This window comes from Ensifer sp. GW101-20A05 (assembly GCF_059424735.1).
Window position 1 is genome coordinate 56,431 of sequence record NZ_JBWKZT010000003.1, and the last position, 55,410, is coordinate 111,840.

The 55,410-nt window shown below is 62.9% G+C and carries 52 protein-coding genes, 1 tRNA gene and 2 pseudogenes (2 of these 55 cut by a window edge); 23 read left to right on the forward strand and 32 right to left on the reverse strand.

Annotation, left to right across the window (positions count from 1 at the left end; genetic code table 11):
- Together AC070A_RS09430 and AC070A_RS09435 are read right to left on the reverse strand one after the other, a co-directional pair.
- Positions 1 to 91 carry the beginning of a serine hydrolase domain-containing protein gene (locus AC070A_RS09430; protein ID WP_492384441.1) on the reverse strand. Its footprint begins 1,124 nt before the window's first position, so only the first 91 of its 1,215 coding nucleotides appear in the window; the start codon lies at positions 89 to 91; its stop codon lies beyond the left edge, outside the window.
- A 76-nt stretch (positions 92 to 167) separates the two neighbouring features.
- The gene (locus tag AC070A_RS09435) at positions 168 to 1,067 is read right to left on the reverse strand and encodes a LysR family transcriptional regulator (RefSeq protein WP_057247757.1); all 900 of its coding nucleotides are present in this window, start codon (positions 1,065 to 1,067) and stop codon (positions 168 to 170) included.
- Positions 1,068 to 1,210: 143 nt separating this feature from the next.
- Here AC070A_RS09435 and AC070A_RS09440 point away from each other — a divergent pair, with 143 nt between their 5' ends.
- The 3 genes from AC070A_RS09440 (at position 1,211) to AC070A_RS09450 (ending at position 3,770) form a co-directional block, all read left to right on the forward strand.
- Positions 1,211 to 1,960: an SDR family oxidoreductase gene (locus AC070A_RS09440; RefSeq protein ID WP_057247758.1), complete on the forward strand. Its 750-nt coding sequence runs from the start codon at positions 1,211 to 1,213 to the stop codon at positions 1,958 to 1,960.
- 287 nt (positions 1,961 to 2,247) lie between these two features.
- The gene (locus AC070A_RS09445; protein ID WP_057247759.1) at positions 2,248 to 2,883 is read left to right on the forward strand and encodes a DUF1326 domain-containing protein; all 636 of its coding nucleotides are present in this window, start codon (positions 2,248 to 2,250) and stop codon (positions 2,881 to 2,883) included.
- A gap of 5 nt (positions 2,884 to 2,888) precedes the next feature.
- Positions 2,889 to 3,770, forward strand: coding sequence for a DUF2182 domain-containing protein (locus AC070A_RS09450; RefSeq protein WP_492384442.1), 882 nt, complete (start codon positions 2,889 to 2,891; stop codon positions 3,768 to 3,770).
- 60 nt (positions 3,771 to 3,830) lie between these two features.
- On the opposite strand, the gene dnaJ is transcribed toward AC070A_RS09450, so the two are convergent.
- From dnaJ to AC070A_RS09470, 4 genes are all read right to left on the reverse strand, one after another.
- A complete protein-coding gene (gene dnaJ, locus AC070A_RS09455) occupies positions 3,831 to 4,961 on the reverse strand; it encodes a molecular chaperone DnaJ (RefSeq protein WP_057247761.1) in 1,131 nt (376 codons plus the stop codon).
- Positions 4,962 to 5,213: 252 nt separating this feature from the next.
- The gene (dnaK, locus tag AC070A_RS09460; protein WP_057247762.1) at positions 5,214 to 7,136 is read right to left on the reverse strand and encodes a molecular chaperone DnaK; all 1,923 of its coding nucleotides are present in this window, start codon (positions 7,134 to 7,136) and stop codon (positions 5,214 to 5,216) included.
- Positions 7,137 to 7,396: 260 nt separating this feature from the next.
- A complete protein-coding gene (locus AC070A_RS09465) occupies positions 7,397 to 9,661 on the reverse strand; it encodes a transglycosylase domain-containing protein (RefSeq protein WP_057247763.1) in 2,265 nt (754 codons plus the stop codon).
- 264 nt (positions 9,662 to 9,925) lie between these two features.
- Entirely contained in the window at positions 9,926 to 10,276 is a 351-nt protein-coding gene (locus AC070A_RS09470) for a hypothetical protein (RefSeq protein WP_057247764.1), read from the reverse strand.
- Positions 10,277 to 10,764: 488 nt separating this feature from the next.
- Between AC070A_RS09470 and AC070A_RS09475 the strand changes: the two genes are divergently transcribed.
- Entirely contained in the window at positions 10,765 to 11,670 is a 906-nt protein-coding gene (locus tag AC070A_RS09475; protein WP_057247765.1) for a DMT family transporter, read from the forward strand.
- Positions 11,671 to 11,779: 109 nt separating this feature from the next.
- Complete coding sequence (locus AC070A_RS09480) at positions 11,780 to 12,268, forward strand: hypothetical protein (RefSeq protein ID WP_057247766.1); 489 nt, start codon at positions 11,780 to 11,782, stop codon at positions 12,266 to 12,268.
- 171 nt (positions 12,269 to 12,439) lie between these two features.
- On the opposite strand, the gene AC070A_RS09485 is transcribed toward AC070A_RS09480, so the two are convergent.
- The 4 genes from AC070A_RS09485 to AC070A_RS09500 form a co-directional block, all read right to left on the reverse strand.
- On the reverse strand, positions 12,440 to 13,399 hold the full coding sequence (locus AC070A_RS09485) for a lysylphosphatidylglycerol synthase transmembrane domain-containing protein (protein ID WP_057247767.1): 960 nt from the start codon (positions 13,397 to 13,399) through the stop codon (positions 12,440 to 12,442).
- 420 nt (positions 13,400 to 13,819) lie between these two features.
- On the reverse strand, positions 13,820 to 15,211 hold the full coding sequence (locus AC070A_RS09490) for a M20/M25/M40 family metallo-hydrolase (protein WP_057247768.1): 1,392 nt from the start codon (positions 15,209 to 15,211) through the stop codon (positions 13,820 to 13,822).
- A gap of 336 nt (positions 15,212 to 15,547) precedes the next feature.
- Entirely contained in the window at positions 15,548 to 15,991 is a 444-nt protein-coding gene (locus AC070A_RS09495) for a MarR family winged helix-turn-helix transcriptional regulator (RefSeq protein WP_057247769.1), read from the reverse strand.
- A gap of 362 nt (positions 15,992 to 16,353) precedes the next feature.
- Positions 16,354 to 16,740, reverse strand: a complete 387-nt coding sequence (locus tag AC070A_RS09500) for a hypothetical protein (RefSeq protein WP_057247770.1) — start codon at positions 16,738 to 16,740, stop codon at positions 16,354 to 16,356.
- 91 nt (positions 16,741 to 16,831) lie between these two features.
- Between AC070A_RS09500 and polA the strand changes: the two genes are divergently transcribed.
- On the forward strand, positions 16,832 to 19,840 hold the full coding sequence (gene polA / locus AC070A_RS09505; RefSeq protein ID WP_093234291.1) for a DNA polymerase I: 3,009 nt from the start codon (positions 16,832 to 16,834) through the stop codon (positions 19,838 to 19,840).
- A gap of 239 nt (positions 19,841 to 20,079) precedes the next feature.
- Positions 20,080 to 20,934, forward strand: a complete 855-nt coding sequence (gene purU, locus AC070A_RS09510; protein WP_057247772.1) for a formyltetrahydrofolate deformylase — start codon at positions 20,080 to 20,082, stop codon at positions 20,932 to 20,934.
- Positions 20,935 to 20,986: 52 nt separating this feature from the next.
- On the opposite strand, the gene AC070A_RS09515 is transcribed toward purU, so the two are convergent.
- The 9 genes from AC070A_RS09515 to AC070A_RS09555 all read right to left on the reverse strand — a co-directional run bounded on the left by AC070A_RS09515 (position 20,987) and on the right by AC070A_RS09555 (position 32,779).
- On the reverse strand, positions 20,987 to 21,631 hold the full coding sequence (locus AC070A_RS09515) for a TetR family transcriptional regulator (RefSeq protein WP_057247773.1): 645 nt from the start codon (positions 21,629 to 21,631) through the stop codon (positions 20,987 to 20,989).
- Between the two features lie 61 nt (positions 21,632 to 21,692).
- Positions 21,693 to 24,833 (reverse strand): multidrug efflux RND transporter permease subunit, encoded by a 3,141-nt coding sequence (locus AC070A_RS09520; RefSeq protein ID WP_057247774.1) that lies wholly within the window; start codon positions 24,831 to 24,833, stop codon positions 21,693 to 21,695.
- A 9-nt stretch (positions 24,834 to 24,842) separates the two neighbouring features.
- A complete protein-coding gene (locus AC070A_RS09525; protein WP_492376864.1) occupies positions 24,843 to 26,051 on the reverse strand; it encodes an efflux RND transporter periplasmic adaptor subunit in 1,209 nt (402 codons plus the stop codon).
- A 270-nt stretch (positions 26,052 to 26,321) separates the two neighbouring features.
- Positions 26,322 to 27,323, reverse strand: coding sequence for an ABC transporter ATP-binding protein (locus tag AC070A_RS09530; protein ID WP_057247776.1), 1,002 nt, complete (start codon positions 27,321 to 27,323; stop codon positions 26,322 to 26,324).
- 13 nt (positions 27,324 to 27,336) lie between these two features.
- Positions 27,337 to 28,401 carry a Gfo/Idh/MocA family protein gene (locus AC070A_RS09535; RefSeq protein WP_057247777.1) on the reverse strand — a complete coding sequence of 355 codons (1,065 nt, stop codon included), beginning with the start codon at positions 28,399 to 28,401 and terminating at the stop codon, positions 27,337 to 27,339.
- A complete protein-coding gene (locus AC070A_RS09540; RefSeq protein WP_492384444.1) occupies positions 28,398 to 29,237 on the reverse strand; it encodes a carbohydrate ABC transporter permease in 840 nt (279 codons plus the stop codon). The genes AC070A_RS09535 and AC070A_RS09540 overlap by 4 nt, the downstream gene beginning before the upstream one ends.
- An 11-nt stretch (positions 29,238 to 29,248) precedes the next feature.
- Positions 29,249 to 30,199: a carbohydrate ABC transporter permease gene (locus tag AC070A_RS09545; RefSeq protein ID WP_057248225.1), complete on the reverse strand. Its 951-nt coding sequence runs from the start codon at positions 30,197 to 30,199 to the stop codon at positions 29,249 to 29,251.
- A 366-nt stretch (positions 30,200 to 30,565) separates the two neighbouring features.
- A complete protein-coding gene (locus AC070A_RS09550; protein ID WP_057247779.1) occupies positions 30,566 to 31,825 on the reverse strand; it encodes an ABC transporter substrate-binding protein in 1,260 nt (419 codons plus the stop codon).
- A gap of 57 nt (positions 31,826 to 31,882) precedes the next feature.
- Positions 31,883 to 32,779 carry an N-acetylmuramic acid 6-phosphate etherase gene (locus tag AC070A_RS09555; RefSeq protein ID WP_057247780.1) on the reverse strand — a complete coding sequence of 299 codons (897 nt, stop codon included), beginning with the start codon at positions 32,777 to 32,779 and terminating at the stop codon, positions 31,883 to 31,885.
- A gap of 199 nt (positions 32,780 to 32,978) precedes the next feature.
- On the opposite strand from AC070A_RS09555, the gene AC070A_RS09560 reads away from it, so the two are divergent.
- The 4 genes from AC070A_RS09560 to nagA are packed head-to-tail and all read left to right on the forward strand — an operon-like array spanning position 32,979 to position 36,832.
- Positions 32,979 to 33,863: a glucosamine kinase nucleotide-binding domain-containing protein gene (locus tag AC070A_RS09560; RefSeq protein WP_057247781.1), complete on the forward strand. Its 885-nt coding sequence runs from the start codon at positions 32,979 to 32,981 to the stop codon at positions 33,861 to 33,863.
- Complete coding sequence (locus tag AC070A_RS09565; protein ID WP_057247782.1) at positions 33,860 to 34,624, forward strand: GntR family transcriptional regulator; 765 nt, start codon at positions 33,860 to 33,862, stop codon at positions 34,622 to 34,624. Before AC070A_RS09560 ends, AC070A_RS09565 begins: the two co-directional genes overlap by 4 nt.
- Before the next feature lie 28 nt (positions 34,625 to 34,652).
- Positions 34,653 to 35,675 (forward strand): SIS domain-containing protein, encoded by a 1,023-nt coding sequence (locus tag AC070A_RS09570; RefSeq protein ID WP_057247783.1) that lies wholly within the window; start codon positions 34,653 to 34,655, stop codon positions 35,673 to 35,675.
- A complete protein-coding gene (gene nagA / locus AC070A_RS09575; RefSeq protein ID WP_057247784.1) occupies positions 35,672 to 36,832 on the forward strand; it encodes an N-acetylglucosamine-6-phosphate deacetylase in 1,161 nt (386 codons plus the stop codon). Before AC070A_RS09570 ends, nagA begins: the two co-directional genes overlap by 4 nt.
- Positions 36,833 to 36,905: 73 nt before the next feature.
- Here nagA and AC070A_RS09580 read toward each other — a convergent pair whose 3' ends face one another.
- The 3 genes from AC070A_RS09580 to AC070A_RS09590 are packed head-to-tail and all read right to left on the reverse strand — an operon-like array spanning position 36,906 to position 39,897.
- Entirely contained in the window at positions 36,906 to 37,631 is a 726-nt protein-coding gene (locus AC070A_RS09580; protein ID WP_112994222.1) for a copper homeostasis protein CutC, read from the reverse strand.
- Entirely contained in the window at positions 37,628 to 38,539 is a 912-nt protein-coding gene (locus AC070A_RS09585; RefSeq protein WP_057247786.1) for an ROK family protein, read from the reverse strand. Before AC070A_RS09585 ends, AC070A_RS09580 begins: the two co-directional genes overlap by 4 nt.
- Entirely contained in the window at positions 38,536 to 39,897 is a 1,362-nt protein-coding gene (locus AC070A_RS09590) for an amidase (RefSeq protein ID WP_057248226.1), read from the reverse strand. Before AC070A_RS09590 ends, AC070A_RS09585 begins: the two co-directional genes overlap by 4 nt.
- Positions 39,898 to 40,101: 204 nt before the next feature.
- On the opposite strand from AC070A_RS09590, the gene AC070A_RS09595 reads away from it, so the two are divergent.
- Together AC070A_RS09595 and AC070A_RS09600 are read left to right on the forward strand one after the other, a co-directional pair.
- A complete protein-coding gene (locus AC070A_RS09595) occupies positions 40,102 to 40,839 on the forward strand; it encodes a sulfate transporter family protein (RefSeq protein ID WP_113479380.1) in 738 nt (245 codons plus the stop codon).
- Between the two features lie 102 nt (positions 40,840 to 40,941).
- Entirely contained in the window at positions 40,942 to 41,151 is a 210-nt protein-coding gene (locus AC070A_RS09600) for a SlyX family protein (protein ID WP_057248228.1), read from the forward strand.
- An 80-nt stretch (positions 41,152 to 41,231) separates the two neighbouring features.
- Here the strand turns inward: AC070A_RS09600 and AC070A_RS09605 are convergent, their stop codons facing one another.
- From AC070A_RS09605 to AC070A_RS09615, 3 genes are all read right to left on the reverse strand, one after another.
- Positions 41,232 to 42,224 (reverse strand): BMP family lipoprotein, encoded by a 993-nt coding sequence (locus tag AC070A_RS09605; protein WP_057247787.1) that lies wholly within the window; start codon positions 42,222 to 42,224, stop codon positions 41,232 to 41,234.
- Positions 42,225 to 42,741: 517 nt separating this feature from the next.
- On the reverse strand, positions 42,742 to 43,395 hold the full coding sequence (msrA, locus tag AC070A_RS09610; RefSeq protein ID WP_057248229.1) for a peptide-methionine (S)-S-oxide reductase MsrA: 654 nt from the start codon (positions 43,393 to 43,395) through the stop codon (positions 42,742 to 42,744).
- Positions 43,396 to 43,437: 42 nt separating this feature from the next.
- Positions 43,438 to 43,755: a hypothetical protein gene (locus AC070A_RS09615; RefSeq protein WP_057247788.1), complete on the reverse strand. Its 318-nt coding sequence runs from the start codon at positions 43,753 to 43,755 to the stop codon at positions 43,438 to 43,440.
- A 381-nt stretch (positions 43,756 to 44,136) separates the two neighbouring features.
- Between AC070A_RS09615 and AC070A_RS09620 the strand changes: the two genes are divergently transcribed.
- From AC070A_RS09620 to AC070A_RS09635, 4 genes and pseudogenes are all read left to right on the forward strand, one after another.
- A tRNA-Ser gene (locus AC070A_RS09620) sits at positions 44,137 to 44,226 on the forward strand.
- Between the two features lie 140 nt (positions 44,227 to 44,366).
- On the forward strand, positions 44,367 to 44,672 hold the full coding sequence (locus AC070A_RS09625) for a putative quinol monooxygenase (protein WP_057247789.1): 306 nt from the start codon (positions 44,367 to 44,369) through the stop codon (positions 44,670 to 44,672).
- A gap of 126 nt (positions 44,673 to 44,798) precedes the next feature.
- Positions 44,799 to 45,656, forward strand: a complete 858-nt coding sequence (locus AC070A_RS09630; protein ID WP_057247790.1) for a sigma-70 family RNA polymerase sigma factor — start codon at positions 44,799 to 44,801, stop codon at positions 45,654 to 45,656.
- A 140-nt stretch (positions 45,657 to 45,796) separates the two neighbouring features.
- A pseudogene (locus tag AC070A_RS09635) lies at positions 45,797 to 45,901 on the forward strand (SAM-dependent methyltransferase); the annotation flags it as partial.
- 27 nt (positions 45,902 to 45,928) lie between these two features.
- On the opposite strand, the pseudogene AC070A_RS09640 reads toward AC070A_RS09635, so the two are convergent.
- Positions 45,929 to 46,153 (reverse strand): annotated as a pseudogene (locus AC070A_RS09640) (aminotransferase class IV); the annotation flags it as partial.
- 92 nt (positions 46,154 to 46,245) lie between these two features.
- On the opposite strand from AC070A_RS09640, the gene AC070A_RS09645 reads away from it, so the two are divergent.
- The gene (locus AC070A_RS09645; RefSeq protein WP_057247792.1) at positions 46,246 to 46,599 is read left to right on the forward strand and encodes a MerR family transcriptional regulator; all 354 of its coding nucleotides are present in this window, start codon (positions 46,246 to 46,248) and stop codon (positions 46,597 to 46,599) included.
- 150 nt (positions 46,600 to 46,749) lie between these two features.
- On the opposite strand, the gene AC070A_RS09650 is transcribed toward AC070A_RS09645, so the two are convergent.
- On the reverse strand, positions 46,750 to 47,172 hold the full coding sequence (locus tag AC070A_RS09650; protein ID WP_113399017.1) for a DUF6636 domain-containing protein: 423 nt from the start codon (positions 47,170 to 47,172) through the stop codon (positions 46,750 to 46,752).
- A 198-nt stretch (positions 47,173 to 47,370) separates the two neighbouring features.
- Between AC070A_RS09650 and AC070A_RS09655 the strand changes: the two genes are divergently transcribed.
- From AC070A_RS09655 to AC070A_RS09665, 3 genes are read left to right on the forward strand one after another with little or no spacing between them, the layout of a single operon-like run.
- Positions 47,371 to 47,703, forward strand: a complete 333-nt coding sequence (locus AC070A_RS09655; RefSeq protein WP_057247793.1) for an ArsR/SmtB family transcription factor — start codon at positions 47,371 to 47,373, stop codon at positions 47,701 to 47,703.
- Position 47,704: 1 nt separating this feature from the next.
- Positions 47,705 to 48,181 (forward strand): SRPBCC family protein, encoded by a 477-nt coding sequence (locus tag AC070A_RS09660; RefSeq protein WP_057247794.1) that lies wholly within the window; start codon positions 47,705 to 47,707, stop codon positions 48,179 to 48,181.
- A 12-nt stretch (positions 48,182 to 48,193) separates the two neighbouring features.
- Entirely contained in the window at positions 48,194 to 48,817 is a 624-nt protein-coding gene (locus AC070A_RS09665) for a dihydrofolate reductase family protein (protein WP_057247795.1), read from the forward strand.
- Positions 48,818 to 48,934: 117 nt separating this feature from the next.
- On the opposite strand, the gene AC070A_RS09670 is transcribed toward AC070A_RS09665, so the two are convergent.
- From AC070A_RS09670 to AC070A_RS09685, 4 genes are all read right to left on the reverse strand, one after another.
- On the reverse strand, positions 48,935 to 49,864 hold the full coding sequence (locus AC070A_RS09670) for a YobF C-terminal domain-containing protein (protein WP_057247796.1): 930 nt from the start codon (positions 49,862 to 49,864) through the stop codon (positions 48,935 to 48,937).
- A 47-nt stretch (positions 49,865 to 49,911) separates the two neighbouring features.
- Positions 49,912 to 50,718: a MerR family transcriptional regulator gene (locus AC070A_RS09675; RefSeq protein ID WP_057247797.1), complete on the reverse strand. Its 807-nt coding sequence runs from the start codon at positions 50,716 to 50,718 to the stop codon at positions 49,912 to 49,914.
- Between the two features lie 126 nt (positions 50,719 to 50,844).
- Positions 50,845 to 52,041 carry a CmlA/FloR family chloramphenicol efflux MFS transporter gene (cml, locus tag AC070A_RS09680; protein ID WP_492384450.1) on the reverse strand — a complete coding sequence of 399 codons (1,197 nt, stop codon included), beginning with the start codon at positions 52,039 to 52,041 and terminating at the stop codon, positions 50,845 to 50,847.
- A 248-nt stretch (positions 52,042 to 52,289) separates the two neighbouring features.
- Positions 52,290 to 52,571, reverse strand: a complete 282-nt coding sequence (locus AC070A_RS09685; protein WP_057247799.1) for a BON domain-containing protein — start codon at positions 52,569 to 52,571, stop codon at positions 52,290 to 52,292.
- Positions 52,572 to 52,702: 131 nt separating this feature from the next.
- On the opposite strand from AC070A_RS09685, the gene AC070A_RS09690 reads away from it, so the two are divergent.
- The gene (locus AC070A_RS09690; RefSeq protein WP_057247800.1) at positions 52,703 to 53,647 is read left to right on the forward strand and encodes an AEC family transporter; all 945 of its coding nucleotides are present in this window, start codon (positions 52,703 to 52,705) and stop codon (positions 53,645 to 53,647) included.
- Between the two features lie 149 nt (positions 53,648 to 53,796).
- On the opposite strand, the gene AC070A_RS09695 is transcribed toward AC070A_RS09690, so the two are convergent.
- Positions 53,797 to 54,498, reverse strand: a complete 702-nt coding sequence (locus AC070A_RS09695; RefSeq protein WP_057247801.1) for a c-type cytochrome — start codon at positions 54,496 to 54,498, stop codon at positions 53,797 to 53,799.
- 156 nt (positions 54,499 to 54,654) lie between these two features.
- Here AC070A_RS09695 and AC070A_RS09700 point away from each other — a divergent pair, with 156 nt between their 5' ends.
- Positions 54,655 to 55,410: the 5' portion of a 3-deoxy-manno-octulosonate cytidylyltransferase gene (locus AC070A_RS09700; protein WP_057247802.1), read on the forward strand. 3 nt of this gene lie beyond the right edge of the window; 756 of the gene's 759 nt are visible here — the first part of the coding sequence; its start codon is at positions 54,655 to 54,657; its stop codon lies off the right edge, out of view.

The following is a 55,410-nucleotide window of genomic DNA, read 5'->3' on the forward strand; positions in this document are numbered from 1 at the left end:
AGTTCAGAAAGAAGGTCCGCATGATGAGAAGATAGGAAACCAATCTTTGGTTGCGATGGGTGCGAAGCGCATGCCAGCCGATTTCGATCAAGCTTCTGTCGAGACTCGATCGGCAATCGGCGAGATACCGTCGCCGACAGCGATTACGCCGGGGTTGCGGAAACGCTTCACGGATCCCAATAGGGCGGATCGCCAAAAGCTTCCTTCAGATGTTGGGCGATGGCTCGGAGCTTGGCGGAGACGCGTCGTCCTTCCGGATGCGCCATGTAGATGAATTCGGGCTCCGGACGCAGCCCGACATCGATCTCACGCAATTGCCCTTTGCGCACCGCGGGGCCGGCGATGAAGGCGGGCAACAGCGCGATGCCGAGCCCGGCGACGGCGGCGTCGTGCATCATGTCGCCATTGTTCATGCCGAGGGCCAGGCGCGCCCTGACGATCGTTGCACCGGAAGGTCCCTCGAACCGCCAATCGGCCGCACCGCGATTGGTGTAGAAGACGCCGCGATGGCCTTCGAGCTCGGCAAGCGACGCCGGCGTGCCGTGTCGTTCAAGATAATCGGGCGAGGCGACGAGCAGGCGCCGGCTTCTGGCAAGTTTCCAAACCATCAGGCGGGAATCTGCGATCACGCCGTGGCGGACAATCGCGTCGTAGCCTTCCGAGGCCGCATCGACCCGCCGGTCGTCGAGGTCGAGCGTCAGTTCGATTTCCGGATGGCGCGCCAGGAACGGATAGAGCGCCGGACCGAGATGCCGGCGGCCAAAGCTGACGGGCGCGGCGATCCGAAGCGGCCCCGTCAGCTGTCCGCGCCGCTCGGCAAGGTCGCTCGCGGCCGCCTGCACCTCGCTGACGATCCTGACGGCGCGCTCGCGGAAGGCGATGCCGTCCTCGGTGAGCGTCAGCTTGCGCGTCGTGCGATGGAGGAGCGTGGCGTTGAGCCCGCGCTCCAGTTCCGCCACGCGTTCGCTGACGACGGATTTCGACAGGCGCAGGCGCCGCGCCGCTTCACTGATCGAGCCAGCTTCGGCGACCGCGACAAAGGCGGTTATTCCCTCGATCTTCACCATCGTTCGACTTTTCCGAATTCGAGTTCCACAATTGGGAGACTAATCCGAACGATCGTTTTCCGCCATATCTGTCTGCATTCGAGGATGACGGTTCCAGCCAACCGAGCCGATCTCCTCTTCAACCCAACAAGAGGACTTTCATCATGTCACGTTTGCAGAACAAGACGGCACTCATCACCGGCGGCACCAGCGGCATCGGTCTCGAAACCGCACGCCAGTTCATCGCCGAAGGCGCAAGGGTCGCCGTCACCGGCACCAATCCGAAGAACATTGCCGAAGCACGCGCCGTCCTTGGCGAGACAGCTCTGATCATCGAGGCCGATGCCGGCAATGTCGCCGGCCAGGCCGCCGTCGCTGAAAAGATCCGCGCCGCCTTGGGCACGCTCGATATCCTGTTCATCAATGCCGGCATCGCCAAGCTGCAGCCGATCGAGCAGTGGGACGAGGCAAGCTTCGACCGCTCGCTCGCCATCAACCTCAAGGGACCGTATTTCCTGATCCAGGCCTTGCTGCCGGTCTTTTCCAAACCGGCATCGATCGTGCTCAACACCTCGATCAACGCCCATATCGGCATGCCGACCTCAAGCGTCTATGCCTTGACCAAGGCGGGGCTGCTGTCGCTCGCCAAAACGCTCTCCGGCGAACTCATCGGCCGCGGCATCCGGGTCAACGCCGTCAGCCCCGGCCCGATCCGCACGCCGCTGCATGACGGCCATGCCCCGACGGTGGAGGAAAACAAGCAGGTTGTTGATGCGATCGCTGCGCAGATCCCGCTTGGCCGCTTCGGCAACGCAAGCGAAATCGCCAAGGCGGTCGTCTTCCTCGCCTCCGACGAGGCTGCTTTCACTGTCGGCGCCGAACTGATCATCGATGGCGGCATGGCGACGCTCTGATCACGGCTTAACTCTAACGAACAGACAGAAGCGCCGCGTGTTCAATCGGATGCGCGGCGCTTCCCGTCGTCTTCGGCCGGCCGTTGGCATCGCTGGTTGGGAGGAGTATATTTCTGCAATCTAATGGAATGCATCCAGTCGCAAGAAATCGACCTACAGCGCCGCGCGTCCAGACGCGCAAAGGTCGCTGTAGCACTTTGAATTGCTGCATGTTTTTGTCCTTTGGTCGGCTACGGTGAAACGAACATGCAGTAGACCGAACACCGATCAGATCCCAGGAGGAGACGATGACGAGTGTGAGATGGATGATGAAGGGGCGCGAATTCATACATTGCAACTGCGCCTATGGCTGTCCTTGCCAGTTCAATGCATTGCCGACACAAGGCCATTGCAGCGCCGTCGGCGCATTCGAGATTGAGGAAGGCTATCACGGCGATACGCGGCTCGATGGGCTTCGTGGCGGCCTGATCGCCGCCTGGCCGGGCGCCATCCACGAGGGGAGGGGGCAGGTTGTGCCGATCGTCGATAGCCGCGCTTCGGCCGAACAGCGCGGTGCGTTGCTGCGCATCATGAGCGGCGAGGATACGGAACCGGGTGCTACCTTCTTCCAGGTCTTTGCGACGACCTTCGAAACCATGCACGAGCCCGTCTTTGCCGAGATCGATTTCGAGGTCGATGTCGGCGCGCGCACGGCGCGGCTGAATGTGCCGGGCTGGCTCGTCGCTCGCGGCGAACCCATCCTCAATCCGGTGACCGGTGCCGCCCATCAGGCGCGCATCAATCTCCCTCAGGGGTTCGAATACGACGTCTGCGAAGTCGGGCGCGGATGGGCCGATACGAAGGGGCCGCTGACCTTGGCACTGGCGGACTCGCATGCTCATTTCGCGCGCATGCACCTGACCGAAAGCGGCGTGATCCACTGACGTCGATGAAGGATACGGCGCTCGAAACCCTGCTCAGACGTGATCGCGCCATCGTTGTGGCGGCGTTGATTACGCTGACGGCGATCAGTTGGATTTACGTCCTGTGGCTGGCTTCGGCCATGGACATGACTGCGCCCCCGGCAGCCTCCGACACCATGGATATGGGTTCGGGCATGGACATGCCCATCGACATGCCGATGAACATGCCCATGGAGGCGCAAGGGGGATCGATGACATCGATGGCGACTGCGGCCGCCGGTCCCTGGACCGCGGCAACCTTCGCCTATGCATTTGTCATGTGGGCTGTCATGATGATGGGTATGATGGTGCCGTCGGCAACGCCGATGATCCTGCTCTATGCCCGTGTCGGAAGACAGGCGGCGCAGCAGGGCAAGCCCTTCGCCGCGACCGGATTCTTCGCTGGTGGCTATCTGCTGGCCTGGACCCTGTTCGCGCTGGTCGCCGTTCTCGGGCAATGGCTCCTTGATCGCGCCCTGTTGCTCACTCCGGCGCTCTCGAACGCCAACGAAGCCTTGAGCGGTGCGGTCCTCGTCGCCGTCGGCCTGTTTCAGTGGACGTCGCTCAAGGATCGTTGCCTCAGGCAATGCCAGTCGCCGCTACTTTTCATCCAGAACCACGGCGGATTTCGCCGCGAGGCGGGTGCCGCCTTCGGCCTCGGCCTGCGGCATGGCCTTTATTGCGTCGGCTGCTGCTGGGCGCTGATGGCGCTTCTGTTCGTCGGCGGGGTGATGAACGTGTTGTGGATCGCGGCGATCGCCATCTTCGTGCTCGCCGAAAAGGTGGTGCCCGGCGGCCGGCTCCTGTCCCGGGTCGCTGGGGTGGTGCTCGTCATGGCCGGGCTGTGGCAGCTTGCGGCCATGACGTGAAGCTTACAGCACTGCGCGCCCTATCCGGCGCGCAAGATCGCTGTGGGAACGCCGGGCGCCTTAGTCGCTCAGCGTATCGAAGAAGTCCTTCATCCGGGCGAAGAAGCCCGTCGATTCCGGATTGTTGTCCTTCGAGGAGATCTGTTCGAATTCCTGTAGCAGTTCGCGCTGGCGCTTGGTCAGCTTCTGCGGCGTTTCGATCTGGATCTGGATGTAGAGGTCGCCGGACTGGGCCGAGCGCAGCACCGGCATGCCCTTGCCCTTGAGGCGGAACTGCTTGCCGGCCTGGGTGCCCTCGGGAACCGTGACGCGCGACTTGGTGCCGTCGAGCGTGGTCACATCGAACTTGCCGCCAAGGGCCGCCGTCGTCATCGAGATCGGCACGCTGCAATAGAGATCGGCGCCGTCGCGCTGGTAGAACTCATGCGGCCGGACCGAGAGGAAAATGTAGAGGTCGCCAGCCGGTCCGCCGCGAAGCCCCGCTTCGCCTTCGCCGGAGAGGCGGATACGCGTTCCGTCCTCGATGCCCGCCGGAATGTTGACCGAAAGCGTGCGCTCTTCGGTGACACGACCCTGGCCATGGCACTTGCCGCAGGGGTCGGTGATCGTCTGGCCGCGCCCGCCGCAGGTCGGGCAGGTGCGTTCGATCGAGAAGAAGCCCTGGGCAGCGCGCACGCGACCGGAGCCGTGACAGGTGCCGCAGGTCTTCGGGCTCGTGCCGGGCTTGGCGCCGGAGCCGCTGCAGACGTCGCAGGTGATCGAGGTTGGAACGCGGATCTGCGCGGTCTTGCCTGAGAAGGCTTCCTCGAGCGAGATCTCCATGTTGTAGCGAAGATCGGCGCCGCGTTCGCGGCCGCCCGAGGAACGCCGCTGGCGCCCGCCGCCCATCATCTCGCCGAAGATGTCTTCGAAAATGTCGGAGAAGCCGCCGGCCCCCCCGCCGCCGAAGCCGTTGCCCATACCGCCCTGCTCGAAGGCCGCATGACCGTAGCGGTCGTAAGCGGCGCGCTTCTGCGGGTCCTTGAGGGTCTCATAGGCCTCGTTGATTTCCTTGAAGGTCTTCTCCGCTGCCGCGTCGCCGGGGTTCTTGTCCGGGTGATACTTCATTGCGAGCTTGCGGAAGGCGCCCTTTAGCTCCTTCTCGTCGGCGTTCTTGGCAACGCCAAGCGTTTCGTAGAGATCACGTTTCATTCGTCGAAGATTATCCTGTTGGCATGCCAGCGCGAGGGCTCGGCGGCTGCCCGTTTACCTTGCCACCGATTTAGTAAACCTTGAAGCGCGATACCATAGCCCGAGCGGTGGTAGATGCGGTTTTTTGTCGGAAAAGTAACGTTTGCGGTGGCTCACAGCGTCCGTCGTCATTCTTGTCCGCATGAACGGCCCCTCCGGCCAACAAAAAAAGCCCGGGCGAACCCGGGCTTTTCGTCTGATCGAAGGGACGGATTAGGCCGAACGCTTGCGGTCGTCCTCGTCGTTGACTTCTTCGTAGTCGGCATCGACGACATCGCCGTCGCGCGCTGCGTCTGCTGCGGCATCCGCATGGGCGGCTTCCGTCTGCTGCGCTTCATAGATCGCCTGGCCGAGCTTCATGGAAACTTCCATCAGCGTGTTGGTCTTGGCCTTGATGTCTTCGGCGTCCGGCTCGGAGGCTTCGACGGCAGTCTTCAGCGCGGCAATCGCGTCGGAGATCGCCTTGCGGTCTGCTTCCGAAACCTTGTCGCCGTAATCCTTCAGCGACTTCTCGCTGGAGTGGATCAGGCTTTCGGCCTGATTCTTGGCTTCGACGCCCTCGCGGCGCTTCTTGTCGGCCTCGGCATTGGCTTCGGCATCCTTGACCATCTTTTCGATGTCGGCGTCGGAAAGACCGCCAGAAGCCTGAATGCGGATCTGGTGTTCCTTGCCGGTGCCCTTGTCCTTGGCCGAAACCTGCACGATGCCGTTGGCGTCGATGTCGAAGGTGACTTCGATCTGCGGCATGCCGCGCGGTGCCGGCGGAATGCCGACGAGGTCGAACTGGCCGAGCAGCTTGTTGTCGGCGGCCATTTCACGCTCACCCTGGGAGACGCGAATCGTCACGGCCGACTGATTGTCGTCGGCGGTCGAGAAGGTCTGCGACTTCTTGGTCGGGATCGTCGTGTTGCGTTCGATCAGGCGGGTGAAGACGCCACCGAGCGTTTCGATGCCGAGCGACAGCGGGGTGACGTCGAGCAGGAGAACGTCCTTGACGTCGCCCTGCAGAACGCCGGCCTGAATGGCGGCGCCCATGGCGACCACTTCATCCGGGTTCACGCCCTTGTGCGGCTCCTTGCCGAACAGCTGCTTCACGGTTTCCTGAACCTTCGGCATGCGGCTCATGCCGCCGACGAGAACGACTTCGTCGATCTCGGCAGCCGAGACGCCGGCATCCTTGAGGGCTGCCTTGCACGGCGCAACGGTGCGCTGGATCAGGTCGTCGACCAGGCTTTCGAACTTGGCGCGCGACAGCTTCATCGTCAGGTGCTTCGGACCGGAAGCGTCAGCCGTGATGAACGGCAGGTTGATTTCGGTCTGCTGCGACGAGGACAGCTCGATCTTGGCCTTTTCGGCAGCTTCCTTCAGGCGCTGAAGGGCGAGCTTGTCGTTCTTCAGGTCGATGCCCTGTTCCTTCTTGAACTCGCCGGCGAGGTATTCGACGAGACGCATGTCGAAGTCTTCACCGCCGAGGAAGGTGTCGCCGTTGGTCGACTTCACTTCGAAGACGCCGTCGCCGATTTCCAGAACCGAGATATCGAAGGTACCACCGCCCAAGTCGTAGACGGCGATCGTCTTGCCGTCCTTCTTGTCGAGGCCGTAGGCAAGGGCTGCCGCGGTCGGCTCGTTGATGATGCGCAGAACTTCAAGGCCCGCGATCTTGCCGGCATCCTTGGTTGCCTGGCGCTGGGCGTCGTTGAAGTAGGCCGGAACGGTGATGACGGCCTTTTCGACCTTTTCACCGAGATAGGATTCGGCCGTTTCCTTCATCTTCTGAAGGATCATGGCGGAGATCTGCGACGGGGAATAATCCTTGCCGTGCGCTTCGACCCAGGCGTCGCCATTGTCGGCCTTGATGATCTTGTAAGGAACCATGTCCTTGTCTTTTTGCGTGGTCGGGTCCTGGAAGGTCCGGCCGATCAGGCGCTTGATCGCAAAAAGCGTGTTTTCCGGATTGGTGACGGCCTGGCGCTTGGCCGGCTGGCCGACGAGACGTTCGCCGTCGTCGCTGAATGCCACCATCGAGGGGGTCGTGCGCGCACCCTCGGCGTTTTCGATCACCTTCGCGTCTTTTCCGTCCATGACGGCGACGCAGGAGTTGGTCGTTCCCAGGTCAATACCAATAACTTTAGCCATGTCGTTCTCTCCTTGCAGCGGACTGTCGGAACCCGGTCAGGCATTCGTAAGACAGCCCCTAACGGGATGGTCTCAGGATTTCTTCGCAGTCGAGACTGCGCCGATGCGGCGTATATAAGGACCGGCGTTTCGGACTGCAAGGCATTCTGCGGGGCGTTTGGGGGCAAATGCAAGTCCGGGATTTGCCTAGCTAGAAATGGGCTATGCGCGGCTGGTGAGAATGGCGCCAGTCGCACGCTTGCAGCGCCAGTCGCGCCGGCTCAACCGCCGGTCAAAATGTCGAAGAGGGTCGTGCGCCGCGTGGCACCCGTCGTCTGGCCGACATCGGCCGGTGGTACGAGACCGCCATTGCCCTGATCGGCGCTCTGGCCATCCCATTCGCCCCCCTGGTCTACCGGGCGCTGCCCCACTGCGACCGCGCCATTGACGCCCACGGGTGCTTCCGGGAAGGCTTCCGGATCGCCGGAGAGCAAGTCGCCGGCCGGTGCGCCCACGCCTTCATCGAAGACCGGCTGCACGCCCGTCGTGCCGAAGAGCGGCGAGGGCGAGAGGCCCTCATGGGCCGCCATCATGAAATCGTGCCAGGCCTTGGCCGGCAGGCCGCCGCCCGTGACCTTCTTCATCGACTTGCCGTCGTCGTTGCCGAACCAGACGCCGGTCGTCAGGTTCGAGGTGTAGCCGACGAACAGCGCGTCGCGGAAGGATTGCGTGGTACCGGTCTTGCCGGCCGCCTCCCAGCCCTTGAGCTGCGCTTTCTTGCCCGTACCCTTGGTCAGCACACGCACCATCATCTGGTTCATTTCGCTGACGATCGCCGGGTCGAGCACACGCGGCGGGTTGTCGTAGGTGTTTTCGTAAAGCACCGTGCCGTCGGCCTTGGAAATGCGGCGAATGACATGCGGCGTCGCCTTGAAGCCGCCATTCATGAATGGGGCATAGGCCGACGTCAGTTCGACGAGGCTGACTTCGGACGTGCCGAGCGCGATCGAGGCGTTTGCCTGCATCTCGGAATCGATGCCGAGGCGATGGGCGACCTTGACGACGTTCTGCGGCCCGACCTCCATCACCAGCTGTGCGGCGATGGTGTTCAGCGAATTGGCGAGCGCATCGGCGATCGTTACCTCGCCGCGATATTTCTGGTCGTAATTCTCGGGCGTCCAGTTGCCGATCCGGACCGGGCCGTCGTTGCGGATCGACATCGGCGTGCGGCCGATCTCGAGTGCCGCGGCATAGACGAAGGGCTTGAAGGCGGAACCCGGCTGACGCTTGGCCTTGGAGGCGCGGTCGAACTGGCTCTCTGCGTAGTCCTTGCCGCCGACGAGCGCCCGGATGGCGCCGGTGCCATCGATCGAGACGAGTGCTGCCTGCGAAGCGTCGAGCTTCTTGCCGTCGGCGTCTAGCGTGGCAGCGATCACCTCCTCGGCCTTCTTCTCGAGATTGAGGTCGATCGTCGTGTCGATGATGAGATCTTCCTTGATCTCGCCGATCATGCCGGGAAGCTGGTCCATCACCATGTCGGCGACGTAGTGTTCGGCGCCGGACCAGTAGCTCTTGGCCTTGGTCGGGGTCTGCGACATCGCCGTCTTGATCTCGCTATCGGTGACGTAACCTTCCTCGCGCATGGCGCCGAGAACCACCTGGGCGCGTTCTTCCGCAGCCTTCGGGTCGCGGGCCGGCGACAGGCGGGAAGGGGCCTTGAGCAGCCCCGCAAGCAGTGCGGCCTCGCCGAGGTTCACGTCGCGCGCCGATTTGTTGAAATAGCGCCGCGATGCCGCCTCCACGCCATAGGCGTTGGAGCCGAAGAACACCCGGTTGAGATACATCGCCAGGATCTGGTCCTTGGAATATTTCTGCTCGAGCCAGAAGGCGAGCAGCACCTCCTGCACCTTGCGTTCGAGCGTGCGCTCGGGCGAAAGGAACAGGTTCTTGGCAAGCTGCTGCGTCAAGGTCGAGCCACCCTGCACCATGCGGCCGGTGGTGAGGTTCGTCAGCATGGCGCGGGCGAGACCCAGCGGATCGATGCCGAAATGCGAATAGAAGCGGCGGTCCTCGATCGCGATGACCGCCTGCGGGATATAGGGCGACATGTTTTCCAGCGACAGCGCTTCGCCGCCGGTGGTGCCGCGATTGGCGATGGCGTCGCCGCTGACCGCAAGGATCTTGACGTTCGGCGGCCGCTCGGGGATCGACCAGCTCTCGGCGCTCGGCATGCGCGCGCCGTAGTAGAGCACCAGGCCGCCGACGCCCATGGCGCCCCAGATGCCGAGCACGATGCACCAGTAGAACAGCGTGCGGACAAGGCCAACAAAGCCGCCGCCGCCAGAGTTGCGCCGTGCGCTGCCGCGCTTGCCGGCTGCCTTCTTCTTGCTGCTGCCCTTCTTGCCGCTGCCCGAAGATTTGCCGCGGGGTGCCTTGCGGCTGGCGGTCACACGATCGCTGGCCTCGACGCGAAAATCGTCATCATCGTCCTGGTTTCCGCCGAACGATGGCTCGATCCGCTCTCCTGACCTGCCGTTTGTTGCCATGCCGTTTGGATTTGTCCCTCTGCCGTCTGCGGGGCCGATTGGCTCAACCACGACGGTGACTTCGATCTCGACGGCGGTACCGGCGCTCTGCGCCCATCCGCCACGGCGACCGGGTGAACTTTAAATGCGGCAATTTAAGGGGGAGTTAAGAAGCGCATCGTGAAATACGCATGGTCTTCAACAACTTGCGTTTAAGCGACGCGCTGCGCGTGGCAGTGGGTGAGACGTCCACTCCGTTGTGCTAACGAGCCCATATGGCCGCAACTACTGGATGGAGCTGCGCAGTGGCGTATCTTCGACCGCCACGTTCGATGCCGCAGCACCGGGCTCGGTAAAGTCGTAGAGCCATTGGCTATAGGGAAGCCGAAACAGAACCCGTTTCCCCAGGTGGTTCATCGCCACTTCCTCGCAGTCCTTCGCCTGGTAGGCCTGTCGGTCGCACATGGCGCGCGGGCTGTCCACCAGCCGGTAGTCGTGCCCTTGATAAACGAGCGCCGTCATCGCTCTTAACTTGAAGGAGCCCGGTGGCAGCACGACGAGGCGCAGGCTGGCGATCCAGGTGGCGAGGATCAGGACAACGATGATTGCGGTGGGGACCTGGAGCAATAATTTCATCTGAAAGCCTGCAATTATGGAGAGTGAATATATTTCTTCTAATATTGCTGGTCGTATATCAGGAAAGCTGAAGTAGAGTAAAAAGCTATCAAAGGTTGTGGTTTCCGGCTGGTTACCGCGCCATGCATGGCTTTCGCGTGCCGGCCCGGCGACGAGTTGTTCCCTGGCTCAGGCTCCGATCAGCGGGTCAAGATGGCTCGACCTGACGCTTCGCCTTCACGATTTTGTGCAATGCAAAAATCACGTCTTGAAATTGCTGCGACGCACGATTATTATATGACTTATCGAAGCGCTGCACCTCCTCCCGCGGCGCCCGATGCGGGTCGGTGGCACTCCTCCTCCCAGTCACCGATCAAGTTCGAGAGCCCCGTGTACCTCCTCCCACACGGGGCTCTTTTCATGTCTCGAATACGGCCGTGTTTCCCTGTATGTGGCACCTGTCGTGCGCAATTGGCGGCGCGGCGGGTTCTCGCAGGTATCGGCGCGCCATGACGTCCACCGTCTCACAGGCTTCCAAGGCAAACGGCTACATCTTCACGCTTCTGGCGATCGTCATCTTTTCGATCCAGGACGGGATCTCCAAGCATCTGGGCGCGATCTATCCGCCGGCCTTCGTCGCGATGATCCGCTATTGGGCCTTTGCACTTTTCGCGATTGCGCTGGCTGCGCGTACCAAGGAAGGCCTGAAGATCACGGCGACAACCAGGAGACCGTGGCTTCAGATCGTGCGCGGCGTGTTGCTGCCGACCCAGATCGTCATGGTGATCACGTCTTTCACCTGGGTCGGGCTTGCCCATTCGCAAGCGATCCTGGCGGCGACGCCTCTGTTCGTTGCCCTCCTGTCCATGCCGCTTCTCGGCGAGCGCGTCGGCTGGCGGCGATGGCTGGCAATCTCCGTCGGTCTCGGCGGCGTGCTTCTGATTCTGAAGCCCGCAGACGGCTTGTTCGACCGGACCTTCCTCTTGCCGCTCGGGGCGGCTCTGCTGCTTGCGCTCTATGTCATCGTCACGCGGCTCGTCAGCCGGCAGGATTCGGCGATGACCAGTTTCTTCTACACCGGCGTCGTGGGTGCTGCCGCGATCAGCCTGGTCGGCCCGTTCTTCTGGGTCACGCTTGCGCCGGCTGACTGGGGCTGGATGCTGCTGCTCTGCATCACCGGATCCTCCAGCCACTACTTCCTCATCCGGGCCTATGAGGTGCTGGATGCGGTGGCCGTTCAGCCGCTCACCTACCTCCAGCTCGTCTTTGCCTCGATCATGGGCGTGACGATTTTCAGCGAGACGCTGACGGTCAACATGATCGTCGGCTCCGTGCTGGTGGTCGCCGCCGGCATCTTCACCGTGTGGCGCGAGCGCGTCGTCGCGCGCCGCCGTGCCGGCTTGCCTCCGGCCTGAGCTCAGCGCCGCGTCGGCGACGACTTGGGGAAACATGCGGGTAGCGAATCCTGCTATGGCTTCGCCTTATTGTTGTGCTCGGCTGGCGCTCGACAAAAGGAGGACTGCCATGAAGCTTCGATCCACCGTCTTCGCCCTCGGCGCGTTTGCAGCGTTGAACGGCGAGGCTCTGGCACAGGAAGGCGTCGCCTATGTCGACGACCGCTCCGACGGGGCAGCTCTCGTCCGTTCGCTCTACAATGCCATCAACCGCAAGGAATATGCCCGCGCCTACGGCTATTTCGGCGAATCGAAGCCCGTCGGCGGCTACAAGTCCTTCACCCGCGGCTATGATCGCACCGTGTCGGTCGAGGTGAAGATCGGCAAGGTGAAAACGGAGGCTGGCGCCGGCAGCATCTATTCGGCGGTTCCGGTTGCGGTGAAGTCTATCGAGAAGCGCGCGCGGGTCCGGTTCTTCGCCGGCTGCTATGTCACGCGCATCATCAACCCGTCGCTACAGGTGCCGCCCTTCACGCCCTACCAGGTCGAAGCGGCGCGGCTTAAGGAAGTGAAAGGGCCGCTCGAGCAGGCGCTGCCGACGGTCTGCAACGCGCCCTGACGTGGGTCGAGGGAAGCGTAAAGTTTCCACCACGCCGCAATTCCAGTCAAAGTGAAGCAGGCGATCCCCTTAGATCACTTCATTGTTTCATCGAAACACTGAAGTGATCTAAGTCTTTGAAATTACGCAATTCCTGACGGAAAACCGTTTCGCACTTTTCCTGGAATTACTCTAGGGAAGGTCGGTCCCTCCCGGGGGAGGGCGTTGTGCCAAGAAGCGTGCCCGCTCGAAAACGAGGATCACCACCAATGCCAGGACAAACGGGATGACCAGGTAGAGCAGGCGGAAGATGGCCAGCGCCGCCAGAACGTCGGCCGGATCCATTTCCGGCAGGGCTGCGATGAAAATCAGCTCGAGCACGCCGAGCCCGCCCGGTGCATGCGAGAGCAGCGCCGCCGAGAACGAGGCGAGGAAGATCCCGAGGATGACGATATAGCCCGGGTTTCCGGCTTCCGGCAGTGCGAAATAGATGATCCCGGCAGCGCCGATCAGTTCCACGGGTGCGATCACCAATTGCCGGAAGACGATCCTCGGCTTCGGGTAGTGAAGGTGGAACCAGCGCGTGCGGAACGATGGCAGCCCGACGAGGCTGCCGATGACATAGAGCCCGATAACGACGAGGATGAGCACGCCTGTGGTCAGCGACATTTCCACCGGCAGGAATTCGGCGAAGCGCTCGATGATGTCGGGTCGCACCAGGAGGACGATGGCCGAAAGCACCAGTGTGCCGAGCGTGAAGGTGAAGGAGCAGAAGGCGACGAGCACGCCGACTTCACCTGGAGAAAGCCCCTTGGAGCGATAGGCCCGGTAGCGCACGACCGCGCCGGAAAAGACCGAGGCACCGAGATTGTGCGACAGCGCGTAGGTCGTGAACGAGCAGAGCGTGATGAACCAGATCGAGATGCGGTGACCGAGATGGTCGAGCGCCAGCCGGTCGTAAGCCGCAAGCGCCGCATAGGCGACCAGTGTCGAGCAGATCGCCAACAGCCAGCTTTTAAGCGAGATCGCGTTGAAGCTTGCGAGGAACTCGTCGAGCGAAAGGCCGCGGAGCTCGTGATAAAGCGCATTCACCGAAAAGAGGATCGCGAGAAGGCCGACAATGGGCCAGAAATAGGTCTGCAGCCTCTTCATACAGGCGCCGCGATCGGTGTGAGGACGTGGGCGAGGCGTTCTGAGGACACTTCTGTTGCAGCTGCCGGAGTGGTTCTCCGAGCGGAGACATCCTGTTTTCTAAGCTGCTTTGTCGTAGCGTCACGCCCGCAGCGCGACGCTTCGGTCCTTACCCTTGCCAATGATCCGATTTCCCTTTGTGATGTGTTTCACAAAAAGGAAGCACCTGAGACCCCTGAGGTCAAGGATTGAGGGTCTGCCGAAACCGGAGAAACCGCCGGGAAACGGTGAAGGGGAAACGGTAAAGCGCGGACATCGCGTCGATCGTTTGGAAATGCGCGCGCGTCGGTTGATGCACTGCGCGTGAGAGCTGCGTGATTGGCGTGTGTGCAACCGCAGTCGAAAGCCGCGGCGAAGCACTTCGCCGCGGCTCTGATGATGTCAAGCGGCGAGCGCGTCCAGGATACGGATCCAGGAGCGGATGCCCTTGTGGTAGGACTGCAGCTCGTACTTCTCGTTCGGCGAATGGATCCGGTCGTCGGAAAGGCCGAAGCCGACCAGCAGCGATTCCATGCCGAGCATCTTCTGGAAGTCGCCGACGATCGGGATCGAGCCACCCATGCCGATGATGACGGCCGGCTTTGGCCATTCGTCGGAAAGCGCCACCTTCGCCGTGTTGAGCAGCGGCGATTCATAGGGCAGGTGGATGGCCGGAGAACCGCCATGGGCGTGGAACTCCACCGAGCAATCCGCCGGAACCTTGGAGCGGACATAGGCGCGGAACGCTTCGCGGATCTTCTCCGGGTTCTGGTTGCCGACGAGGCGGAAGGAAACCTTCGCCGAAGCCTCGGCCGCAATCACCGTCTTGAAGCCTTCGCCGGTATAGCCGCCGGTGATGCCGTTGACTTCGGCGGTCGGGCGCGCCCAGGTCAGTTCCAGCACCGAACGGTTCTTTTCGCCCGACGGGATCGACAGGCCGATCTCACCGAGGAACTTCTCCGCCGTCTGGCCGAGCGTTTCCCAGGAAGCCTTGACCTGGGCCGGGGTCTCTTCGACGCCTTCGTAGAAGCCTGGGAGCGTTACGCGGCTGTTCTCGTCGTGAAGGCCGGCGAGAATGGTGGTGAGGATGCGGATCGGGTTGGCTGCAGCGCCGCCAAAATAGCCGGAATGCAGATCGCGGTCGGCAGCCCTGACGATGACCTCTTCGCCGACGAGGCCGCGCAGGCCCGCGGAGATGGCCGGCGTATCGCGGTCCCACATGCTGGTATCGCAGACCAGCGCATAGTCGGCCTTGAGCTCGGCGGCATTGGCTTCCAGGAAAGGCTTCAGCGACGGTGAACCGGATTCCTCTTCGCCCTCGAACAGAATGGTGACGCGGCAGGGCAGGCCGCCATGGACGTCCTTGTAGGCGCGTACCGCTTCGACGAAAGTCAAGAGTTGCCCCTTGTCATCAGCCGTGCCGCGACCGGTGATCACCTTGCGGCCGGGTTCGATTTCCTTGATGCCCGGCTCGAACGGGTCCGTGTCCCAGAGATTGAGCGGATCGACGGGTTGGACGTCGTAGTGACCGTAGAACAGCACATGCGGCGCATCAGGCTTGGCAGCATCGTGATGAGCGACGACCATGGGATGGCCGGGGGTGTCGCGCACCGAGGCGGTGAAGCCGAGGCTGTTGAGTTCCGCCACCAGCCATTCGGCTGCCTTGCGGCATTCCGCCTTGAAGGCCGGGTCGGTGGAGATCGACTTGATCCGAACGAGATCGAACAGCCGGTCGAGGCTGTCAGGCAGGTTGGCGTCTGCGCGTTCGAGAACGGGGGTGATATCTGCCATCATGCATATCCTTGCTTCAAGTTTTGCCGGAACCTACTGCATCAATCGCCAAATCGAAATCGATTTGCGCACGAAATCACGCGGGGTCGTTCTACTGCATGTCTCCTTTAATCGACTTCGATTTAAGGACAAAGACATGCAGCAAATCAAAGTTCTGCAGCGACCTTTGCGCGTCTGATAAGACGCGCGGCGCTGTAGAGCGGCGGCGACTGACGAGCATTCGACGCTGCGCCTTCAGACACGCAAAGGCACTGGACGCGCTCGCTCTGGTTTTAGAGCCTAAGGTCATTCGCTTTAAGCCAAATATTTTGATGGATCGATCAGGGGAGGTGCGAAGCTTCAGGCGCGGCCGTCGCCACGTGCCACGCTGGCAAGCGCCATGCGCATATATTCGAGCATCAGCTCGCGCTCGAAATTCCTGAGGCCGGAAAGCAGCGACTGGTCGGCGGCAAGGGCTGCTTCCTTGGCGGCTGCCTCCATCTCCTTTGCCCGTTCGGTTAGGAAGATCTGCTGCGAGCGCTTGTCCTGAGGGTGCTTGCGTCTGACGATGAGCCCGTCCCGCTCCATGCGGGAGAGCGTGTTGGCCATCGTCGCCTGCTCGATGTCGAGGCGATCGAGCAGTTGCTTCTGCGTCAAGCCTTCCTCGGCCCAAAGTTCGAGCAGAATCGGAAACTGACCGGGTGCGAAACCAAGCTTCTGGCCGCGCTCGTGAAGCGCGCGCGAAAAGCTCTTCGCCAGCAGGCTGGCCAGATAGGTCGCAGATTCCATACGATTGAAGGCCATGCCTATCGGTACGCCCGAAGCGTCATGAAGACAAGTTACAATGCAGGCGATGAACCTTGGGAAGCGCTGAGCTCACTTCGATTTGAGCGGACATTATCGAAAGCCTTGGTGCCAAGTAAAAAACCGTCACGGCGCGGAGGCGGCGCCGTGACGGTTTCTTGAAAACGGGACAAAGGCCCGGAGAGGGGGATAAGGCCTTTGTCCTCATCTGGTGCGGGCGGGGGACAGGCCAATCACCAGAAGACGGCATCACTCGGTGCCGTTGACTAAGATTTGAGGAGTCAAATGTGGCTTTTCAAGGATAGCCGGTGCGATTCCGACATTACAAATGCGTAACGTTTGCGTGAAAGCTCACGCACCTCTCAGCGATCCGTCGAGGCCCGGTTTCGCAAGGCAAAAATGAATTCCACAACGCCGATCGCCATTGCAACCATCATCGCCGTCTTTGCCATTTCGCCAGCTGTTTGATCTGGCGTGATCGATATGACGACAATGAAGGCAACGTTGAGTGCGGCGCGGGCTGCTGCATATTCCACCTTTTGCCAACGCGGCCAGGGAGCGCCGTCCGCGCGCTTGAAATGGGTATCGAGGCCCGCCATGGCGAGCAGATAGATGGGCGCAAAGACTGTCTTGATGATGACGAGGAATGTCGGATCGGCCGACAGGAGCCAGGAAATGAGGAAGCAAAAGACGGCAAAGCCTGAAAGAAGGAGATACTGTTGCAGGGCGTAACGCACGTCATGCGGCATGGCTGGCTTCCTCTGTGGCAAGTGGAGATTGTAGTGCCCGGCGGGAAAACCGCAATGGACCTTTGCCTCACCCCGCGCTATCCATTTGCCCATGAAAAACGGTGATCATCTCTTCCTCGTCGACGGCTCCGGATTCATCTTCCGGGCGTTCCATGCCATCCCGCCGCTCAACCGCAAATCCGATGGCCTCCCGGTCAATGCGGTATCGGGTTTCTGCAACATGTTGTGGAAGCTGCTCACCGATGCGCGTGACACCTCGGTCGGCGTCACGCCGACCCATTTCGCCGTCATCTTCGACTATTCCTCGAAGACGTTCCGCAACGCGCTCTACGATCAGTACAAGGCCAATCGGACGGCGCCGCCGGAAGACCTCATTCCGCAGTTCGGCCTGATCCGTCACGCGACCCGCGCCTTCAACCTGCCTTGCATCGAAAAGGAAGGCTACGAGGCGGACGATCTGATCGCCACCTATGCGCGCCTTGCCGAGGCGGCCGGCGCGGGTGTCACCATCGTCTCGTCCGACAAGGACCTGATGCAGCTCGTCACGTCGAACGTATCGATGTACGACAGCATGAAGGACAAGCAGATCTCGATCCCCGAGGTCATCGAAAAATGGGGCGTGCCGCCGGAGAAGATGATCGATCTCCAGGCGATGACCGGTGACTCCACCGACAACGTTCCCGGCATTCCCGGCATAGGCCCGAAGACGGCGGCCCAGCTGCTCGAGGAATACGGCGATCTTGAAACGCTGCTGGCGCGTGCCGGCGAGATCAAGCAGGCCAAGCGCCGCGAGAACATCATCGCCAATGCCGACCTCGCGCGCCTGTCGCGCCAGCTCGTGGAGCTCAAGACCGACACGCCGCTCGATGTCCCGCTGGAAGAGCTGAGCCTGGAGCCGCAGAACGGGCCTAAGCTGATCGCCTTCCTCAAGGCGATGGAATTCACCACCCTGACGCGTCGTGTCGCCGCGGCGACGGGCACGGACGCGGACGCCGTGGAAGCCGCAAGCGTGCCTGTGGAATGGGGCGCGGATGCGCGCGGCCCGGATCTCGACAAGGGAGACGCGGCGACGGCTGTCAGTGAAGGTTCCACCGCCAAGGCAGCGATCCGCGGTGAGGCCGCCGAAGCCGCCGCTGTCCTGTCACGTGCCGGCGAAACGGATGCGGCAGACGCCACGCCGCAGGCGCTGGCAGCGGCTCGAGCCGAAATCTTCGCGAAGGCACCGTTCGATCACAGCGCCTATGTCACGATCCGTGATGTCGCCGCTCTCGACCAGTGGATATCAGCCGCGCGCGATGCCGGCGTCGTCGGCTTCGACACGGAAACGAACTCGCTCGATGCCATGCAGGCCGATCTCGTCGGCTTCTCGCTGGCGATCGCCGACCATCGGGCGGACCCGACGGGCACCGCCATCCGGGCGGCCTACGTTCCGTTGATCCACAAGACCGGTGTCGGCGATCTCCTGGGGGGCGGGCTCGCCGAGAACCAGATCCCGGTCGGGGAGGCCCTCAGCCGGCTGAAGCGCCTGCTCGAGGACCCCTCCGTCCTCAAGGTCGCGCAGAACCTGAAATACGATTACCTCGTGATGAAGCGGCACGGCATCACCGTGGAGAGTTTCGACGACACGATGCTGATGTCCTATGTCGTCGATGCCGGCAACGGCACCCACGGCATGGATGCGCTCTCCGAGCGTTGGCTGAACCACAAGCCGATCGCCTACAAGGATATCACCGGCTCCGGCAAGTCGTCGGTGACCTTCGACTTCGTCGATATCGACAGGGCGACGGCCTATGCCGCCGAGGATGCGGACGTCACGCTGAGACTCTGGCACATCCTGAAGGCGCGGCTGGCCGCCAAGGGGCTGACGCGCGTCTATGAACGGCTCGAGCGGCCGCTGGTCGCGGTGCTTGCGCGCATGGAAGATCGCGGCATTACCATTGATCGCCAGATCCTGTCGCGGCTTTCGGGCGAGCTCGCGCAAGGTGCGGCGGCTCTGGAGGACGAGATCTACAAGCTCGCTGGCGAAACCTTCACCATCGGTTCGCCGAAGCAGCTCGGCGACATCCTGTTCGGCAAGATGGGCTTTGCCGGCGGGTCGAAGACGAAGACCGGGCAATGGTCGACCTCGGCGCAGGTGCTGGAAGATCTCGCCGCCGAAGGCCACGAGCTGCCGCGCAAGATCGTCGACTGGCGGCAGCTGACCAAGCTCAAATCCACCTACACCGATGCGCTTCCGGGCTTCGTCCACCCGGAGACAAAGCGTGTTCACACGTCTTACGCGCTGGCCGCCACCACGACCGGTCGCCTGTCGTCGTCCGATCCGAACCTGCAGAACATCCCGGTGCGCACCGCCGAAGGCCGCAAGATCCGCACTGCCTTTGTCGCGACGCCCGGCCACAAGCTCGTCTCGGCCGACTACAGCCAGATCGAACTGCGCGTGCTCGCCCATGTCGCCGACATTCCGCAGCTTCGCCAGGCCTTCGCCGACGGCGTCGACATTCATGCGATGACGGCCTCGGAAATGTTCGGCGTTCCGGTCGAGGGCATGCCGGGCGAGATCCGCCGCCGCGCCAAGGCGATCAACTTCGGCATCATCTACGGCATCTCGGCCTTCGGGCTCGCCAACCAGCTGTCGATCGAACGCTCCGAGGCCGGCGACTACATCAAGCGCTATTTCGAGCGCTTCCCGGGCATTCGCGATTATATGGAAGGCACCAAGGTGTTCGCCCGCGAGCACGGTTACGTCGAGACCATCTTCGGTCGCCGGGCACATTATCCGGATATCCGCTCGTCGATCCCGTCGCATCGCGCCTTCAACGAACGCGCCGCGATCAACGCGCCGATCCAGGGCTCGGCCGCCGATATCATCCGCCGCGCCATGGCGAAGATGGAGCCGGCGCTGGCCGAGGCGAAACTCTCGGCCCGCATGTTGCTGCAGGTGCACGACGAACTGATCTTCGAGGTTGAGGACGCCGAGGTGGAAAAGACCATTCCGATCGTCGTCTCGGTGATGGAGAACGCCGCCATGCCGGCGCTCGACATGAAGGTGCCGCTCAAGGTCGATGCGCGCGCCGCGACCAACTGGGACGAGGCGCACTAATCCGAGCGGCCCTGTGCCTGGTTTTCTGATGGAATTCCCTCAGAAAACCTCAAAAGTCATATGCGATGAATCTTGCAGCGCCCGGGGGCATTTAATGCCCTCGGGCGTCTTTCCATCAGGATGATAGAAAGCGTCGGCCGTCGCAGCCGGAACGATTGCCGGCGCGTTCAACTCCCCATAGGCAGCGGTTGGGAGGGGGCTCGAGGCCTCATCCGGAACCGCCGCAATCGGAGGAGATCATGGCGCCGAAGACCTTCATTCTTGTGCTTTCCTGCGACGACAAACCCGGCATCGTCGCGGCCGTCACCACCGAGCTTGCCGCGCTCGGCGCGAACATCGCCGAAAGCAACCAGTTCTGGGACACAAAGACCAACAGCTTTTTCATGCGCATCGCATTTCAGGTTGCGGCGAGCGTTCAGGCTGGTGATGTCGAGCGGGCCTTGCGCCCGGCCGTCGAGCGTTTCCAGATGCGGACCGTTCTCGCGGACGCCACAGTGAAGCCGAAGATCCTCATCCTCGTCTCCAGGTTCGATCATGCGCTCCTGCATCTCATCTACCAGATCCGTGTCGGCTGGCTGAACGCGGAGGTCGTTGCCATTGTCTCCAACCACGAGGACAGCCGAGGCACGGCCGAGGCCGAGGGGCTCGCCTACCACTGTTGGCCGGTATCGAAGGACAACAAGGCCGAACAGGAGGAGAGGCTGTTGCGCCTGGTCCAGGAGACCGGCGCCGACCTCGTCATCCTTGCCCGCTACATGCAGGTCTTTTCGGACAATCTGTCGAAGCGCCTCTACGGCAAGGCGATCAACATCCACCATTCCTTCCTGCCGAGCTTCAAGGGTGCCAGGCCCTATCATCAGGCGCATGAGCGCGGGGTGAAGCTGATCGGCGCGACGGCACATTACGTCACACCGGATCTCGACGAAGGTCCAATCATCGAGCAGGAAACCGAGCGCGTCAGCCATGCGCTGACGGCCGAGGACTTTGTCGCCACCGGCCGCGATATCGAAAGCCGCGTGCTCGCCCGGGCCGTCAAGCTGCACCTGGAGCGGCGCGTGATGCTCAACGGTCACAAGACGGTGGTGTTCAGCTAACAGGGTCCGAAAGCATCTGAGCCGGTACCCGCACGGGCGCCGGCTGAGGATGTCAGGGGCGTGCGGCAACGGCGGTTGCCGTGATCGCCGGCGCGCGGAAGCTGGCAAAGAGCCGGCTCAGGCCTTCGCGTCCCTCGGCCGTCAGATCGAAGGGACGGCCGAAGAGCAGCCATTCCGTACAGAGCCCGAGCATCATCCAGTGCAGCGTCCGCGTCGCCGAGGCCGGCGTCCAGCTCTCGTGCATCTGCCCCTTGGCAAGCGCGCGCGAAAAGGCGAGCTCAAGCAGAACATTGTGGCGTTCGTCGAGTTCTTTCTGGCGGGTCAGGACCTCGCTCATGTCGCCGTCGTAATTGGTGCGCAGCATGATCGTCAGGATGCGCTGGCGCTGCTCGTCGGCGGCGAGAACATCGAGCCAGTCGCCCATGGCGCCTTCGAGGATGGAAAGGGTATCGGCGGCTTCCGCCTCGATCTCGCGGGCGACCATGTCTTCCTGCGGCAGGGGCACGGCGTCGTGCAGTGCGAGGAACAGGTCGGTCTTATTGGCAAAGTGCCAGTAGATGGCACCGCGCGTTACGCCGGCGGCCTTGGCGATTTCTTCGAGCGTCGTGTTCGAGACGCCCTTTTCGTAGAAGACGCGCTCGGCGGCGCACAGGATCTTCTGTCGGGTTACTTCTGCGTCGGCTTTTGTTCGGCGCATTCATTCCTCCTCATCAGACGGCCCGCCGACAGTGATGTGCAGCGGGCCGTCTGTTGTCATTTTACTCGGCGGGCGTGGGGTTTTCTGCGGCTGCCGGTGTGTTTTCCACTTTCTTTCGACCGAAGAGCTTCGTGACGAACACGAAGAAGACCGGAACGAAGAAGATGGCGAGCACCGTTGCCGAGATCATCCCGCCCATGACGCCCGTGCCGATGGCGCGCTGGCTGCCGGAGCTCGCACCAGTGGCGATCGCCAGCGGCAGAACGCCGAGCGTGAAGGCCAGCGACGTCATCAGGATCGGCCGGAAGCGAAGATGTGCCGCCTCCAGCGTCGCGTCGATCAGCGACTTGCCCTGCTCGCGCAGTTCCTTGGCGAACTCGATGATCAGGATCGCGTTCTTGGCCGAGAGACCGATGATCGCGATCAGGCCCACTTTGAAGTACACGTCGTTCGGCATGTCGCGCATGGTGACCGCCAGCACGGCACCGATGACGCCGAGCGGAACGACCATAATGACCGCAACCGGGATAGACCAGCTCTCGTAGAGGGCCGCAAGGCACAGGAACACCAACAGGCACGACAGCGCGATCAGGAGCGGCGCCTGGGTGCCGGACTGGATTTCCTGCAGCGACTGGCCCGTCCACTCGTAGCCGAAGCCAGCCGGAAGCTGCCCGGCGAGACGCTGCATCTCGGTGATCGCGTCACCGGACGAATAGCCGGGTGCTGCCTCGCCGCTGATGCGGACCGACGGATAGCCGTTATAGCCGATCGTCTGCGTCGACGCCTTGACCCATTCCACCGTCGCGAAGGCCGACAGCGGCACCATGCCGCCATTGGCGTTGCGGACGTTCAGGTTCAGGAGGTCGGCGGTCTGCATGCGCTGACCTTCGTCCGCCTGCACCGTCACGCGCTGCATGCGCCCGGCATTGGGGAAGTCGTTGACGTAGGACGAGCCGAGGTTGGTCGAAATCGTCGAGTTGATGTCGGCGAAGGTCACACCGAAGGTGTTCGCCTTCTCGCGGTCGATGTCGACGCTGACCTGGGCCGCATCCGGCATGCCCTCGAAGCGGACGCCGGCAAGCACCTTGCTTTCGGCCGCCATGCCGAGAAGCTGGTCGCGGGCTTGCGACAGTGCCGCCTGGCCGAGACCGCCGCGGTCCTGCAGGCGGAACGAGAAGCCGCCGGTGGTGCCGAGGCCCTGGATCGCCGGCGGCGACAGCGCGAAGCTGATCGCGTCCTTGATCTGGCTCATCGCCATAGTCGCGCGCATCGCGATCGACTGTGCGGCGTTGTTGGCGTCGCGTTCCTTCCAGTCCTTGAGCGTCACGAAGGCAAGCGCCGCGTTCTGGCCGGTACCGAAGAAGGAGAAGCCGTTGATCGCGATGATGCGTTCGACGGCCGGCTCCTGGCCGAAGATCTTCTCGGCCTGCTCCACCACCTCGGTCGTGCGGTTGCCGGTCGCTTCCGACGGCAGCTGCATCATGACGATCACGAAGCCCTGGTCTTCGTCCGGCAGGAACGACGACGGCAGCTTCATGAACAGCCAGCCGAGACCGGCCAGCACGGCCACGTAGACGATCATGTAGCGGCCGGTCCGGTGGACAAGGCGCTTCACGATGCCGCTATAGCCGTGCGAGGTCTTGTCGAAGCTGCGGTTGAACCAGCCGAAGAAGCCGCGCTTGGCGTGGTGATGGCCCTTCGGCACCTGCTTCAGGAAGCTCGCGCAGAGCGCGGGCGTCAGCGAAAGGGCAAGCAGCGCCGAGAACAGGATCGAGACGACCATCGTCAGCGAGAACTGGCGATAGATCACGCCGACGGCGCCCGGGAAGAAGGCCATCGGGATGAACACGGAGGCGAGAACCAGCGTGATGCCGATGACGGCGCCGGTGATCTGCTTCATCGCCTTGCGGGTCGCTTCCTTCGGCGTCAGCCCTTCCTCGGACATGATGCGCTCGACGTTTTCGACGACGATGATCGCATCGTCGACGAGAATGCCGATCGCCAGCACCATGCCGAACATGGTCAGAACGTTGATCGAGAAGCCCATCGCCAGCATGACGGCGCAGGTGCCGAGCAGGGCGACCGGCACGACGAGCGTCGGGATGATGGTGTAGCGGATGTTCTGCAGGAACAGGAACATCACGATGAACACCAGCGCGACCGCCTCGACCAGCGTCGAAAGCACCTTCTCGATCGAGACGGCGACGAAGGGCGAAGTGTCGTAGGGGACCGAGTATTCGAGGCCCTGCGGGAAGAACTTCGCCAGTTCGTCCATGCGTTCCTTGATGGCCGCCGAGGTCGACATGGCATTGCCGCTCGGCGACAGCTGGACGGCGATAGCCGCCGACGGCTTGCCGTTGAGCCGCGTCGAGAAGGCATAGCTTTCGCCGCCGATTTCGATACGGGCGACGTCGCGCAGGCGAACGGACGAACCATCCGGATTGGCGCGAAGGACGATGGCGCCGAACTCTTCGGCGCTCTCCAGCTGGCCCTTGACGACAACGGGCGCGCTGATCTGCTGGCTGATCGGGTTCGGCTGGGCGCCGATCGAACCGGAGGCAATCTGGGCGTTCTGCGCCGTGATCGCGTTCGTCACGTCCGCCGCGGTCAGGTTCAGACCGAGCATCTTGTCCGGGTCGAGCCAGACGCGCATCGAGCGTTCGGTGGCAAAAAGCTGCGCACGGCCGACGCCCGGCACACGCTGGATTTCGCTCAAAACGTTGCGGCTGAGATAATCGCCGAGGCCGATGGCATCCATCGAGCCGTCGGTCGAGGTCAGGGCCACGATCATGAGGAAGCCGGAACCGGCCTCATCGACCTGAACACCCTGGCGCTTGACCGAATCGGGCAGGCGTGGCTCGACGCGGCGAACGCGGTTCTGAATGTCGACCGCCGCCTGTCCCGGATCGGTGCCGGGCGCAAAGGTGGCGCTGATTTCAACCGAACCGGAGGCGCTGGAGGTCGATTCGAAATAGAGCAGACCTTCGACGCCGTTCAACTCGTCTTCGATCAGTCGTGTGACGCTCTGATAGGTGTCCTGTGACGAGGCGCCGGGGTAGCTCGTGTTGATAGAGATCTGCGGCGGTGCGACGTCAGGATATTGCGATACCGGCAGAAGCGGGATCGCAATGACGCCGGCGACCATGATGAAGATCGCCACCACCCAGGCAAAAATAGGCCTGTCGATGAAAAAACTGGGCATCAATCAAACTCACTTTGTAGCTTCGGCAGGCTTTTCGTCGGCAGAGGCCGTCGTCTGGGCTGCTTCTGCCGCAGGCTTGGCATCCGGGTTCCAGTCCGTCGGCTCGACCGGGGCGCCGGGGCCGATCTTCTGGAAGCCTTCGACGATGACCTTCTCGCCGGCCTTGAGGCCGGAGGTCACCTGCCAGCGGGTGCCGATGGTGCGGCCGAGCGTCACATTGCGGAACTCGACCTTGTTGTCTGCGGCAACGACGTAGACCTGCGATTGGCCGGCATTGTTGCGCTGGACGGCCTGCTGCGGGACGGTGATCGCATCCTTCTCGACGCCCTGCTGGACGAGCACGCGCACATACATGCCGGGAAGCAGGTCGTTTTCGGGGTTCGGGAATTCGCCACGCAGCGTCACCTGGCCGGTCGTCGCATCGACGGCCGCTTCGGAGAACAGCAGCTTGCCTTTGTGTTCGTAGGCCGTGCCGTCGTCGAGCACGAGCTGGACTTCGGCTTCTTCGTCGCCGCTCAGCATCTTGCCGTCCTCGAGCGCCTTGCGCAGGCGGATGAGGTCGGTCGCCGACTGGGTGAAGTCGGCATAGAGCGGGTCGAGCTGCTGGATCGTCGCGAGATTTTCCGAGCTGTTGGTGCTGACGAGCGCGCCTTCGGTGATCATCGCGCGACCGATGCGGCCGCTGATCGGTGCCGTCACGTCGGCATATTGCAGGTCGAGTTTCGCTGCCGCGAGGCCGGCCTCGGCGATCGCAACATCGGCGTCGGCGGTCGCGAGCAGGGCCGCCGCATCTTCCAACTGTTGCGCGGCGACGACGTTCGCCTTCTTCAACTGTTCCTGGCGATCGGCCTTCTGCTGGGCCTGCAGGCGCACGGACTGGGCGCGCCGAAGCGTTGCTTCGGCCTTTTCGACCTGCACGCGGAAGGGCGCCGGATCGATGCGGTAGAGCACGTCGCCTTCATTGACCTTGGAACCCTGCTGGAAGACGCGCTCGACGACGATGCCGGAAACGCGCGGGCGGACCTCGGCGACGCGTGTCGCGGTAATGCGGCCGGGGAGCTCGTTGGTGATCGGCAGCGTTTCGGTCTTGGTCGTGAAGACCGCGACCGCGGACGGTGGGAATGCGGCGGCGGCCGGCTGCTCGTCCTCTTTCTGGCAACCGGAAAGAAGAATCACAGTTGCCAAGGCGGCGGCCAGTGTCGGTCGGTTCATGCGCATAGCGATGTCCATATTCGGTGACCGCAGGCAACGGCTGCATCTCGCAAGGTGCCCGTGCGGTCCGGAAGTGAAGGGGAGCGGAACCGGTATCAGGTTCGGCAAATACCGGAAAGCTAATATACAAACACAAATGTATGTTAATTCGCTTTGCAGTGCAACAGCGTGATGCGGTGCGTAGAATCAAAAAATAATTCAGCCGCCACAGGGATTTAGTCCCTGTGGCGGCTGGTTTTCACGCAGCTGTGATGGGGCGTCGGCCCCAAAATGGGGTCAGGCGAGAACGCGATCGTCGTCGCCGAAACGGTGCATGCTGCCCACCATCGGTGTCGCATAGACGATATCGTCAGGTGCATAGCGATGCTCGCCGAAGAGGCGGACGGTGATCAGGCCCACCTGCTCGGAATCGATGTAGACGATGGTGTCGGCGCCGAGATGTTCGACGTGCACCACCTTGCCCTTCCAGTCGCCGCTCTCGCGCGAAAGCGCCATGTGCTCGGGGCGAATGCCGATCGTCTTGGCGCTGATATCGCCGAGCCGCGCGCCCTCGATGAAGTTCATCTGCGGCGAGCCGATGAAGCCGGCGACGAAGACGTTTGCCGGCCGGTTGTAGAGGTCCATCGGCGAGCCGATCTGTTCGATCTGGCCGGCGTTCAAGACGACGATCTTGTCGGCGAGCGTCATCGCCTCCACCTGGTCGTGGGTCACGTAGATCATCGTCGCCTTCAGGCTGCGGTGCAGCCGGGCGATCTCGAGCCGGGTGTTGACGCGCAGCGCCGCATCGAGGTTGGAGAGCGGCTCGTCGAACAGAAAGAGCTTCGGTTCGCGCACGATCGCACGGCCGATCGCCACACGCTGACGCTGGCCGCCGGAGAGTTCGGCCGGGCGCCGGGCAAGATAGGGATCGAGCGACAGCATGCTCGCCGCCTTGCCGACCTTGTCGTCGATCTCGGTTTTCGGCTTGCCGGCCTGCTTGAGGCCAAGGCCCATATTGTCCTTCACCGTCAGGTGCGGATAGAGCGCGTAGGACTGGAACACCATGGCGATGCCGCGCTTGGCGGGCGCCACATGGCCGACTTCGGTGCCGTCGATCTGCACGCTGCCGGAGGTCGCGTCTTCGAGGCCGGCGATGGTGCGCAGCAAGGTCGACTTGCCGCAGCCGGACGGGCCGACGAAGATGACGAACTCGCCGTCCTTCACCTCGAGGTCGATGCCCTTCAGCACTTCATGGCTGCCATAGGCCTTGCGGATGGATTTGAGTTGAAGCGATCCCACCTGGTTGCCCCCTTTAGAGTTTGACTGGTCTGCCGGTGCGCACGCTTTCGTCTGCGGCAAGGCAGATGCGGAGCGACTGGACGGCATCGTTCATGTGACGGTCGAGGTCGATGTCTTCGCGAATGGCTTTCAGCACATAGGCCTGCTCGCGGTCGCAGAGTTCCTGGTGCCCGGGCTCGCCGTCCATCTTGAGATCCTCATCGGCCCTCAGGAAGCGACCATTGGGACCGGTTTCGGCGTTGTGCAGCCGGATCACCGCGGTCTTGGTATGTATGTCGATGTCGTCGGACTTGGCGTTCTGGTCCATGACGATCGACACGGAGCCCTTGGGTGACATCACGTCCTTCACGAAGAAGGCCGTTTCCGAGATCATCGGACCCCAGCCGGCTTCATACCAGCCAGCCGACCCATCCTCGAAGATCACCTGCAGGTGGCCGTAATTGTACATGTCGGGGGCGATCTCGTCCGAGAGGCGAAGTCCCATGCCGCGCACTTCCACCGGCTTTGCGTCGGTGATCTGGCACATGACGTCGACATAGTGCACGCCGCAGTCGACGATCGGCGACGTCGTCTTCATCAGCGACTTGTGCGTCTCCCAGGTCGGTCCGCTCGACTGCTGGTTCAGGTTCATGCGGAAGACATAGGGGCCGCCGAGCTTGCGGGCCTCGGCGATCAGCCGGATCCACGAGGGGTGGTGGCGCAGGATGTAGCCGATCACCAGCTTGCGACCGTGCTTCTTTGCAGCCGCGACGACGCGCTCTGCGTCGGCGACGGTGGTTGCCAGCGGCTTCTCGACGAAGACGTCGGCACCGGCTTCAAACGCCATGACGGCAAAGTCGGCATGGCTGTCGGAATAGGTGCAGATCGAGCAGAGATCCGGCTTCAGTTCGGCAAGCGCCGATCTGAAATCGGGATAGATCGTGTAGCCGCTGAGCTCCTCCGGCAGCGGCACCTTCGAACGGTTGACTAGACCGACGATCTCGAAGCCGGGGTTGTTGTGATAGGCGAGCGCATGGCTGCGCCCCATGTTGCCGAGCCCTGCGACGAGGACCCGGACGGGTTTGCTGCTTGCACTCACTTGACTGCTCCTGCCGTGATGCCGCGGATCAGCTGCCGCGAGAAGATGACGTAGAGAACGAGGACCGGAAGGATGGCGAGCGAGAGGGCCGCCAGAACCGCATTCCAGTTGGTGACGAACTGGCCGATGAAGATCTGCGAGCCGAGCGTCACCGTTTTGGTCGCCTCCGCCGGGGCCAGGATCAGCGGGAACCAGAGGTCGTTCCAGATCGGGATCATCGTGAACACCGCGACAGTCGCCATGGCCGGCCGCACCAGCGGCAGAACCAGGCGGAAGAAGATCGAGTATTCCGAAAGCCCGTCGATGCGCCCCGCGTTCTTCAGGTCATCCGAGACCGTGCGCATGAACTCCGAGAGGATGAAGATCGCGAGCGGCAACCCTTGCGCCGTGTAGACCAGGATCAGCGCCGTCAGCGTGTTGACCAGGTTGGCGGCGACTATGCCCTGGAGAATGGCGACGGTGCCGAGACGGATCGGGATCATGATGCCGATCGCAAGATAGAGGCCCATCACCGTGTTGCCGCGGAAGCGGTATTCCGACAGCGCGAAGGCGGCCATCGCCCCGAAGAGCAGCACCAGCGCGATCGAGACGATCGTGACGATGAAACTGTTCTGGAAATAGGTGGCAAAATCGCCCTGGCCGAGGACCGTTTCATAGCCGATCAGGCTGAAGGTCTGTGGCGTCGGGATCGTCAGCGGCGCCCGAAAGATTGCATTGCGGTCCTTGAACGAGTTGATGATCGTCAGGAACACCGGGAACAGCGACACCAGCGTGTAGGCGATCAGCGCCACGTGGACGAAGCCGGTGCGGAGAAAAGAATCGCGTGCGTTCGACATCTCCGGTCTCCTCAGAACTGGTAGCGGCGCATGCGGCGCTGAATGACGAAGAGGTAGAGCGACACGCCGGCGAGGATGATCAGGAACATCACCGTGGCGATCGTCGCGCCCATGGAGCGGTCACCGAGCTGCAGCTGGAAACCGAAGAAGGTGCGGTAAAGCAACGTGCCGAGAATGTCGGTCGAACCATCAGGCCCGGCAAGCGCGCCCTGCACCGTGTAGACCAGGTCGAAGGCGTTGAAGTTGCCGACGAAGGTCAGGATCGAGATGATGCCGATGGCCGGCAGGATCAGCGGCAGCTTGATCTTCCAGAACTGGCTCCAGCCGGTAACCCCGTCGCATTCGGCAGCCTCGATCACCTCATCGGGAATGTTGAGCAGCGCTGCGTAGATCAGCATCATCGGGATGCCGACATATTGCCAGACCGAGATCAGCGACACGGCGATGAGCGCGGAACCCGGCTTTCCGAGCCAGGGCGCAAACAGCGACTTCAGGCCAACGAGGTCGAGTATCCAGGGCGACACCCCCCAGATCGGCGACAGGATCAGCTTCCAGATGAAGCCGACGATCACGAAGGAGAGCAGCGTCGGCAGGAAGATCGCCGTGCGGTAGAAGGTGACGAAGCGCAGCTTCGGGATCGACAGCATCGCGGCGAGGGCGACGCCGATCGGGTTTTGCACGCACATATGGATGATGAAGAAGATGACGTTGTTCTTCAGCGCGTTCCAGAAGTCGTGGGCCCAGCGCTCTTCCCCAAACAGTGTCTGGAAATTGGCAAGCCCGACGAAGGCTGGCTGTCCGTCAACCGTGTTGTACAGAGAGAGCCTGAGCGTCTCGATCAGCGGCAGGATCATCACCGCCGAATAGACCAGGAAGGCCGGGAGCAGGAAGACGAGGATGTGCCAGCGCTTCGGCCGCCTTGCGGTCGGCTGTCCGTCTTGCACTGAAAGAGCGTCACTCATTGAACCATCCGTTTCTAGAAGACCGGTTCCCCAGACAATCACGATGCGCACCGACGCCACACGGCCGGTCTCGCCGTATGCCATCTGCCCTTTTTTGAGGGCTCATGACGAAGGTTAAGTCTATCGCGTTCTTTTGCAAACGACTGCGTCGGTGGCCTCCCACGATGGGAGGCCTGTGACGCGACGGCTGGGGGAGTGCCTCATCGGCCAATGTCGCCCCGCCCGGCCTTGCTGCAAGTGTCCCAAGGACAAAACATGCAGCAATTCAAACTGCTACGGCGCCCTTCTGCGTCCGGCAGGACACGGGTGCCGTAGGGCCGACCCTCCCCAAAAAGGGGAGGGAACCTGTTGCGCTTACGTCTCTTCTCACTTCGCCGGCTTGTACCAGGAGTCGAGGCCCTTCTGCAGCTTCTCGGCGGCAACCTCAGGCGTATCGGTGCCGTTGATTACGTTGGCCGATTCGACCCAGGTTTCGTTTTCGAGGCTCGGCGTGCCGCGCGCCAGGATCTGGTAGGTCGAGCGGATCGTCGGCTTGCACTTTTCGCGCCAGGAGACGAATTCCTGGGCGAGCGGATCGGTCATCTTCACCGGGGTAGAGTTGAGGCTGAAGAAGCCCGGCAGTGCATTGGCGTAGATGTCGGCGAACTCAGGCGAGGCAACCCAGCTCAGGAAGGTCTTGGCCTGTTCGGCATGTGCGCTCTTGGCATTGAGGCCGATGCCGATGTCATTGTGGTCCGAGATGTAGCAGGTGTCGCCGGCGTTTTTGACCGGCGGCGGGAAGGCGCCCATCTTGAACTGTGCCTGGGTGTTGAACAGGCCGATTTCCCACGAGCCGGCCGGATAGATCGCGGCGCGGCCGAGCGTGAAGAGGTTCTGGCTGTCCGGATAGGTCTGGGCTTCGAAGCCGTCGCCGAGATAGTCCTTCCATTTGGCGAGAACGCGGTAGGGCTCGACCCACGGTTCGTCGGTCAGCTTCTGCTCGCCCTTGATCAGCGCAGCGCGGCCTTCTTCGCCCTTCCAGTAGTTCGGGCCGATGTTCTGGTAGCCCATGGTTGCGGCTTCCCAGAGGTCCTTGGTGCCCATCGCCATCGGGATGTAGTTGCCGTCCGCCTTGATCTTGTCGAGGGCGGCGAAGAATTCGGCTTCCGTCGTCGGGATCTGGATGCCGAGCTGGTCGAAGGCGTCCTTGTTGTAGATGAAGCCGTGGATGACTGAAGCCATCGGCACGCAGAAGGTGGACTTGCCGTCATCGGTGGTCCAGGCGGACTTGGCGACCGGCGAGAAGTTTTCCATGCCCGGCAGCGCCGTCAGGTCGGCAAGGTGCTTCTTGTTGTAGAGTTCGAGCGAGACGTCGAACGGACGGCAGGTAACGAGGTCACCCGCGGAGCCGGCATCGAGCTTGGCGTTCAGCGCCGCATTGTATTCGGTCGGCGCCATCGGGGCGAACTTGACCTTGATGCCCGGGTTCTTCGCTTCGAAGGCAGGGATCAGTTTTTCCTGCCAGATCGCCAGGTCGTCGTTGCGCCAGCTTTCGATGGTCAGCGTCACGTCCTCGGCGTGCGCCAGCCCGGCCGTGCCGAGAATGCTCGAAGCGAGCAGCAGGCCTTTGATTGTTGTACGGGTCATGCAGGTTCTCCCTTTTTATAGGCGCCGCTTTGGCGCGGTTTGGATCCCAGAATTGATTCAGGCCGAGACGATACCGATCGCCCGGCGCAGATTCTGCTTGGCCTCTTTCAGAGCGGCGTCGGCGGCTGCAACGTCCTTCGCGCCCGAGGCGAGAAGGATCGCGACCTTGACCGAGCCGGAGGCCTCGTTGATCAGCCGGCCGGCCTCAGTGGCGCTGATGCCGGTGATGTCGGTGACGATGCGGATCGCGCGGCCGTGCAGCTTGATATTGTCGGCGCGCAGGTTGACCATGTGGCCGTCGAGCACGTGGCCGAGATGGATGCCGACCAGTGTCGAGAACATGTTGAAGGCGATCTTCTGTGCGGTGCCGGCGCCCATGCGGGTCGAGCCGGAGACCACTTCCGGCGGCGTCTGCAAGAGGATCGAGACGTCCGCGTCCTTGAAGAGCGCCGCACCCGGATTGTTGGCGACGGCGATTACCTTGGCGCCGCGCTTGCGGGCCTCGTCGGCAGCGGCAAGCGCGTAAGGGGTGGAACCGCTTGCGGAAACGGAAACGAGACAGTCGCCCGCGCCGATGCCCGCCTTGCGCACGTCCTCTCGGGCGAGGTCCATATCGTCCTCATAACCTCCCGCGAGGTCGCTGAGGCTGGCAGCGCCGCCGGCAAGCAGGATGACGATCTGATCCTGCGCGATACCATAGGTGCCGGGCAGCTCGAGCGCGTCGGCCATCGCCATGAGACCGGAGCTGCCGGCGCCCGCATAGGCAAGACGCCGCCCGGAGCTGAGCGCTTCGGCGGCAATCGAGGCGGCGGCGGAGATCGACTCGATCGCCGCATCGACGGCCTTGGCCGCTGCCTGCTGGCCGGCGGCGAGCAGTCGCAGCGCCAGCGCCGGATGCATAAGATCCAGGCCCTTGGCGTTGTCGTGACGCTCTTCGGTCTTTGCTGACGGCATGGGTCATGTCTCCTCTCGGTTGAAATTAATGCCAAAAAAATACCAATTGTCCAGCAGAATTTAACTTTTGGCGCCTGAAAAAACCGATCGTCTAAATTAGTCCTTGAATTTCAATGAATTGCAACGAAATCGAAAGCGTGGGCGGATTCAGACTTGGTTATTGGTATTTTTTTGGTATCCTCAATGGGCGGAGGTACTCATGACAAATTACCTGATAGGAATCGACGGGGGCGGGACGAGCTGCCGAGCTGCCGTGGCAACGGCAGATGGGCGCATTCTCGGGCGTGGCAAGGCCGGCGCCGCCAATATCCTGACAGACCCGGAAACCGCGCTCGCCAATATCGGCGGAGCCGCCCGCGCAGCCTTTGAAGAGGCGGGCCTCGACCCTGAGGGCATTGCCGCCGCCAAGGCGATCGTCGGTGTGGCCGGACATAATGTCGGCGATGCCGTGCATTACGTAAAGCGTCGTCTGCCCTTCGCCGCCGCGGATATCGAATCCGACGGTTTGATCGCGCTGCAGGGTGCGCTCGGCAACCAGGATGGCGCGGTCGCCATCCTCGGTACGGGCACCATCTATATTTTGCGCCAAGGAGATACGGTCAGTTATGTCGGCGGCTGGGGTTTCACCATCGGCGACCATGGCAGCGGAGCCCGCATCGGCCATGCGCTTCTGCAGGAAAGCCTGCTTGCCTTCGACAGTATTCATGCAGCTTCCGCGGTCACGGATAGCGTTCTGGCCGAATTCAACAACGACGCGCGCGATGTCGTCGATTTTGCCCGTCTTGCGAAGCCCGGCGAGTTCGGCCGCTATGCGCCGCGGGTCTTCGAAGGGGCTGCCGCAGGCGATCCCGTCGCCGTGCGGATCCTGAAGGCCGCCGCACTTACGGTGGATGAGGCGCTGGATGTCGTGGTTGCACGAGGCTGCGAGAGGCTTTGTCTGCTTGGCGGATTGGCGCCGCTCTATCGCCCCTGGCTTGCCGAGCGCCATCAGGCATTGCTCGTCGAAGCCGAGGCGGACGCACTGACCGGGTCGGTCGCTCTGGCCGCGCAACGGTTTGGCTCACATGCGAGGGCGAGTGCATGACGCACCAGCTCGCTTCCATTCTGCCGCTTGAGGGCCTGCAGTCCGGAGGATCGGGGCCGCTCTATCTCAAGCTTCGGCAATCGCTCGAAGACGCAATCCAGTCGGGCAAGCTCAACCATGGCGACGCCTTGCCGCCAGAGCGCGATCTTGCCGACTATGCCAACATCAGCCGCGTGACCGTGCGCAAGGCGGTAGACGATCTCGTGCGCGATGGGCTGCTTGTCCGCCGCCACGGTTCCGGCACCTTTGTCGTCAAGCCGGTCTCCAAGGTGCAGCAGTCTCTGTCGCGGTTGACGTCGTTCACCGAAGACATGGCGCGCCGCGGGTTGAACACCCATGCGCGCTGGCTGGAACGCGGCCTGTTTCATCCTTCGCCGGATGAGATGATGGCGCTTGGCCTTCCCGCCGACGCGCTGGTCGCCCGCCTCGGGCGCCTTCGCATCGCCGACGACATGCCGCTTGCGATCGAGCGCGCCAGCATCTCTGCGGAGTTCCTGCCGGACCCGCAGGCCGTCACCTCGTCGCTCTATTCGGCGCTTGACAAGACGCGGTCCCGGCCGGTGCGCGCCGTCCAGCGCATCTCCGCTTGCAACATCAAGGACCCGGATGCCTCGATGCTCGGCGTTGCCGTTGGCTCGGCCGGCCTTTCCATCGAACGCGTCTCCTATCTCGCATCCGGACGCGTCGTCGAATTCACCCGCTCGCTCTACCGGGGCGATGCCTATGACTTTGTCGCGGAACTGACGCTGTCGGAATCCTAAAGCGACCGCCCGCAGAAAGGAATTGACCATGCAGACCAATATGCGCCGAGAAATCGACGAGATCCCCGAAGCCGCCCAGCGCCTGCTGGAACGCTCGGCCGATCAGCTCAAGGCCGCCGGCGCGGCACTCCGCGTCAAGGATCCGGCCTTCCTGGTCACGATCGCCCGCGGCTCCTCCGATCATGCCGCGCTTTTCCTCAAATATGCGATCGAGCTGCAGGCCGGTCGACCGGTCGCCTCGCTCGGCCCGTCGCTCGCCTCGATCTACGGCGCCAAACTGAAGCTCGGCGGTGCCGCGGCGATCGCGATTTCGCAGTCGGGCAAGAGCCCGGATATCGTCGCTATGGCCCAGGCCGCGACCGATGCCGGCGCCGTCTCGATCGCGCTCACCAACACGCTGCCCTCGCCGATCTCCGAGGCCTGCACCAACCCTCTCGACATTCTCGCCGGTCCGGAAATCGCCGTTGCGGCCACCAAGTCCTACGTCAATTCGATCGTCGCCGGCCTTGCCGTGCTCGGCGAATGGACCGGTGACGCAGCGCTTAAGCGGGCAGTCGCCGATCTGCCGAACCAGTTTGCGAAGGCCGTCAAGCTCGACTGGCAGGCCTTTGCCGACGATCTCGGCGAGGCGGAATCGCTCTATGTGCTCGGCCGTGGCCCGGCGCTTGCGATCGCCAGCGAGGCGGCGCTGAAGTTCAAGGAAACCTCCGGCATGCATGCGGAAGCCTATTCCGCGGCCGAAGTTCTGCACGGGCCGGTGGCGCTCGTCGGCGCCAAGTTCCCGGTGCTGACGCTTGCGGCCCGTGATGCAGCCGAAACTTCGGTCGCCGGCATTGCCGACGGTATGGCCGAAAAGGGCGCAGTGGTTCATGTTACATCGAGCCTTGCCGGCAAGGCCAAGCGCCTGCCGTTCGTCGAGACGGGCCACCCGATCACCGACGCGCTGACCTTGATCCTGCCGTTCTATGGCTTCGTCGAAGCCTGGTCGCGCTCGCGCGGTCTCAACCCCGACGCACCGGCGAGCCTCAAGAAGGTAACGGAGACGAGATGAGCGAGAGGAAAGCAATCACCGGCGCCCGCCTGTTCGACGGCGTCGAATGGCATGACGGCTGTGCTCTCGTGATCGAGGCCGGCCGCGTCAAGGCGATCGTGGCAGTGGCGGACGTCCCCGCCGATGCCAAAAAAATCGATGCGCATGGCATGCTGCTGGTGCCGGGCTTCATCGACCTGCAGGTCAACGGCGGCGGTGGTGCGCTTCTGAACGAAGAACCGTCCGTCGAGGGTATCCGGCAGATCTGTTCGGCGCATGCCAAGTTCGGCACCACCGCACTGCTGCCGACGCTGATCACCGACACACGCGAAATCAGAAGCGCCACCATCAAGGCGGGTCTCGACGCCAAGGCCGCTGGCGTGCCGGGTTTCCTCGGGCTGCATCTCGAAGGTCCGCATCTCTCGGTCGCACGCAAGGGCGCCCATGATCCGACGCTGATCCGTCCGATGGACGATGCCGATCTCGCCGAAATGCTCGATTGCGCCAAGGCGCTCGGCGTGCTGATGGTGACCGTGGCGCCCGAAAACGCCACCCGGGAACAGGTGCGGGCGCTGGCCGAAGCCGGCGCCGTCGTCAGCCTCGGCCACACCGATGTCGGTTACGAAACCGCCGTCGCCTATGCCAAGGCGGGCGCAAGGACGGTGACCCATCTCTTCAACGCCATGAGCGGCCTTGGCCATCGCGAGCCGGGCGTGGTCGGTGCGGCACTTGCCACCGGCACGCTGCATGCGGGCCTGATTGCCGACGGCTACCATGTCGAGCCGGCCTCGATGGGCGTGGCGCTGCGCGCAAAAGTCGGCCCGGGCCAGATCTTCCTGGTGACCGACGCGATGTCGCCGATCGGCACGGACATGACCAGCTTCCAGCTGAACGGCCGCGAGATCCTGCGCGAGGGCGGTCGCCTGACGCTTGCCGACGGTACGCTCGCCGGCGCCGACATCGACATGCTGTCGTCGGTCCGTTTCGTGCACGACAAGCTCGGCCTGCCGGTGGAAGAAGCCTTGCGGATGGCCTCCGCCTATCCGGCCGATGCTATGGGTCTCGCTACCCACAAGGGACGGCTGAAGCCCGGCGCCGATGCGGATTTCGTGCTTCTGACGCCGGAGCTTGGCATGGGCTCTACCTGGATCGGCGGCACGCAGGTCTACGCCGCCTGATCATAACGCATCAAGCAAAAGCCCCGGACAGCGCAAATGTTGTCCGGGGCTTTTCATTTCGGGCAACGTTGTCTCAGCGCGCTGAAAGTCTCGCCTTCATCGCCCGGACCGTTTCCGCATCGGTGCGGCGCCGGTCGGCCGAAACGAAGCCCATTTCGACCAATCGCGGATCCTGAGCCGGCTCACGAACGGAGCAGGAGGAGTGCACTTCGCTGACGGTCACCCGGTCGAGAAGGGCATCGACCGTATCGAGGGTGACGCCGGACCCCGGCATGATCGACAGCCGGCCCTTGGCGAGATCGACGATTTCGGCCAACCGATCGATCGCCTGCGGTGCGCTCCTGGCACCGCCCGAGGTCAGGATGCGTTCGAAGCCGAGCTCGACCGCCACCTCCATCGCCTCGGCGAAATCCGGAACCAGATCGAAGGCGCGGTGCAGCGTCATCCTGAGTCCGGCCGCATGGCCTGTGAGCTTGATCAGCATCGACTTATCGAGGCGACCGTCGGCAAGGGAGGCGCCGAGCACCACGCCGGCGAGACCTGCCGCCCGCGCCGCGTCGATATCGCGACGCATGACATCGAGGTCCGCGGCGGAGAAGACGAAATCGCCCGGGCGAGGGCGGATCATGGCGTAAACGGGCACCGGCGGCGGACCGGCCAGCGCCATCAGTCCGGGATTGGGCGTCAGGCCACCGACGGACAGGGCGGCGCAGAGCTCGATCCGGTCTGCGCCGCCCTCGATCGCCGCGTAAAGCCCGTCGGCATCGTCGACGCAGACTTCCAGTTTGATGTCGCTCATATCTTCTCCTCGCCGAGGCCAAGCAGCGCCGCGCCGATCAATCCGGGCTCGACCCGGCATTCACCACGCACCACCAGCGGCCGTTCGAACTGCCGGAGAATCCGGCTACGCACTGTCCTGTCGATTTCGGCGAGCAGTTCCTCGGAATTGGAGAGTCCGCCGCCGACAGGCACGATCGTCGCGCCGGTGATGTTGATGACGAGTGCCAAAGGCGAACTCACGAGATCGACGAGCAGATCGACCGTGCGCTTTGCCTCTGCATCCCCAGCCTTCCAGGCCTCGATGATCTCATGGCTTGAAAGCGTCTTGCCATGGGCGGTCTGGTGCAGCCGCTCCAACCCGCGGGCGCCGCCAACGGTATCGACGCAGCGCTTCTGGCCGCAGCCGCAGTCATAGGCGGGAATGGCGATCGGCGGGTTGCCGGCCTCGGCCGCGATCGCCGGGCCGTGTCCCCATTCGCCGGCAAAGCCGCCATCGGCATTGATCAGCCGGCCGTCGATCACCAGGCCGCCGCCGACCCCGGTGCCGAGAATGGCGCCGAAGACGATACGGTGGCCGCGCCCGGCGCCGGCACCTGCTTCGGCAAGCGCGAAACAGTCGGCGTCATTGGCGATCTTCACCGGCAGGTGCAGCGCCGCTTCGAGTTCGGTGACTAGGTCACGTCCGTCGATGCAGGGGATGTTGGCGCATTTGATCCGCCGCGTCTCGGGATCGATGACGCCGGTGATCGAGATCGCCACGCAATCCGGGTGTCCGCCCGCTTCGTCCAGGACCGATTCGAGCGCCTCAATGAACTGGCGGAAGTTGCTGAGCGGCGTTGTCCGTCGCGGCAACGGAAAGATCCGGTCGCGCGAATGCACGATCGCGCCCTTGATCGCCGAGCCGCCGATGTCGAAACAGACGATCATGCCTCACCCCGGATGATCGTTTCGGCAGAGAGCGCGACGGAGAGCAGCCGATCGTCCTGGTGATGCGGCGCGGCAAGCTGCAAACCAACGGGCATTTCGGCCGCCCCGGTACCGCAGGGAATGGAGATGCCGCAGAAATCCAGGAAGTTACCGATCGACGTGTTGCGCAGTGTCTTGGCGTTGGTCTTGAAGAACAGCTCGTCGTCCTCGATCAGTGGCGCGATCGGCGGCGCCACATGCGGCAGGGTCGGGTGGGCGATGAGCTCGTTCGGCTTCAGGCTGTCGACCGTCTCATGGATCAGTTGGTCGCGCGCGTCGAGCAGGGCAATGTAGTCGGGCATGGTGATCTTCTCGCCGAGCCTGGTGCGGGCAACGACACGGGGATCCATCTCATTGGCCTCGTGCCCGGCCAGCCGCTCGCGATGAAGCGCATAGGCCTCGGCCGTCACCAGGGCGCCATGGCGCGCCATCAGCCCGAAGACCGCCGAGAAGGTCGGGAAGGCGCGGCGGCTGATAGCAACGCCGGCTTTCTCGAGCCGCCTGATGGCATCCTCGAACGCCTCGACGACTTCCGTTTCCGCATCGTCGAAGACCACCGTTTCCGGGATCACCAGCGCGACGCCTGAAAGGTCGGCGCGGCGCACGGTCGGAGCCGTCAGCCCGTGCATGGCAGCGTCCACCCACACGGCGTCCTGCACCGTGTGGCAAAGGGGCCCAAGCGAATCCAGGCTTTCAGCCAGCGGAAAGACGCCCTTCATCGTGTAGCGGCCGCGTGTTGCTTTGTAACCGACAATGCCGGTCATCGCCGCGGGGATGCGGACGGACCCGCCGGTATCGGTGCCGATGGCTGCTGGCACCAGCCCGGCCGCGACCGCGACCGCCGAGCCTGACGACGAGCCGCCGGGAATGCGCTCAACGTCGGTGGCCGCGGGGTTCCTCGGCGTGCCGTAATGCGGGTTGATGCCAAGGCCCGAAAAGGCGAACTCGCTCATATTGGTGCGGCCGACGCTGACCATGCCGGCTGCGGCAACGGCGGCAACGACCGGAGCGTCGCTCCTCGCCGGGGCGTGCGTCTGCAGCACCTTCGAGCCGGCGGTCGTGACGCTGCCGGCCACATCGAAGAGGTCCTTCCACGCGACCGGCAGGCCGTCGAGCAGGCCGAGCGAGCGTCCCGCCCTGAGGCGTTTCGAGGCGGCCTCGGCATCCCGCGTCGCGCGCTCAGGCGTCAGTTCAACGAAGATGGCATAGTCGCCGTGTGCGTCGATCGCCGCATAGGTTTGCTTGGCGAGGTCCACGGGGTCCAGCTTGCCGCTCTGCACCAGCACGGAAAGGCTGGCGAGTGTCTTTTGTTCTGTCATGTCATCCTCCGCGGAATGCTGTTCTTGCCTGCGGCTGCTGTCCGCTACGTCTACAATATCGCCGCCCTTGGCGTTTTCCATGCTTCCCTTAGACGAGGCGCGTGAATCTTGCATAAAGACTGGCTTCCGCCGCGTGTGTCTTGTCGCTGGTGGTGCCCCTGCCTACATGCATCATCGAACCTTGGGCCATACTGGAGAGCGATGATGATCTTGGACGCGGCGCGACTTTCGCTTGCCAATCTCCTTGCGCCCGAGACCCGATCGGTTTTCTGGAAGGTGCTGGGCCTGACGATACTGGCGCTCGTCGCGCTCTGGTTTGCGGTGCGCGGAGTGTTTATCTGGCTGGCGCTGCCGTGGATCGATACGCTGATGCCGGGCACGCCCGTCTGGGCCGGTTGGCTGACCTTCGTCGTCGGCATCTTCGCGAGCCTCGGGCTGGCGCTCGCCTTGGCTTTGCTTCTGGCCCCCGTCACCGCGCTGATCGCCGGCTTCTTCCTCGACGATGTTGCCGAGGTGATCGAGAAGCGGGACTATCCGAGCGAGCCGCAGGGCCGGCCGCTGCCGCTTGGCGAGGCGATCGCCGGATCGCTGAAGTTTCTCGGCGTTGTCATCCTCGGCAACCTGCTGGCGCTCTTCCTGCTGCTCGTTCCGGGCGTCAATCTCGTCGCCTTCTTTCTGGTCAACGGCTATCTGCTCGGCCGCGAATTCTTCGAGTTCGCGGCAATGCGCTATCGTGCACCGGCGGAGGCGCGGCTCTTCCGCGAGAAGCACCGTTCCACCGTTTTTCTCGCCGGCCTTCTGCTCGCGGCCTTTCTGGCGGTGCCGTTCGTCAACCTTTTGACGCCGCTCTTTGCTGCCGGACTGATGGTGCATCTGCACAAGCGGCTTTCGGCAAAGGATCCCGGATTTTCGCTCTCGGGCAGTGCGGCGGCGAAGGCCTGAGAGGCTCTTGCTTGACATGATGCCGGCTATGGCCAATCTGCCGGCAAGATCCCATTGTGCTGCGCGGGCGCGCCGGCGCGTGGCAGGACGGAGTTGGCGGACATGAACAAGACGGACGAACGGATCACCCACCTCGAGGAAACGGTGGCCCACCAGGCCAAGACCATCGAGGAACTTTCCGATCAGCTTGCCGAGCAATGGAAGGTGGTGGAACAGACGCGCGCCAAGCTCGACCGGCTGACCGAGCGTTTCCTGTCGCTCGAGGAGCAATCGCTCGATGCGCCGGCGATCACCCGGCCGCCGCACTACTGATCGAGCGCCACGGCAAACGGAAATTAAAAGGCCGCCGGTCCAACGAACCGGCGGCCTCTCTATTTACATAAGTGCTGCTCTTAGTAGGGGCAGGACTCGTCGCTCATGTAGTCGTGAACTTCGACCTTGCCGGCAATGATTTCGGCTTTCACCTTTTCCACTGCGTCGAGCATCTCAGGCGTGATCAGTGCCTTGTTGTTGTCGTCGAGCGCATAGCCGACGCCATCTTCCTTGAGGCCGAGGTTGGAAATGCCGAACTCGAACTTGTCGTTCTTGGCCGCCGTGAAGGCTTCATAGACGGCAACGTCGACGCGCTTCAGCATCGAGGTCAGGACCTTGCCCGGCTGCAGGCCGTTCTGGTTGGAGTCGACGCCGATGCCGAGCTTGCCCGCATCTGCTGCTGCCTGCAGAACGCCGACGCCGGTGCCGCCGGCTGCGTGGTAGACGACGTCCGAGCCTTGGTCGATCTGCGACTTGGCGATTTCGCCGCCCTTGACCGGGTCGTTCCAGGCGTCCGGCGTCGTTCCGGTGTAGGCTTCCAGAACCTTGACGTCAGCGCCGGTCGACTTGGCGCCGCCAACGTAGCCACAGGCGAACTTGTGGATCAGCGGAACGTCCATGCCGCCGATGAAGCTGACGGTCTTCGACTTCGAAGCGAGGCCGGCGAGAACGCCGACGAGGTAGGAGCCTTCCTGTTCCTTGAAGACGACCGATTTGACGTTCGGCTTCTCGACGACCATGTCGATGATCGCAAACTTGATATCAGGGTATTCCGGCGCGATCTTCTCGAGCGAAGCCGCCCAGTTGAAGCCGGCCATGACGATCGGGCTGTTGCCGTCGCTCGCAAAGCGGCGCAGCGCCTGTTCACGCTGGGCATCGTTGGCGATTTCGAACTCGCGGTATTCGACGCCCGATTCCGTCTTGAACTTTTCGGCGCCGTTGAAGGCAGCCTCGTTGAAGGATTTGTCGAACTTGCCGCCGAGATCGTAGATGATCGCTGGCTTGATGTCGGCGGCCAGTGCCGTCGCGGACATCATCGAAAAGGCAAAGAGACCGAGAATGGTTTTTTTCATTGTGCAGCCCTGTTGTCGCTATTGATCTTATTGGGTCCTCCCGCCGGCTCCCCGACGGAACCTGTCTGCGGAACCCACCCCCTTCTCCTTGGGGCTAGGGTGGCGCATCCTTGCACGGTCACGGCAAAAAAACACTCAAAATTTTTCAGATGGTAAAAATACAAGCCACAGAAGCCGGTACCCGTAAGGCACCGGTTCTGTTGCGCTTTTGAGATCGCCGGCAAGTGTGCGCGCCCATCCGGCGCGACCTCTGGGTTGTGGGTATCGCGCTTGCTTTCGAGAGGGCCAAAGCGGCCCCCGGTGTCGGAGCGGGATGAGGAAAAGTGTGTGCGGTTCTCCGCCCGCATCCAGCGCTTGTTTACACGAAACGATCTGGTGAAGGTTTGGGTCGATTGAGGCCAAGCACATCGGCCTGTCTAGAGCATCCCGCTCTCGAGTGGAACCACCGGAGGCGGAAAGATGCTCTAGAATCAAAGTGCTAGAGCGTCCTTTGTGCGTCAGTCGAACGCACGGCGCCCTAGTACCCGATCGGGCAACTCACCCCGGTGCCGCGCAGGCCGCAATAGCCGTTCGGGTTCTTCGCCAGATATTGCTGGTGGTAGTCCTCGGCGAAGTAGAATGGGCCGGCCTTGCCGATCTCGGTGGTGATCGTGCCGCCATGGTTGGAATACTTCAGCGCCGCCTGGAAAGTGGTGCGCGCGGCCTTGGCCTCCGCCAGCTGCTCGTCGTCATAGGTGTAGATTGCCGAGCGGTAGGTGGTGCCGATATCGTTGCCCTGGCGCATGCCCTGGGTCGGGTCGTGCTCCTCGAAGAAAGTCTTGAGCAGGGTCGCAAGCGGAACCGTCTCTGGATCATAGACGACCAGCACCACCTCGGCATGGCCTGTGAGCCCGGTGGTCGTCTCCTGATAGGTCGGGTTCCGTGTCAGCCCGCCAGCGTAACCGACAGCCGTCACGTAGACACCGGGGATCTTCCAGAGCAGCCGTTCGGCGCCCCAGAAGCAGCCCATGCCAAGCAGGACCTGCTTCGTGCCGTCGGGGTAGGGGCCATTCAGCGGCCGCCCGGAGACGAAATGCGTCTCGGCCGTCGGGATCGCCTCGTCGCGACCCGGCAGCGCTGTCTGCGCATCGGGCATGATCGTCTTCTTGTTGAACATGTCGATCAGGAACATCAGCATACTCCTCGTCGGTGCAGAGACGGGCTCCGCTAAAAATCAGGCGGCGAAGCGGCCCGCGGCCGGCCGCTTCTTGTAACCGACCATCCACAGAACGAGCGCGAGCAGCGCCAGCACGGCGAAGGCCGGCTGCATCAGCAGCCAATGCAGCACCGAATGCCAGATCGTCTGCGCCGTATCGGAACGCTGCGCAAACTGGATCCAGCTCGCCGTGTCGGCGCCCAGCGCCTCCAGGTCGTCGCCAAGCGAGGTCATCACCAGTTCCGATGCGGCGACCGACTGAATCGCGTCGACGGCGCCGGCAAGCACGGCGGCAAACAACACGACGGCGCTCGCCAGCCTTAGTAGAAACCGCATCGGTCCAATTATCCCTTCATGTCACTGGTCGCGTCATGTCATGGTCAAGCGCAACGCCCCGGCGGCATCTTCTTCGATCGCAGGGGTCTCGGACAAGGCCCAGTGGCGAAATTATGCGGGGATCGCAGTAGAGCCGAGCTGGCATCTGGACGCTGCCGGGACGTGACACTCGTCCCGGCGCAAGAGATAAGCGTGCCGCCTGGTATGCACAATGGGGACGACGGGCCGCTCGTTTCACAAGATGTCAACAATCTGTCAGAAAGCAGTTGATCCCAAGCAAATCATCGGTATATAGACGCGCGTCCGCCGGTTTACACCGGTCGACACCGAAGGGCCCCGCCCTTCCCATCCAGCCGGATTGACCATCGGCTGCTGACGGATGGACAGGTGGCCGAGTGGTTGAAGGCGCACGCCTGGAACGCGTGTATACGTGAAAGCGTATCGAGGGTTCGAATCCCTCTCTGTCCGCCATTTCTCTCCCTTGCCACAGCGATCAATATCAAGACGTTGCCAACCCGCTTGGCGCCAACCCGCAAAAAATCTTCTTCGGCGCGATCCGTTTCGCCTCTCCGGTTCGTCTTTGCTGTGTCCGTAGCAAAGGAGACACGCTGATGACCACCGAACCTGTCACACTCGTCAATCTGCTGAAGGTCGAACCCGGCAAGCAGGCGCAATTGATTGCGCTCCTGAAGCGCAACATCGAAACCGTGATCAGCACGCTCGGCGGTTGGCACACAAGCCGGCTGATCGCCGCCAAGGACGGCGCCAGCGTCATCATCTATTCGGAATGGGAGACGCCGGCGGCCATTGAGGCGATGCGGGCCGATCCCCGGATGAAGGCCTACTTCCCGCAGATCCTGGAATTGGCAAGCCTTGAGTCGATCCTGGGCGAGGCCGTGTTCAGCGATAACAGGTGATGTCGATCCGCCGCCGACGCCCGCCGACAGTGGCCGGAAGGCGGCGGACATTTCTTTGGACCCGCGTTATCGTGCCGTCGTCGCCGATGGGCTGACGCCTGGAAATGCGCCCATGGAGCTCGATACATGAACGTGGAAGATTTCGAGGATCGCCTGCGCGAGTTCAGGCCGCGGCTGCATCGCTATTGCGCGCGCATGACCGGCTCGGCCGTGGACGGCGAGGACGTGCTGCAGGATACCTTGATCAAGGCCCTGCAGGCGCGGGCGGACGGTGTGGTCGTGGACAATATCGAGGGCTGGTTGCTTCGCATCGCCCACAATACCAGCCTCGATTTCCTGCGCCGGCGGTCCCGGCACAGGGTCGTTCCGCTGCGCGATGATCTGGAGGACGCACGGCTGCCCGAAGCGGACATCGTTGCGGTCGGCTTTCACACCTTCCTGCAGCTGCCTGAACTTCAGCGCTGCGCCGTGATTCTCAAGGATGTGCTCGGACATTCGGTCGAAGAAATCGCGGATATTGCCGACTGCACGCCGGCGGCTGCCAAGTCGGCGCTCCAGCGCGGACGCGCGTCGCTCCGGCAACTGGCGGATCGCCCGGACGATATGCGGCTGCCGCTGATGTCCGATGCCAACCGGCAGAAGATGGCGACCTATGTGCGCCTGTTTCAGGGGGGCGATTTCGATGCGATCCGCGCCATGCTGGCCGAAGACGTCAAGCTCGAGCTCGTCAACAGGCTGAGGCTGGAGGGCCGTGAGGGCATTGGCCGCTACTTCACCCGCTATGCCGAGGAGACGAGGTGGCGGTTCGCGCTCGGTGCGATCGAGGGGCGTCCGGTCATGCTGGTTTTCGACAGCGCCGGGCCCATGGAGATGCCTGCGCATTTCGTTCTTCTCGATTGGCGCGAGGACGAGATCGCTGCGATCCGCGACTTTCTCTTCGCGCCCTATGTGCTTGAAACCGTCGATTGGGTTCGTCTGGCCTAGCGCGAAGGGGCCTTCGCTGATTGACCGTCCGATCTCCGCCATTTGTTGACGATTGCGCGGTAGCCGGAATCCCTTGACCGGCGTGGCTCCGGCCTCGACCGTGCCGAGGAGATCTGGTCGCGCTCTGGGGAGCAGGCAGCATGAAGACGGCGAGTGACGCGCGTTTCTGGGACCGGACGTCGCAGCGATACGCCAAGGGGGCGATCGCGGACCCGGCCGGATATGAGCGCACGCTCGACCGTACCCTCCGCCGGACCTGCGTCGATTGCCTGTTTGATGTGGGCGCGCAACTCTTCGTCGGGCAGCGCGCGGCCGAAGAAGGAGAGAGAGGCGTTGCTGAGGCGCTTCAGATGCAGGTCCAGACCTCTGATCTTGCAGTCCCTGACCTGAATTGCGGTGAAGTGGGCGAAGCCGGCAAAAGCCAAGGGGATCAGATCGGCAGCGCTGGCCGGGCGGCCGTTGAGCGCTGCGGGATAGAGGCTTGTTTCGTTCGGCATGGTCTTGCTCCTGGGTGTGTTCACATGAAGGAGCCAATAGGTCTAAGGTCTGACAGCGCTGTCAGAGTCAAGGGCGAGGCGAAGGGACCGGAATGAAAATAGGCGAGCTGTCGAAACGCACCGGCGTCAGCATTCGGATGCTGCGCTACTATGAAGCCGAAGGGCTGTTGAAGCCTGGACGCACCGAAAGCGGCTATCGCGACTATGATCTGGCGGAGGTGAGAACCGTCGAGCGCATCAAACTCCTGGGCGCCGGCGGCATGACCCTTCCGACGATCCTGCAGTTCCTGCCGTGCGTTCGCGGAGAAGGTCCGATCTTTGAGCCCTGCGACGAACTGCGCGTCACCCTGCACGAGCAGATCCGGCTTGTCGAAGAGAAGACGGAAAAGCTGGCGCAGAGCCGCAGCGTCCTGGAGACTTTTCTGCAGGAGATAGGCGAGCGCTGATCTTCTGCCGGATCGAGCTACCGCGTGCTGCGGCGACCCCTTGCTGGCCTCGTCAGCGCTAACGCGACAGGATTGCGACCAAACCCGCTCTGGCCATCAACCAGAAGTCAGGGCGCGCGGCAAACCGTATGCACCTTTCCTGCTGCCGCTCTAATAGACGTCGGTCTTCGATCGACTGATGTAAAAACCGTGGCCGTCACTGCGCTCGCAGCTGAGCCCGGTCTTGCTGGACCGACAGCTAAACGGCCCCTTCTTCCAGCTGTTGCCGTAGCTCAGGATATGGGAGCCGTCGCAGCATGCTGTATCGCCCGCGTTCTGGAATCGTCGGGCCTTGCCCGCCTTTCCCAGAATGAACCTCTGATAGGTCGGTTCGATGCGGTCACAGCCAAGTTCCGGGCCGCCGTCCTCCGGGACATAAACATCGGAGCCACCGGCTGGCGTGTATTGGCAACCGATGTTGCCGGTCGGCATGTTGAAATAAATCAGACCGCCATCGGCGGGGAAATTCTGCTCTGCTGCATTCCCGTCGAATGCGATGAGCGCGGCGACCGCAAACACAAGAAAGCGCATCATTCGAGCTTTGGCCCCTGACCTTTGTCGATCCCGCAAAGTGCAGCAAGTAAAACATATCAGCGGGAAATGGGGAAATGGTCTCGGCTCTCGACCTGCGGTCGACGGCACGGCGCCGTGAGACAAATTGGCTCGAGCCTGTCGGGGAGGACTTCAATAGTTAGCTGTTGCGCTAAGTGTTTGGTCATGATACTTAGCCTTATGGAACAGTATTCAGGCCGATTGGACGTGATCTTTCAGGCGCTCGCCGATCCCACCCGGCGCGCCGTGCTTTCGCGGCTCGGCGGCGGCCCGGCGAGCATCAGCGATCTCGCCAGACCCTTCGACATGGCCCTGCCGTCCTTCATGAAGCACATCCACTTCCTGGAAGGCAGCGGCCTGATCCGCACGCACAAGCAGGGCCGGGTGCGGACCTGCGCCATCGAGAAGGCGCAATTCGCCGTGGTCGAGACCTGGCTTTCGGCGCAGCGCGCGCTCTGGGAAGGCCGTGCCGACCGGCTGGAAAAATTCGTCACTGAACACGAGGAGGAATGACATGATCCGCTCTCCAGATCCCGAACTCGACCTGACGATGGCACGCATCATCAAGGCGCCGCGCGCGACCGTCTGGCGCGCCTGGAGCGATCGGACCCGGCTTGAGCAATGGTGGGTCCCGGCGCCGGCAATATGCAAGGTGATCGATATGGACCTGAAGCCGGGCGGCGGCTTCGTGACCCGGATCAGCGAAGGCGGCGGCGAGTTCGTGCCGCATATCAATGCCTGCTTCCTCGCGGTCGACGAACTCTCGCGCATCGTCTTCACCGATACGCTCGTTGCCGGCTGGCGGCCGGCCGAGAACGCCTTCATGACGGCAATCATCACGCTCAGCGACCATCCGGCCGGCACTGAGTACGCCGCCCACGTGATGCACCGCAACGGCGCGGACCGGAAGATGCACGAGGAGATGGGTTTCCACGACGGCTGGGGAACGGTGGCGGAGCAACTGGCCCGGCTCGTCGAGCAAACCCATTAAGGAGGCGAAGACATGCGCAACATCGTCCTGCAGATGATGACGACGCTCGATGGCCGCCTCGACGATCCGCTTGCCTGGATGGGCACGGTGGTCGATGAGCAGTACCGGGCGATCGACCGCCTCTATGCCGGCTACGACACGGTACTCGTCGGGCGCACCACCTACGAGGAGATGGTCGGCTATTGGCCCGGCGCGCTGAACGATGAGGTCAACGGCGAGACCAATCGCGTGATGGCCAAACGCATGCACGACTCCCGCAAGATTGTGTTCTCCCGCACCGGTGAGCAGGCAATCAGCCCCTGGCACAATGCCGAACAGGTCGTGGCTGCCGACGACGCCGCACTTTCGCGCTACCTGATGGAGCTGAAGGCTGAGCCCGGCGGCGATATCCATCTCTCGGGTGGCGCCAGCCTGGCGCAGACGGTGATCGGCCTCGGGCTGGTCGATCGCTACCACTTCTTCGTCTATCCCGTCGTCTCGCCGGGTGAACCGTGGTTCGCCCGGCTGAGGGATAAGAACGAACTGCAGCTGATCGGCAGCGAACACTACGACAACGGTGTCGTCGGACTTCACTACGCAACCGTACGCGACGCCAAGTCGGAGCGGCCGAAGAGCTTCTCCGAGCTCATTGCCTAAAGCAATTCCAGGAAAAGTGCGAAGCGGTTTTCCGTCCGGAATTGCGCCCGTGCCAAGTGAAGCAATTCCAGGAAAAGTGCGAAGCGGTTTTCCGTCCGGAGTTGCGTGTTGCTGGAATCAGTCTCCGCCTCGCAGGGCGGAGAGCAGCCGATCGTAGGTCGGAGCCAGCCGCCGCAGGGCTTCCGCCGCTTCCGCATCTCTGCGCAAGACCAACGGATATTGCAGCGCGCCGATGAGTCGCGCCTGTTCGCCGGCAACGGCGGCGGACTTGGCAAAGCCGGCGCGCTCGAGGCAGGTTTCGGCGTCAGCCGCACGGCGGGCGCCGACGCGAACGGCGAAATGGATCAGGTGCGCCCGCAAGCCCTTGTCACAGCGTTCCTCGATGCGCGCCGCCAGCGCTTCGGCGGCCTCGGCATTGCCGAGGCTCCTAGGCGGCATCGCTCGATCCGTAACCATCGACAGCCAGTGGATCGCGGCCGGGATCGAGGCCCGGATCCCGTCCACCTCCGAGACCTCCGCCACCCGCGAAAAGCCCGACCGCATCGTGAAAGAATCGCCGTAGGTGAGCGTCTTCGCGCTCCAGGCCGCCATGAAATCACTGATCGGCAGCGAGGCGTAGGGGTAGCCCTGCGGATCGTGCATCAGCACCCGCTCCTCGTCGAGCGCGAGGACTACGACATAGTGGTCGGCCTCGATCGGCCCGGTCATGCCGGGCTGATGGCGGAGATGTCCCATTTCCACCGGGCCGACCCAGACCGGGCCATCCTTGAGCGTCGACCGGAGGCGAGAAAGCGCGTCCTCGGCATCGTCACCCTTGCTGACTTCCGAGGTCCAGCCGAGCGCAGCAAGCGCGCCGTCGAACCCGGCTTCCGGGTCCCAGCCATAGGGGTCGAAGAACGGCAGCGAGCCGCCGATGAGCTGCATTCCGAACGGGCTGCTTGTGGCAAATTCGATGACGGCGGGCGAGGGCGCCGCCTCGCCGAACATCATGGCGAAGGAATTGGCGTAGCAATAGGGGCCGGAGCCCACATAGGGAACGTGCTGCATCGGATGGAACCCTTGAGCGATTGAGGGGGGATGTGAAGGGAGGCTTGTTAAGGCACGATGGGATAGGCGACATCGAAACGGGCGTCGCCGCTGCCGGGGTAGATTTCGTAGGGGCTGCCGAAACAATTGAGATCGTTGCTGTGCTCGAACCAGGCCTCGATCGCGTCGTAGACACGCAGCACCGCCGGAAAGGTCTCGAACGTCTCGGACACCGGCAGGAATGCTTCGCGCCCAGCCGGCTGAAGTCGCATGCGCAGATCACCTGACGGTTCGAGGCTGCCGGTGTAGCCGATCGCGACCTCGACGAGGCCCTTGCCATCATGGTTCACGGGCTCGTGGAAATGCAGCGTCATCGGCCCATCGTCGTCCTTGCCGCATAGTGCCAGGTAGCTGCGGATCGCCGCTTCGGCGCTTTCCGTGAAAGCGTCGAGCGCATCGACCGTCACATGACCCTGCCGATAGACGATCTTCGAAGGGGCAGTGTCGCGGACGCGGACGGCTTTGATCAGCGGATCATCGCCGCCGGACGATTGCCGGAAGATCGCCTGCACCAGCTCGCTCTGCTCCTCGAGCCGTTTGGTCTGTACCTCCAGCCAGGCGCGAAGTTCGGCGAGGCGCACTTCGGGCTGAAGCTCGATCAGGCGGGCGATTCGGGCGATCGGCAGGCCCAATTGCCGCAGCCTTGCGATCAAGCGGGCGCGGCCCGCCTGCTCGGCGGCGTAGTAGCGGTAGCCGGTCACCGGATCGACGTGGGCGGGCACGAGCAGGCCCTGCTCAACATAGAGCCGGAGCGCCTTCGGCGACAGTCTTGTGGCAGCGCCGAAACGGCCGGCGAGGAAAAAAGAATCGGTCATGAGACAAGTCTGGGGCCTGCCCCAGGGGCGAGGTCAAGAGGCATCTTGCGGTCTTGCTGGCAGCCGCCGGACCGGTTGGCTGAATACCTCCCGGAGCAGGCAACCGCTCCGGGAGGTACATGGCAGCTATTGTCTTCCACGTCGGTTCAGGAGCGCCAGCGCCAGGAGCGTGACCGTCGCCATCACCAGGCAGTAGCCGACGAGCGGCCAGGCCGTATAGCCCTTCAGAAACAGAACGGCGCCGGTGCCGACGACGGCGACGATCACGCTCTGGATGCAGAAGTAGAGCGCCACCGCCGTTCCGGCGATCGCGTCAAAGGCCTTCAGCGCGCCGTTCGCAGTCACCGAGGCGCTCATGACAATGCCGACGGCGATCACCCACATCGGCAGCACGAAGCTTGCGAAGGAGGGTGTCGTGAAGACTTCGCCGGCGGCAAGCAACAGCCCGCCAAGGATCAGCGCTGCCATGCCGCGCATGAGGCAGCCGGACATCCCGTAGCGGCCGACGAAACCCTTGGCGAAGCGCGTGGTCAGGATCATCACCACTGCCGCCGTCGCGAAGGCGAGGCTGAAGCCGAACTGCGAATAGCCGGCGCGATCGATGAGCAGGCGCGGCGCGGTCGAGAAGAACACGAAGAACGCGCCCATCGCCGTGCTGAAGCCGAGCGTATAGGTCCAGAACGCGCCGTTCCTGAGAATGGGCTTAAAGCTGGACTTCCCGTTGCCGGAAGGGATTGGCCGGGTTTCCGACCAGCGCAGCAGCGCCTGGCCGAGCGCGGTAAGACCGAGCACGCCGAGCGTCAGGAAGATCGCCTGCCAGCCGAGAGCGCCTGAGATCAGCGCGCCGGCAATCGGTCCGAGCGCCGGAACGAAGGACAGCATGGCGCTGAAGAGGCCGTATATGGTGACGCCTTCCGGACGTGCGCCATAGACGTCCCGCACCGTCGCGAAGGTCGCGACCAGCGCCGCCGAGGCGCCCGCCGCCTGCGCAAGCCGGAGTGCCACGAAGACCGGCGCTGAGGTGGTGACCGCCAGCAGCAATGACGTCAGTGCAAACAAAGTCGCGCCTCCGAGAAGCACCGGACGGCGGCCGAACCGGTCGGAGAGCGGGCCGAAGAGCACCTGTCCCAAGCCCAGCATGAGCATGTAGAGGCTCAGCGTCAGCTGGACGATTGCCGGCGACGTGCCGAGAATGCCGGGCATTTCCGGCACGACAGGCAGATAGATGTCCATGGCGAGCGACGCCAGGATATCGAAAGGCGCCATCAGCAGCAGAGCCGCCGGCAGCGTATAGGGCCAGGTGGGCAAGTTATGATCGGGCATGATGAAACATCCGCGCAAATGGGTAACATTCGGCGGCGATCTGCCACTTCATCAAATCTTGGGAGTGTGAGCCGACAGACGCCGCAACAACTTTTTCAAACCGTTGTTGCGGCTTACCTGGTTGCTGACTCGTCGGTCCTCATCTGCGGCTCCTGCAGGCTGACGGCAATGCCAGGCCCATATCGACATCAATAGTGGCGCATGTCCTATCATTCGGCTTTTGACGTGGCAACCCGTCGGATCACCGCTCAGGCATGCGGGTCGGCGTCGCCCGGCTTCGCGTTCAGCCGGTTCTCGACGCTGGCAACACCGATCACCGATGCCGCCGCATCCCCGGCGCAGGCGACGTCCGTTTCGCTCGCGACCTCACCGGAAAGAACGACGAGCCCGCCAAGCGCCATCACCGAGATGCGGCTCGTGTCGACCAGGGCGGCATACTGGATGAAGCGCAGCACCTTGTCGGCGAGCGCGTCATCCGTCAGATGCGGATCGTCGTCTCCATGGGCATAAATGGGCTTATCTGGCGGCATGGCATGTTCCTCATGCTCTTCCCGAACGCCTGCGGTCTGCGAAGGTTCCCTTGAAAGTGCTCTGCCGCGCCGCGCTTGCGATCCTGGCGTGAACGCGGTTATTGCTGGCAGTCCCATCCCAAGGCCTGCGCATGTCCGACATCTTCCAGAACGTTCTGCCCATCTTCGTCCTGATCCTTGCCGGCTGGCTGCTGGTTCGGTCAGGCTATCTGAAACCGGCTGTCGGCGAAGCGCTCGGCGACTTCGTCTTTCGTGTTGCCGTTCCCGTTCTATTATTTCGCACGATTGCCGAAGCGGATTTCAAGGACGGTTCGCCCTGGCCGCTCTGGGTCGCCTACTTTTCCGGCGTTGCCGTCACCTGGGCGGCCGGGCATCTGGCTGCAACGCTCATCTTCCGGCGTGACCCACGCATGGGCGTTCTTGCCGGCGTCTCCTCGGCCTTCGCCAACACCGTGTTCATCGGCTTGCCGTTGGTTTCACGCATCGTCGGCGAGGAGGGAATAGTGGCGATTTCGATCCTGCTGTCCGTCCATCTGCCGGTCATGATGATCGCCGGCACGCTGCTGATGGAGCGTGCCGAGCGCCGTGCAAGCGGCAAACCAGGGCAAAGCCCGTTGCATCTTCTCGCCGGCGTCGGCCGCAACCTGGTGCGCAATCCGCTGGTCATCGGGCTTGCTTGCGGCGCAGCGTTTCATCTCGTCGGCCAGCCGCTTGGCGGACCTGTGAAGACTGTCGTCGATCAGCTTGCCTCGATGGCGGCGCCGGCAGCGCTGATCTCGATCGGCATGGCGCTAGACAAATACGGCCTTGCCGGCAATCTCGGTCTTGCTTCCTTTACGAGTGTGCTGAAGCTCCTCGTCATGCCCGGGGTCGTGTTCACCAGTTGCCACCTGCTTGGCCTCAACGACAACTGGACGACGGCGCTGGTGCTGACATCGGCCGTTCCAACCGGCGTCAACGCCTGGCTGATCGCCAACCATTTCAACGTCGGCCACGCACTCGCCTCCTCGACCATCACATTGACGACCGCGCTCGGCGTCGTCAGCGTTTCGGTCTGGGCCTATCTGCTGGTGTGACTGCTTCGGAACTTCGGGAAGTGTTTCCTCGGGAGGAGCGAAATCCCGTCTATCGATTCGCGTGGATGTGTCGCGTCACCGTGCCCCGCAAATGCAAAAGGCCCGGCGCGAGCCGGGCCTTTCGAATGGGTTGTTTCCAACCGCTAAGCTTATTGCGCCGGTGCCGGCTGGCCTTCGGCAGGCTTGGATTCCGTCGCCGGAGCGGCCTGGCCTTCAGCCGGCTTGGTTTCGGTTGCCGGAGCCTCTGCCGGCTTTGCGCCTTCGGCGCCAGCAGCCGGTGCCGCTTCGGCAGCGCCGCCAGCCGCATCCGGCAGCGGAGCCGGAGAATCGGCCTGCTCGCGCAGCCACGCGATCAGGTTGGCGCGCTCGTCCGGCTTCTTGACGCCGGCAAAGCCCATGGCGGTGCCCGGAACGTGCTTCTTCGGCGCTTCGATGAAGAAGCTCAGGTGGTCGTAATCCCAGACGACCTTGCTGCCCTCGGAGAAGGTCTTCATGCCGGCCGAATAGCTGAAGCCTTCATGCGAGGCGATCGGACGGTTGACGAGGCCCCAGAGGTTCGGACCGACTTTGTTTGCGCCGCCCTTGTCGGCGGTGTGACAGCTTGCGCACTTCTTGAACACGGCTTCACCGGCAGAAGCATCGGCCTTGAGAAGCAGCGGCTTGATATCGACTTCGACTTCTGCGGCGCCGCCGGCGCCGGCTTCAGACGTGCCCTCTTCGGCAACGATCGCGAAGCCTTCCTTCTCGGGAGCCTCGGAGTGGAAAATGCCTTCCGATGCAATGGACACGGACATCAGAACGAAGACCGTCCCCAGAAAGGCACCCACGCCCATGTTCACATATGAATTCATCTGCAAACGCTCCCTTTGCCACCGGCGCAAACAAAAACCCGGCCTATCTTGAAATCGCGCGGAACCTATGTCTTTTGGCTCTGCGTTGCAACAGTGATTATCGGCCCCTAACTGAGACTTATTGACACTTTCAGCGGGGTTTTTGAAGGCCAGATCATGAATCGCGAAAATTCAGGTAAAGCCATCGTGCTCATTCCGGCGCGCATGGCCTCGACTCGCCTGCCCGGAAAGCCGCTCGCCGACATTTGCGGCCTGCCAATGATCGTCCAGGTGGCGAAACGCGCCGAGGAAGCGGACGTCGGCCGCGTGGTCGTCGCCGTCGACGACCAGCAGGTCTTCGACGTGGTGCGGGAGGCCGGCTTCGAAGCGATCATGACCCGCATCGATCACCAGTCCGGATCCGACCGGATCTATGAAGCGCTGCAGAAGGCCGACCCGACCGGCGAAGCGGAGATCGTCATCAACGTGCAGGGCGATCTGCCGACGGTCGAGCCGGCATCGATCCGTGCCGCACTGAACCCGCTTGAAAACGCCAGCACGGATATCGCGACGCTGACGGTGGCGATCGCCGAAGAGAGCGAAAAGACCAATCCGAACATCGTCAAGGTCGTTGGTTCGCCGCTTTCGGACACGCGCCTGCGCGCACTTTACTTTACCCGCGCGACCGCGCCCTACGGCCAGGGGCCGCTCTACCATCACATCGGTCTCTACGCCTATCGCCGCCAGGCGCTGGAGCGCTTCGTATCGCTAAAGCCCTCCGTGCTCGAACGCCGCGAATCGCTTGAGCAACTGCGCGCGCTCGAGGCCGGCATGCGCATCGACGTCGAGATCGTCGATTCGGTTCCGCTCGGCGTCGATACGCCGGTGGAGCTGGAAAAAGCCCGCCGTATCCTTTCCGCCCGCCATCCCGAA

Excerpts from the sequence above, each read along its gene's own strand:
- AC070A_RS09470 (WP_057247764.1), bottom strand. The coding sequence starts at position 10,276 with ATGAAATTATTGCTCCAGGTCCCCACCGCAATCATCGTTGTCCTGATC.
- cml (WP_492384450.1), bottom strand. The coding sequence starts at position 52,041 with ATGCCCGATCATAACTTGCCCACCTGGCCCTATACGCTGCCGGCGGCT.
- AC070A_RS09655 (WP_057247793.1), top strand. The coding sequence starts at position 47,371 with ATGGAACAGTATTCAGGCCGATTGGACGTGATCTTTCAGGCGCTCGCC.
- AC070A_RS09540 (WP_492384444.1), bottom strand. The coding sequence starts at position 29,237 with ATGTCGAACGCACGCGATTCTTTTCTCCGCACCGGCTTCGTCCACGTG.
- AC070A_RS09695 (WP_057247801.1), bottom strand. The coding sequence starts at position 54,498 with ATGAATTCATATGTGAACATGGGCGTGGGTGCCTTTCTGGGGACGGTC.
- dnaJ (WP_057247761.1), bottom strand. The coding sequence starts at position 4,961 with ATGAAACGTGATCTCTACGAAACGCTTGGCGTTGCCAAGAACGCCGAC.
- AC070A_RS09615 (WP_057247788.1), bottom strand. The coding sequence starts at position 43,755 with ATGCGGTTTCTACTAAGGCTGGCGAGCGCCGTCGTGTTGTTTGCCGCC.
- AC070A_RS09495 (WP_057247769.1), bottom strand. The coding sequence starts at position 15,991 with ATGGCCTTCAATCGTATGGAATCTGCGACCTATCTGGCCAGCCTGCTG.
- AC070A_RS09650 (WP_113399017.1), bottom strand. The coding sequence starts at position 47,172 with ATGATGCGCTTTCTTGTGTTTGCGGTCGCCGCGCTCATCGCATTCGAC.
- AC070A_RS09480 (WP_057247766.1), top strand. The coding sequence starts at position 11,780 with ATGAAGCTTCGATCCACCGTCTTCGCCCTCGGCGCGTTTGCAGCGTTG.
- AC070A_RS09675 (WP_057247797.1), bottom strand. The coding sequence starts at position 50,718 with ATGACCGATTCTTTTTTCCTCGCCGGCCGTTTCGGCGCTGCCACAAGA.
- nagA (WP_057247784.1), top strand. The coding sequence starts at position 35,672 with ATGAGCGAGAGGAAAGCAATCACCGGCGCCCGCCTGTTCGACGGCGTC.
- AC070A_RS09555 (WP_057247780.1), bottom strand. The coding sequence starts at position 32,779 with ATGCCGTCAGCAAAGACCGAAGAGCGTCACGACAACGCCAAGGGCCTG.
- purU (WP_057247772.1), top strand. The coding sequence starts at position 20,080 with ATGGCGCCGAAGACCTTCATTCTTGTGCTTTCCTGCGACGACAAACCC.
- AC070A_RS09445 (WP_057247759.1), top strand. The coding sequence starts at position 2,248 with ATGACGAGTGTGAGATGGATGATGAAGGGGCGCGAATTCATACATTGC.
- msrA (WP_057248229.1), bottom strand. The coding sequence starts at position 43,395 with ATGTTCCTGATCGACATGTTCAACAAGAAGACGATCATGCCCGATGCG.
- AC070A_RS09560 (WP_057247781.1), top strand. The coding sequence starts at position 32,979 with ATGACAAATTACCTGATAGGAATCGACGGGGGCGGGACGAGCTGCCGA.
- AC070A_RS09515 (WP_057247773.1), bottom strand. The coding sequence starts at position 21,631 with ATGCGCCGAACAAAAGCCGACGCAGAAGTAACCCGACAGAAGATCCTG.
- AC070A_RS09685 (WP_057247799.1), bottom strand. The coding sequence starts at position 52,571 with ATGCCGCCAGATAAGCCCATTTATGCCCATGGAGACGACGATCCGCAT.
- AC070A_RS09580 (WP_112994222.1), bottom strand. The coding sequence starts at position 37,631 with ATGAGCGACATCAAACTGGAAGTCTGCGTCGACGATGCCGACGGGCTT.
- AC070A_RS09590 (WP_057248226.1), bottom strand. The coding sequence starts at position 39,897 with ATGACAGAACAAAAGACACTCGCCAGCCTTTCCGTGCTGGTGCAGAGC.
- AC070A_RS09465 (WP_057247763.1), bottom strand. The coding sequence starts at position 9,661 with ATGGCAACAAACGGCAGGTCAGGAGAGCGGATCGAGCCATCGTTCGGC.
- AC070A_RS09440 (WP_057247758.1), top strand. The coding sequence starts at position 1,211 with ATGTCACGTTTGCAGAACAAGACGGCACTCATCACCGGCGGCACCAGC.
- polA (WP_093234291.1), top strand. The coding sequence starts at position 16,832 with ATGAAAAACGGTGATCATCTCTTCCTCGTCGACGGCTCCGGATTCATC.
- AC070A_RS09670 (WP_057247796.1), bottom strand. The coding sequence starts at position 49,864 with ATGCAGCACGTTCCCTATGTGGGCTCCGGCCCCTATTGCTACGCCAAT.
- AC070A_RS09665 (WP_057247795.1), top strand. The coding sequence starts at position 48,194 with ATGCGCAACATCGTCCTGCAGATGATGACGACGCTCGATGGCCGCCTC.
- AC070A_RS09520 (WP_057247774.1), bottom strand. The coding sequence starts at position 24,833 with ATGCCCAGTTTTTTCATCGACAGGCCTATTTTTGCCTGGGTGGTGGCG.
- AC070A_RS09550 (WP_057247779.1), bottom strand. The coding sequence starts at position 31,825 with ATGACCCGTACAACAATCAAAGGCCTGCTGCTCGCTTCGAGCATTCTC.
- AC070A_RS09500 (WP_057247770.1), bottom strand. The coding sequence starts at position 16,740 with ATGCCGCATGACGTGCGTTACGCCCTGCAACAGTATCTCCTTCTTTCA.
- AC070A_RS09690 (WP_057247800.1), top strand. The coding sequence starts at position 52,703 with ATGTCCGACATCTTCCAGAACGTTCTGCCCATCTTCGTCCTGATCCTT.
- AC070A_RS09625 (WP_057247789.1), top strand. The coding sequence starts at position 44,367 with ATGACCACCGAACCTGTCACACTCGTCAATCTGCTGAAGGTCGAACCC.
- AC070A_RS09595 (WP_113479380.1), top strand. The coding sequence starts at position 40,102 with ATGATCTTGGACGCGGCGCGACTTTCGCTTGCCAATCTCCTTGCGCCC.
- AC070A_RS09545 (WP_057248225.1), bottom strand. The coding sequence starts at position 30,199 with ATGAGTGACGCTCTTTCAGTGCAAGACGGACAGCCGACCGCAAGGCGG.
- AC070A_RS09490 (WP_057247768.1), bottom strand. The coding sequence starts at position 15,211 with ATGATGGCAGATATCACCCCCGTTCTCGAACGCGCAGACGCCAACCTG.
- AC070A_RS09450 (WP_492384442.1), top strand. The coding sequence starts at position 2,889 with ATGAAGGATACGGCGCTCGAAACCCTGCTCAGACGTGATCGCGCCATC.
- dnaK (WP_057247762.1), bottom strand. The coding sequence starts at position 7,136 with ATGGCTAAAGTTATTGGTATTGACCTGGGAACGACCAACTCCTGCGTC.
- AC070A_RS09525 (WP_492376864.1), bottom strand. The coding sequence starts at position 26,051 with ATGCGCATGAACCGACCGACACTGGCCGCCGCCTTGGCAACTGTGATT.
- AC070A_RS09475 (WP_057247765.1), top strand. The coding sequence starts at position 10,765 with ATGACGTCCACCGTCTCACAGGCTTCCAAGGCAAACGGCTACATCTTC.
- AC070A_RS09660 (WP_057247794.1), top strand. The coding sequence starts at position 47,705 with ATGATCCGCTCTCCAGATCCCGAACTCGACCTGACGATGGCACGCATC.
- AC070A_RS09485 (WP_057247767.1), bottom strand. The coding sequence starts at position 13,399 with ATGAAGAGGCTGCAGACCTATTTCTGGCCCATTGTCGGCCTTCTCGCG.
- AC070A_RS09585 (WP_057247786.1), bottom strand. The coding sequence starts at position 38,539 with ATGATCGTCTGTTTCGACATCGGCGGCTCGGCGATCAAGGGCGCGATC.
- AC070A_RS09600 (WP_057248228.1), top strand. The coding sequence starts at position 40,942 with ATGAACAAGACGGACGAACGGATCACCCACCTCGAGGAAACGGTGGCC.
- AC070A_RS09565 (WP_057247782.1), top strand. The coding sequence starts at position 33,860 with ATGACGCACCAGCTCGCTTCCATTCTGCCGCTTGAGGGCCTGCAGTCC.
- AC070A_RS09630 (WP_057247790.1), top strand. The coding sequence starts at position 44,799 with ATGAACGTGGAAGATTTCGAGGATCGCCTGCGCGAGTTCAGGCCGCGG.
- AC070A_RS09570 (WP_057247783.1), top strand. The coding sequence starts at position 34,653 with ATGCAGACCAATATGCGCCGAGAAATCGACGAGATCCCCGAAGCCGCC.
- AC070A_RS09435 (WP_057247757.1), bottom strand. The coding sequence starts at position 1,067 with ATGGTGAAGATCGAGGGAATAACCGCCTTTGTCGCGGTCGCCGAAGCT.
- AC070A_RS09645 (WP_057247792.1), top strand. The coding sequence starts at position 46,246 with ATGAAAATAGGCGAGCTGTCGAAACGCACCGGCGTCAGCATTCGGATG.
- AC070A_RS09605 (WP_057247787.1), bottom strand. The coding sequence starts at position 42,224 with ATGAAAAAAACCATTCTCGGTCTCTTTGCCTTTTCGATGATGTCCGCG.